Below are 57,671 nucleotides of genomic sequence, written 5' to 3' on the forward strand. Positions count from 1 at the left end.
AGTTGATTCAAGATAAACAGATTTGAAATGAAAGAATCTTACGTTATTCGGGGGTCTAATTCAATATACAAAACAGTGAATTATTCTTATAAATCAATATCTTGTTGTAGCCAAAACCTAATCCATGAGAGATTGTTGGAAATGTTGGAACTATCCTTGGTACTTTTGCTGGGCTTAGCGACATCAGATCGAAAGAAAATATTGTACGAGTAGGGCAGCGAGATGGACACAAACTCTATGAGTATAATTACAAGGGCTATCCAGAGCGCTATCGCGGGGTGATGGCGCAAGATGTTTTGAAGTCAAAACCTGAAGCTGTTTTCTTGCATAAGGCGACAGGCTTTTTGCATGTGGATTATGGCAAGCTTGGCTTTGAGATGGAAAGGGTGCAGTGATGGAACAAGAAAACACGAATTCTCTATCAAAGTTGTTTGATCCAAAATTTTTGCGTCCTTTTATGTATCAGGTTATACCGCAGTTACCTAGATATTTATTTCAACAACTCTCTACCCCTCTAAGCACGCCGTTGTAAGGGCAATACAAGCCAAGTTTTTTAGAACGCGCTGCTTTTAGCACAGACCCTTTTGATGTGAGCAATGGGGATAATACTCCACAAAAATTGAGTCCTACAGAGCTTATTCGTGGTTCTCAAGCAGGGACAGAACAAGCTGGGAAAAAAACGCCAGCAGAATTGATTATGTCTACAGATGATTTAAAGCGCCAAATGCCTCCATTGCCGGATGTTTCAAAGGATACTGTTAAGATACAAGAGGCGCCAGAGCAACAAAAGCATGACTTCTCAGAGCAGGGAGGCGTTGCATCAATGATCTCTCAATCTCCACTTGTTGGGAACATTGATCAGTCTAGTGGGGATGAAGCTGGGCGACAGCAAAAAAATGTGATGGATTATATTGCTCAACTTAATGAGAAATCTATAGCGGAAAACTCTTTGAAAAATGATTCTGGAAATGATGAGGAAAAGCTTTTTGATGCACCTATAGAAGAAGAAAAACATTTGAATGCACACTTACCAGAAGAGGAGCATTTAAAAGCAAGTGGTGATCTTGAACAAAAAACAGATTATATCAAGTCACTTGATAATTTTGTTCAGACAGGAGCAAATCCAAGTAGCTTATGGGAGCGTTTTAGAAAATCAGAATTTTCCGAGCATTTAATGGATTTTTTTGCAGGGCTTGCGTTAGGAAAGACACCACAAGAAAGTTTTTCAAATGCATCTATCCTTATGCGGCAGGGCAACAAGGAACGCGCACAATATAAACAAACTTTGCAATTTTTACGCTCTAAAGGGTATAGCGATGAAGATGCGCAAGCACTCACACAATATCCAGACCTTGCCATGAAAATCATAGGCAGCACGTTAAGCCCTCAAAAAGGCTATAGAACATTGCTTAAAAGGCTTAATCGGGGTGATTATGAAGCTGTACCAACCGAATTGCAGAAAATGGACCAAAGCCAAGAGGCAAACGTTTACAAGGTCTTGTACTCCGGCGTGTATCAGAGGCAAGGGCTATGGACGAAAGGTGCTTATGTTTCCTCTAACTACCAAACAGTAGAAACGCAAGCACCAACGGGGGTTTTCAAAGCAGAAGCATTGGCACCGATTATTGGTTCTTTCTCAGGTCTGGGTGGATTTTTAGTGGGCAATGGACCCATTCAATGGGCTTTAGCCGCCATTATGGTTTTAGCCGCATGTACTGGCATTTTCTTTGTTGCTAAACGCTTTCAGGAGCACCGCCTATGGATCTTATGGATGAAAAGAAACTTGATGGTAACAGGTGCGGCTTTAGCCGCTTTTTTTATTGCCTTGGCAAGAGCTTTTACTCTTGGGAAAAAAGTAGAGCAACAAAAGCAAACAGAAAAAGCTTTAAAAGCAGCCACAACACGGCTGGAGGTGGAAAGTGAAGTTAATCAAAAAAGTGCTGCTGATGTGCGTGCTGCTCTCTTTGATTGATTGCGCGACAAATAAATATGCTTCTTCTTGTGTTGGTTGGTTACCTGTTTATTTAAGCCGGCAAGATCTGAACACCATCAGTTCCAATTTAGTAAGAGAGATCTTAAAGCACAATAATCTAGGTGAACGCTTGTGTGGGTGGAAACATGGTTAGAAAAAAATCCAAAAAACACACAGAGCTTACAGAATCAGAAAAAGAAATGCTTCAAGAAATGATCATCACCTATCAAAGCGTGAAAATGATGTCTCGCTTGATGAAGTGGATAGCATTTTTTCTTTTTTTGCTTATCCTTGATTTTGCACGCCTCATGGATGCAATAGACAACATCTTCGCACATTTAAAACAATGGTTCTTAAAGAATTAGGAAAACTGTCATACAAGCAAAACTACGAAAAATTCTTTTTACTATGAATTGGAGATCCAATCATAAGCGTAGTTCAGAATGCAAACCAAGTCGTAAGAGCTCTAGTGTTTTGGTATCTGGCTTTCGATAGATCACAACTAAATCTGGCTTGATATGACAATCACGACAATTGCGCCATTGACATGTTAGTGCATGATCTCTCCAATGCGCCGTTAGCGGTTCATTCTCCGCTAACGCTTTGACCACAAGCAGTAAATTCTCCTCTAGTGCATTAGCATACCTACCTTTGCTTTCATGTTTAAGATCACACCGGAATGAACGCGTATAGACAATTTCCCGCATAGCAAGCTTAGGTTTGCTTTTCAGATTTACGCATTTCGGTTCTATCTTCCCGTATCATGGTCCTTAAGCCGTCTAATGATGTATGTTCGATGCGTCTCATTTCAGCATCCTCGATAGCTCGTAATGTTTCCGGATTTGGTTGGAATAGATCAAGCGGTAATGCTCGATCTCTAGCAATGCGGGTCATAAACATGCGTACTGCATCCGATACAGTTAAACCCGTAGACTTAATAACTGCACTTGCAATTTCTTGAACTTCATCAGGTATGCGGGCTTGAATTTTTCCCATTGCTAAACCTCCTATTCAATTGTAGTGCAATGTACTACACGTTAAGTTTATGTCAAGAGTTTCAACAATAGCTTTTCACAAGAGAACTTAGAAAAATTCAAAAAATGATTAGAGAAAGTTGGCAGAATAAGATATGTTTTGTAGAAGAATATTGGAAAATCCTATTCCCTAACCTTTATTTATGAACCTCGCACTTTTAAAAAAAACTATATAAAATCAATGTGATATATGAATAAAAAAGAGCATAATATCACTAAAAGAGTGTTATAGAAATGATGTATCATGACGATTCTACCACTCGATAGTGCTTCGATAAGAGAAGCAATAGCGCTTCTTGAAAAAGGGAAGTTAGTAGCGTTACCAACGGAAACTGTTTATGGATTAGCGGGCGATGCAACCAATGGGAGGGCAATTTCTTCTATTTATTCTACAAAGGGTCGTCCGCAAATTAATCCTCTTATTGCGCATGTCAGCGGCATCGAAATGGCACAACGTTATGTTGAAATTGACTTTCTTTCACGCCAATTAATGGAGGAATTTTGGCCAGGGCCTTTGACATTGGTTTTGCCTTTAAAGGAACAGCATAATATCCATCCTTTAACAACCTCTGGTTTGAATACCTTGGCTGTTCGTTTTCCAGACAGTCGTTTTGCGGAAGTGGTACAACATTTTGGCCGTCCACTTGCTGCTCCTAGTGCGAATCAATCGGGGCGTCTTAGCCCTACTTCAGCTGAGGCTGTTTTTGCATCTTTGGGGGAATCTGTTCCTTTAATATTGGACGGAGGACCTGCTAAAATAGGGCTAGAATCAACGATTATTAAAATTTGTGGTGAAAATATTTATCTTTTGCGTCCAGGGGGGCTTACGGCTGATAAAATTGAAGAAGTTGTGGGGAAGTCTTTAAAACGGATAGATCAAAGGGCGGCGATTGAAGCTCCTGGGATGTTAAAATCGCATTATGCCCCTAATGCCACGGTTCGTTTGAATGTAGAAAAGGTAGAAAATGGTGAAGCGCTTTTAGCATTTGGTTCAAAGCGTGTTATGGGGGCTGAAAATGCCGTTTCTATTTTAAACCTTAGCGAAGATGGAAAGTTGGAAGAGGCAGCCTCTCATTTATTTCAATATATGAAGGAATTAGATTCATTTAAAGTGAGATGTATCGCAGTAGAACCTATTCCATTATACGGATTAGGGGAGGCTATCAATGATCGTCTTATACGGGCTGCAGCTCCAAAGGAGAAATGAACATGGAGCAGGAATTAATTGAGGGGTTTAGGGAAATTGTTGGTGCTAAGCATGCTATAACAGATCACGCGTTGATTGCACCGTATTTGCTTGAAGAGCGTGGGCTTTTTCATGGAAAAACACCTTTACTTTTACGTCCATCTTCTTGCGCAGAGATCTCATCGATTATGCAGTTAGCGAGCAAAACGCGCACACCGATTGTACCACAGGGTGGAAATACAGGGCTTGTGGGGGGACAACAACCAGATGAAAGAGGAGGGAGCGTTCTTTTATCCATGGAGCGATTAAATAAGATTAGAGCTATAAATCTTGAGGGAAATTTTGTTGTTGTAGAGGCTGGTGTTATTTTACAGGATTTACAGAAAAAAGTGGATGAATCAGGTCGTTTTTTCCCTCTTTCTTTGGCATCTGAAGGTTCTTGCCAAGTAGGAGGCAATCTTTCGTCGAATGCTGGAGGGACAGCTGTTTTAGCTTATGGCAATATGCGTGATCTTTGTCTTGGTTTAGAAGTTGTTTTACCGGATGGGCGTATTTTAGATGATTTGCGTTTTGTTAAAAAAGACAATAGCGGTTACGATTTAAAAGATCTTTTTATTGGTGCAGAAGGCACATTGGGAGTTATAACCGCAGCCGTTTTGAAGATGTTTCCAAAAATAAAAGGAAAAGCTGTTGCTTTGGTGGGATTATATAGTCCGGCGAAGGCTTTAGAGTTTTTATCTCTGGCTCAAGAATATGGAGGAGGGATGTTGACAGGTTTTGAGCTCATGGGAAATCTCAGTTTGCAAATGGCTTTAGATTATAAGATGTGTGAGAAGCCTCCTCTTCAGCGGAAACATGAATGGTATGTATTAATGAACATTTCATCGTTGCAAGGCAATGATGAGGCATTATCGGTATTGAGTACTATTTTAGAAGAAGCTTTAAAGAATGCGGTGATAGAAGATGCAGTTGTTGCGCAATCTTTAAAACAGCAAGATTTTTTTTGGCAATTACGAGAAAGTATATCATCAGCACAAAAGTTAGCAGGAGGGTCCATTAAGCATGATATTGCAATCCCACTTGCTTCTATTCCTGATTTTATTGCTGAGGCAGCGCTTATTGTAGAAGATATTGCTCCAGGAGCACGGGTGATTTGTTTTGGACACATGGGCGATGGAAATTTACATTATAATATTACACAACCTGTAGGAGCTGATACGACAGTGTTCTTGCAGTTATGGTCAACAATGAATCATCGCATTCATAGTTTAGTGGTGGACTATAGAGGTGCATTTTCTGCTGAGCATGGAATCGGTCAGCTTAAGCGCGAAGAACTTCGTTCTTTTAAATCGCCTGTCGCATTGGATATTATGCAAGGGATTAAAAAAACGCTCGATCCTTTAGGGATAATGAATCCTGGAAAAGTATTATAATTCAAGAATGGTGATCATGTATTTTTGTTTAGATTTTAATAACCAAAAAAGAAACCAGTTGTTTTTTATTCAAACTTTTAATAATCCAATGAGAAAAAGCTGCTAAAGGGTGTATGTTATTTAAGATAAATTGGGATAATGTATATGGCTAATCAATGCTTTAATCAGGCAAAAGCGGTGCTTGAATTTCGGTTAGATCCGTGCCATTTGCCACAAACGACGACATATTTTTCATCCAAAACGGGTAATCAGGTTATTTGTTCGTTAAATGAGCGTGGTGTTTCTTTTAAAACGGATATGCCTTCAAGTTTATCGCATTTAATACCCCCTTATCATTTCCAAGGAATTGCAGCACGTACCGTAAAAACGCGTTCAGGAGAAAGAGCTGTTGCATTAGAATTACTTCATGCCGATGAGGAAGCTTGTATACCGCTTTTGGTTTCCAGAGATTTGAATAATGTTCTTCTGGATTGGCGGTTATGGGCGGATACTTATGGCCTTCCCATGCTTATGATCAATGAAGATAATCGCATTCTGGTTGTAAAAGATCGTTCTGATTTACATCGATTTTTTGGTACAACAGCACATTCTAAACAAAAGCGTTTTTTACTTCGTTATAGCAATCCGTTAGGCTTGCGTTTGGTGATTGCGAATCGAATTGCACTCCAGTAATATTAACATGCATTTATTTTTGTACTACCGTCAGCATTTATCTTGTTGTGCTGTAAAACATCGTTGTTTGGAGCGGTAATATAAGGCATGTAAACTTCACACATGAAGTGTTTTAGGAGATATGGCAAATATTCTTAAGTTTGCTTGTAGGTATTTGTGTAAGTGCAGCATAGGAGTGGGAAGCAAGAGGAACCCGCTCAATGAGAATCCAGACCTTTACAGACGGGATTTGGTGTGACTTTTGGTTCTTGAAAACAAAAAGAGGAAGTCAATGATTGTAAATGAGAGTTTTTTGACACCATACATTGGCAGCAGGAATCGATTATGTAAAACGCTTTTTTCGGAGAGGTAAAAACGGTTTTCATAACAATAGAAACTGTTTTTTTTGGCGGTATAATTTTGGGTTTTTGCCACATCATAAAAACACCAGCAGATTGCTGGAAGTGTTTTTGAATTTTTTTATAAATAATTTCTCCATGTTGAATGAGAGCTTTGAATATTGCAGAATATTCTTATTTCATCTCTCTCTCTTATAATCAAAATCATTTAGATAGAAAGGGTTATCGTAATATTGAGAGTTGGAAAATACAAAGATGGTATCGGTTTTTATTTTTATTCCAGAAAGATGGAAGAGTGGATTTATACTATTTGCAGGTAGTGTTGTAAAATGGGAGTGATGAGCATGAGAGGTATTGTTTAAGAATTTGTATGTGAATAATATAACTATCTTTTTTGGGCATTTTATTTTTTGTAAAAGCGGAATTTCATTAAAAACGCGATAGATAAAAGAAATGATAGTATATATGTTTTTCTTCAGGACTTTATAAGAAAGAAAGTGTTTATAAAAATGATGAGAAAATACGTTTAAAGTAACAGTAAAATGATCATTTTATATTACATTTTCAGATTCAAAAAATTTTCCTATTTTATCATGAGTAGATATTCTATTTATAATATTTGATTGTTCAAAGGAAAGCACACTCATTTTTTCAAAATTATGGTCAACGTAAAACAGTGAGAAAATTTGTGTGTCATGCTCTTATATAAAATAATAAAATCGTAAAAAAGAATATTCAAAGGATTTTATTTTCTCGCGCAACGGCTCTCCATCCGATATCACGACGAACAAAACCTTCTGGCCAATCAATACAATCAACAGCTTCATAGGCACGTTTTTGTGCATGCGTAATCGTTTTTCCTGTTGCAGTTATATTGAGAACACGTCCACCATTTGCAATGAGTTCTCCATCACGCAACACTGTACCAGCTTGAAAAACTTTCACATCGGGAAGAGAGTTTACTTGATCAACGTTACGGATAACAGTACCTTTTTGGGGAGAGTCTGGATAACCATTAGCAGCCATAACAACGGTGAGAGCAGCTTTTTCAGACCACCGAAGAGGCTTATTTTCAAGTTTTCCTTGAGCAGCAGCAAGAAAAATTGGCAAAATGTCATCTTTGAGGCGCATCATTAAAACTTGACATTCAGGATCACCGAATCGTACGTTAAATTCAATTAATTCGGGTCCTTTTTGCGTTATCATTAATCCGACGAAGAGAATACCTTTAAAGGGAGCGCCCATTTCTTTCATGCTTTTTAAAGCTGGTTCAACAATTTCTTTGAGAGTACGATTCACTATTTCTTTGGTCATGATGGGCGCTGGTGAATAAGCACCCATACCACCGGTGTTTGCTCCAATATCCCCATCACCTACACGTTTATGATCTTGAGCAGATCCAAAAGGAAGAGCAACTTTACCATCACAAAGGCAGAAGAAGCTTGCTTCTTCACCTTCAAGAAAAGATTCTACAACAATTTTGTTTCCTGCATCTCCAAATGTACTTTTGAAGCAGGCATCAACTGCGTTAAATGCTTCTTCCATAGTTGTTGCAACCACAACACCTTTGCCAGCTGCTAAGCCATCAGCTTTAATAACAATGGGAACATCTTGTTGCTGAATGTAAGCTTTAGCTTTAGAGGCATCATTAAAGCATTGGTAACTTCCTGTAGGAATGTTATTCTTACGACATAAATCTTTTGTAAAAGCTTTTGAACCTTCTAGTTGAGCAGCTTTTTGAGTAGGACCAAATACACAGATGTTAGCGCTATTAAGAGAGTCTGTTATACCCGCAACCAATGGTGCTTCTGGTCCTACAATTACAAGATCAATAGAACGTGCTTTACAAAAATCAATAACAAGGGAATGGTCATCAATGTTTAAATTAATATTTTCACCAAATTCTGTTGTTGCAGGATTTCCAGGAGCACAGTATAACTTTGTTAGCAGTGGTGATGCTGCTATTTTCCATGCTAAAGCGTGTTCTCGTCCACCTGAGCCAATAAGAAGAATATTCATTGCTTGCTCCTCTCATAAAAGATGATTAATCTCATCCCCTTCTCATAAGAATGAAATGTCTCTATCGCAAGACCAAAGGTAAATCATTTGATGAAAAAAAATAAAAATATCGCGCATGTTCAGTCCTATGATAGCCAAGGACGGGTTATGGATGCATCTTCCAAACAATGGGTCTACAATTTCCTTCCCTGTTCTTTATGGTTTTATGCGCAATTGGCGCGTTGGGATCGGCCTATTGGATGGCAATTGTTGATGTGGCCTTGTTTTTGGTCAACAACAATGGCTTTTTTCTCTTATAAAATGCATTACGATACTCTTTTATCAATGTTTCTTCATTGGGTTTGGTATCTTTTTCTTTTTTTTCTGGGATCTATTGCTATGCGAGGGGCAGGATGTACTTGGAATGATCTTATTGACCATAAAATTGATGCTCAGGTAGAAAGGACACGTTCTCGCCCATTGCCGACAGGTCATGTGAGTCGGTTTCAAGCAAGAGTTTTTATACTTGTGCAATGTTTGGTTGGTTTAGTTGTTTTATCACAATTTAATAGGTTTAGTTTTTTTCTAGGTATTTCGTCATTGATAGCTGTTGCATTTTATCCTTTTATGAAACGCGTAACATATTGGCCGCAGTTTTTTTTAGGCGTTGCGTTTAATTGGGGGGCATTAATGGGGTGGGCTGTTGTCTTTGGAAGTTTAAGCTGGGCACCAATCTTGCTTTATGTGGGATCAATTTTGTGGACCATAGGATATGATACAATCTACGCACATCAAGATAAAGAAGATGACGTTACTGTTGGTGTCCGTTCTACGGCTCTTCTCTTTGGTAAAGCAACCAAGCGTGCTTTAGTATTTTTGTATGGTGGTTTTGTGATGTTCATTAGTCTAGCATTTTATTTAGCTGGAGTCCCTGTTCTTAGTTTTTTGGGGATTTTTGTGGCAAGCATCCATATGTTTATTCAAATTAAAGTCATTGATATAGATGACAGTTCACAATGCCTCAGGCTTTTCAAATCTAATTCGCTTATTGGTTTTGTGATTTTTGCTGGTTTAGTATGTGGGGGTATATGGACGATATTTTATCCTGCGGTCTAAAAATAAGTTAGCTAAAATCATAGTTTCTACTGAATACAGTATGTTTTTTTAAATAAGCTTGTTGCTAATCTATTTTTAAGCGATACAGTAGAAAATATTACTAATCAACTGTTACAGTGGAAATGAAATTCTTCTATTTAAATAAAATAAATCATCTTCTTTTAGAATTTTTCAAATAAAAAATATTTGCTTAACTGTTGGGAAGAAAAAATCTTCATAACGATGAAGTTTGAAGGATTAGGGATAAAGTTTTTGTCTTTTCCAATCGCTGTGTTCAACACAATCTCGTGTAAAAAGCAGACGATCATGTAAACGAAATGGGCGATCACACCAGAACTCTATAGAAAGGGGTTTAACACGAAACCCAGACCAATAAGGTGGTCGTGGAATATTACCTAGAGCATAACGCGCAGTATATTGAGCAATTGCTTTTTCGAGCACAAAACGATTGTCTAAAGGTTGAGATTGTTTAGATGCCCATGCACCAATTCGACTACCACGTGGTCGTGATTGGAAATAGGCATCGGCTTCCTGTTGACTTACTTTTTCAACAATTCCTCTAATTCTTACCTGACGACGGAGCGATTTCCAATGAAAACCTAAGGATGCTTTCATTGATTTTAAAATTTCTTGTCCTTTACAGCTTTCATAATTGGTATAGAAGACAAAGCCTTGGGGACTGTAGTCTTTGAGGAGAACCATACGAACATTAGGGAGTCCTGTTTCGTCAACTGTTGCTAATGCCATAGCATTCGGATCATTTATTTCACTTATCGTTGCCTCTTCAAGCCACTTTGCGAAAAGTTCAAAAGGTTTTTGCATTTGCATAAAATGATCATCTGTTGATATTTTTTTGCTCATAGTTTCTCCAAATATCAGTGAGCATGGGTGAGGCATTTTCTCATTTACTTTATCATCAAGAAGTCACAGTACCATTTTTCCTTATTTTCAAAAAGCCAATGCTATCGTGTATTTCTATGGTAGTTTAATTATTTTTACTTTAGCATAGACTACAAGGAGCTATATTAAATAAATATCTCATTTTATCTGGTATTTTAGTTTATTGATAGACATATAAAGAGAAAAGAAGAAATTATTCTCTAGAATAGATTGATGAAGCTATAAAGGGTATTAACAACGTATCAGTTGATATTTTGAAAACGAAGAAATTGAAAAGAGGGTAATATGCGTGATCCCTACACGATTCTGGGTGTGGCACGTACCGCAAAATCGCAAGAGATTAAATCGGCATTTAGAAGATTAGCAAAGAAGTATCATCCAGATCATAATAGAGATGATGCAAAGGCTAAAGAAAAATTTGCTGAAATTAATCAAGCTTATGAAATTATAGGTGATAAAGATAAAAAGGCACAATTTGACCGCGGTGAAATTGATATGGAAGGAAAACCGCTTTATCAAGCCTATGGTACTGGTGAAAATTTTAGCAATAAACAAAATCCCTTTTCAGGAAGAGCAAAGGGATTTGATTTTTCCTCTTCAGGTGGTGCAGGTTTTGATGCGAGTGATATTTTTCGGGATCTGTTTGGAGGAGGAGGTAGCTTTTCGAATTCCACACACTATAACCGTCCCCAACAAGGAGCACATGTTCGTGCTAATCTTGCCATAACACTAGAGCAGATGGTTGGCGCAGAAAAGGTGGAAGCTGTTTTTCCAAATGGAAAAAAGTTAAAAATTAAACTTCCATATTATATTGAAGACGGACAGGTTATTCGTTTAAAAGGTCAGGGAGAAGAGGTAGCTCTTGGGCAAGCAGGAGATGCGTTGATAACCATTCAGATTCAAAAACATCCTCGTTTTCGGGTTGAAGGAAGAGCACTTCATCTTGATTTACCAGTTTCTCTTAAACATGCTGTTTTGGGAGCAAAAGAAGAAGTTGAGACGTTGGAGGGACGTGTGGTTTTAACGATTCCTGCGTGGTCAAGTTCTGATCGCGTTTTACGGTTGAAAGGGAAAGGGCTTCGTTTAAAAAATGGTACAAGGGATGATCTTTATGTGCATGTTCGCATTATGTTGCCGGGAAATGAAAATGCCGCGCTAGAACAGTTTTTGCAAATGCAACAAGATTAATTTTAAAATTATATATATATTAAGCGTAGTTTTTGTTTGATTTTAAACCAATTGCTTGAAGAAAAAGTTGACCTGTGTCATAGGCAGGTGAATAATATCAATTTTAAGTAACAATGGGGCAGAGCTGATGGCTAAGGGTAATGGTTTATTGTACGGTAAGCGTGGTTTAATTTTGGGGTTGGCCAATAATCGCTCCATCGCTTGGGGAATCGCTAAAGCGGCAAGTAACGCAGGGGCAGAGCTTGCTTTTACCTATCAGGGTGAAGCAATGAAAAAGCGTGTTGAGCCTTTGGCTGAAGAATTAAAGGGATTTGTTTGTGGACATTGTGATGTTTCTGACAGTGTCTCTATTGATACGGTTTTTAGAGAAATAGAGAAGAAATGGGGAAAACTCGATTTTTTAGTTCATGCTATTGGTTTTTCTGATAAAGATGAATTAAGCGGTCGTTATATTGATATCAGCGAATCAAATTTTATGATGACCATGAATATTTCCGTTTATTCCCTAACAGCTCTAACAAAGCGTGCAGAGAAATTAATGTCAGATGGTGGTTCAATCTTGACACTAACCTATTATGGTGCAGAAAAAGTTGTTCCCAATTATAATGTAATGGGGGTTGCCAAAGCAGCTCTTGAAGCGAGCGTGAAATATTTAGCGGTAGATTTAGGTCCCAAAAATATTCGTGTTAATGCTATATCTGCTGGACCAATTAAAACGTTAGCGGCTTCTGGTATTGGTGATTTTCGTTATATTTTAAAATGGAATGAATATAATGCTCCATTACGTCGTACGGTAACAATTGAAGAGGTTGGTGATTCTGCACTTTATTTTCTTTCAGATTTGTCTCGTTCTGTTACCGGTGAAGTCCATCATGTCGATTCGGGTTATAATATCATAGGTATGAAAGCAGTTGATGCACCAGACATTTCTGTCGTTAAAGAATAAAGTTTGGTTTATAAGATTTTATTAGACAGCAATAGTTTGACCAAATTTAAGGTGTCCAAGAGTATTTGGGAGAAAAGAGTTGTCTTGTGTATAGCACACAACATACGTTATCGTTGTATATATTTGACAGAGAAATGGATCTTTTTTCATGTCGCATAATACATTTGGTCATTTGTTTCGTGTAACAACATGGGGTGAAAGTCATGGTGCTGCTCTTGGTTGTGTCATTGATGGTTGTCCACCTGGAATTATTTTTACTCTTGCAGAAGTTCAAGCTTATCTTGATAAACGCAAACCAGGACAATCAAAATACACAACGCAGCGCCGAGAACCAGATGAAGTAGAGGTCCTTTCAGGAGTTGTTGTTCAAGACGATGGAACGACATTGGTGACAACAGGTACACCAATTTCTCTGTTGATTCGAAACACAGATCAGCGTTCGAAGGATTATAGCTCGATTGCCCATCAATATCGTCCAGGACATGCGGATTATACTTATGATATTAAATATGGCATTCGTGATTTTCGAGGTGGGGGACGTGCTTCGGCACGAGAGACAGCAGCGCGTGTTGCAGCTGGTGCATTTGCTCGTAAAATCGTTCCTGGTTTGATTGTCCGAGGAGCAGTGATAGCAATTGGTCCTCATAATATTAATCGTGATCGTTGGGATTGGTCAGAGGTTAATAATAATCCTTTTTTTACAGCTGATGCAGAGATGGTTCACATTTTTAGTGATTATATCAGTGAACTCCGTAAAGAGGGAACATCTGTTGGTGCGGTTGTTGAGATCGTTGCAGAAAATGTTCCGGCAGGTTTAGGAGCCCCTATTTACGCAAAGCTTGATCAAGATATTGCCTCGTTACTTATGTCGATTAATGCGGTAAAAGGTGTGGAAATTGGTGATGGTTTTGCGGCAGCCCGCTTGAGGGGAGAAGAAAATGCCGATGAAATGCGAATGGGAAATGATGGAAAACCGCTTTTTTTATCCAATCATGCTGGAGGTATTTTAGGGGGAATATCGAGTGGACAGCCAATTATTGCACGTTTTGCGGTCAAGCCTACTTCATCAATTTTAACCCCTCGTCGCTCCATAGATGTTGATGGTCATGATGTAGACGTTATAACGAAGGGACGTCATGATCCATGTGTTGGGATTCGTGCTGTTCCTGTTGGTGAAGCGATGGTTGCTTGTGCTATTGCTGACCATTATCTAAGACATCGCGGTCAAGTTGGGTGAGTGAGAAGGTGAACAATGGCATATGATGAAAAAAAAATTGTTTCTGCACTTAAAGCTTTTGAATGCGGTGAAATCGTTGTGGTAACAGATGATGGTGACCGTGAAAATGAGGGAGATTTAACTGTTGCTGCAGCGCATTGTACAGAAGAAAAGATGGCGTTTATTCTTCGTCATACAACAGGTATTGTGTGTACACCTATGCCAAAAAAAGAAGCACAACGGTTTAATCTTTCTCCTATGGTACCAGATAATAACTCTGCACATGGGACGCAGTTTACAGTTACTGTTGATTTTAAACACGGCATAACAACAGGGATTTCAGCGCACGATCGTACATTAGCGGTGCGTAATCTTGCCAATTCAAATGCAAGTGCGGATGATTTTGTTCGTCCAGGGCATGTTTTTCCTTTGATTGCGCATGAAGGGGGAGTGCTCATGCGTTCAGGTCACACGGAGGCTGCTGTTGATTTATGTAAATTAGCTAATTTGCCGCCGGTTGGTGTTATCGGTGAGTTAGTTAATGATGATGGAAGCGTTAAACATGGTGATCAGATTATGAAATTTGCGCAAGAACATCGGTTGCATATTATAACGGTTGCAGATTTAATTGCTTACCGCCAACGTAAGGAAATATTGATCAAAAATGTTGGAGAAATGCCTATTGAAACATTTGTAGGTCCCGCTATTATTCAAAGTTATCAACTCCCTTGGGAAGCCGTTCAGCATATTGCAATTGTTTTTGGTGATGTCCGTGAGGGGGAGGATATTCCTGTGTATTTACATCATGAAAACATTATAAATGACGTTTTTTGTCAAACTTCAGATATTATGGTGATGATGCGGCGTATGATGGAAAAAGAAAAACGTGGCGTATTTATTTATTTGCGTGAAGGATCTGTTATACAATCAACTATTGGTATTCAAAACATGGCAAGAGACAGTTCAGAAAACCATGTGCAGGCGATTGAACGCGAAGCAGAATGGCGCAAAATTGGTTTAGGATCACAAATTTTAAAATATTTAGGAATAGGCTCTGTTATTGTTTATGCTTCTAAAGAGCATCATTATGTAGGTTTAGAAAATTTTGGAATTCGTATATCCAGAACAGATATTTTTTGAGGTTCATATGAAAAAAGAGATACAAGAGGGGGATATTACGACCTTAAGCTTCGAGCAAGCGCTTAAGCAACTTGAAGTTATTGTCGAAAATTTGGAACGTGGCGATGTGCCTTTGGAACAATCCATTGATATTTATGAACGCGGTGAAGCGCTTAAAAAGCATTGTGAAAAACTCTTAAGAGTTGCTGAAGCTAAAGTTGAAAAAATCCAGTTTTCAGAAGGAGGTTCTCCAGAAGGAGTAGAACCACTTGATGCTAAATAATATTAAATCTTTTTGGATATTTGTTGCTGGATTAAGCAGTGCAATAACCTTATTGTGTAGAATAACAAATTTTATTGATTTCTTTTTTATAAAATAAGTTACAAATGGGAAAAATCATAAATTATCTCGAATAGAGAAGAGTCTTTTTTAGTAAAAAAGATGCAAAGCTGTCAATAAAAGAGTAGAGAAGATGTATTTTTACCGTTGCGTTCTCTTGAGTTAAGGTAACAGGAGGGAGTTTTTTTGTCTCATGTTTTAACACCAGTGCTTGACCGTGTTTGTTTTCCGCAAGATTTGCGGGCATTGCCTGAGTCTGATTTGGTACAGTTGGCTGATGAGTTGCGGGCAGAAACAATTGATGCGGTTTCTGTAACAGGTGGTCATCTTGGGGCAGGACTTGGCGTTGTTGAGCTCACTGTTGCATTACATTATGTTTTTAATACACCAGAGGATAGGATTATTTGGGATGTTGGTCATCAAACCTATCCGCACAAGATTTTAACGGGGCGTAGAGAAAAAATTCGCACATTACGTCAAGAGGGCGGATTATCTGGTTTTACAAAACGTTCAGAAAGTGTGTATGATCCATTTGGAGCGGGGCATTCATCTACTTCTATTTCAGCAGGGCTTGGCATGGCGGTGGCAAGTGCTTTGAAAGCAGAGACAAGGCGCAATATCATAACTGTCATTGGTGATGGTGCAATGTCTGCGGGTATGGCTTATGAAGCCATGAACAACGCTGGTGCTTTGAATGCACGCTTGATTGTTGTTCTTAATGATAACGATATGTCTATAGCACCACCTACAGGTGCTATGAGTGCACATCTTGCACGGTTAGTATCTCATCCTTCTTATCGTCATTTGCGTGAACGCGTAAAGATGTTAAGCGAAAAATTGCCAAAGTTTTTTGGGGATAAGGCCCGTCGTTCAGAGGAATTTGCGCGTGGACTTTTGGTTGGGGGAACTTTATTTGATGAGCTTGGCTTTTATTATGTTGGCCCCATAGATGGGCACAATTTGGGGCATTTATTACCTGTTTTTAAAAATGTTCGTGAATATCCTAATGGTCCTGTTTTGGTGCATGTTGTAACCCATAAGGGAAAGGGATATCCCCCTGCAGAAGCCTCGTCTGATAAATATCATGGTGTTAATCGTTTTGATGTCACGACAGGAAAACAGGTTAAAGCATCAAGCGATATTCTACCCTACACCAAGGTATTTTCTAAAGCTTTATCAGAAGAAGCGCGCCATGATGATAAGATTGTGGGCATAACAGCAGCGATGCCAACAGGGACAGGTCTTGATTCTTTTGCGGAAAAATTTCCAGAAAAAATGTTTGATGTTGGTATTGCAGAGCAACATGCCGTAACTTTTGCGGCAGGACTTGCTTGTGAAGGGTATAAGCCTTTTGTTGCAATTTATTCTACTTTTTTACAGCGTGCTTATGATCAAATTATTCATGATGTATCAATTCAAAAATTACCGGTACGTTTTGCTATTGACCGCGCAGGCTTTGTGGGGGCAGATGGTGCAACACATGCTGGAAGTTTTGATATTGTTTTTTTGTCCACTCTTCCTGACTTTGTTGTTATGGCACCTTCAGATGAACTTGAACTGATGCATATGGTGCGTACAGCTGCAGCCTATGATCAGGGTCCCATTTCTTTTCGTTATCCACGTGGTGAGGGGATTGGTATAGATTTACCGCAACGTGGTGAGTTATTAGAAATTGGAAAAGGGCGTGTTCTGCGTGAAGGAAATAGAATCGCTTTGGTTTGTTTTGGAACGCGGATGTCAGAAGTGTTGCAAGCTGCTGATGCGTTGGAGGCTGAAGGATTGTCTACAACGGTTGCAGATGCACGGTTTGCAAAACCTTTAGATAAAGATTTGATGCGTCGTTTGGCACGTGAGCATGAGGTATTGGTGACAATTGAAGAAGGTGCAATCGGTGGATTTGGAGCGCACATATTACAATTTTTAGCGCAAGAAGGGCTCTTAGAGCATGGTTTGAAAGTTCGTACACTAAAATTTCCTGATGAATATTTGAATCATGGTTCACCAGAAAAAGTTCTTTCACGTGTCGGACTTGACGCTATGGGTATTTTAAACACGGTTTTTGCTGTTTTGGGACGCGAGATTCGAACAGGATAGAAAATTCGAGTATGAGATGGCTTCCAGAAAAAGACTCGATATTCTTTTAGTTGAAAAAAACTTTTTTACGACACGTTCACGCGCACGTGATGCAATTATGCGCCAAACTGTTAAAGTTAACGGAGAAATCGTTTTTAAAGCTGGGCAAATCGTTTTTGATGATGCAGAGATTACCGTTTGTGATCCAGCGCAGAATTATGTTTCTCGGGCAGCGTTAAAATTGATTGCTGCACTTGATGCATTTCCAATTGTAACGGACAAAGTGACAGCCATTGATGTTGGTGCATCAACAGGTGGTTTTACGCAAGTTCTCTTAGAGCGTGGAGCAGATCATGTCATTGCGGTTGATGTTGGGCATCATCAATTTGATAAACGTTTATTGGGCAACAGTGCTATAACGTTATTAGAAGGCTTGAATGTTAGAGATTTTCAACAGGAACATTTAGGTGGGCGAGAAATTGATCTTATTGTTTCAGATGTTAGCTTTATTTCTCTCAAACTTGCATTGCCTCCCGTTTTGTCTTTAGCCAAGAAGGGCGCCCAAGCTGTTTTACTGGTAAAGCCTCAGTTTGAGGTTGGTCGTAAACACTTTAGTAAGGGAGGAATATTAAATCCATCAAGTGCTAAAGAAACTGCTGAGGCACTTTTTGTTTGGTTAAATACACAAACAGGGTGGAGTGCAAAAGGTTTAATTTCTTCCCCTATTACAGGTGGTGATGGCAACGTGGAATATTTACTATTCGGAGAAAAACAAGAGTGAATGACAATGTCATAATCGATCATATCGGAGCAAATGGTTATGGTATTGCTAAGACGTCTCACGGCTTCGTTTCTGTTCCTTTTACTTTACCAGGAGAGTGTGCTGAAATTACTGTTCATGGAAAATATGCAACATATATAGCATTAAAAGAAAAATCATCAGAACGCATTGATACTCTTTGTCAGCATTTTGGAGAATGTGGAGGGTGTACTCTTCAGCATTGGCATATGGATGCTTATCGCGTATGGAAACAACAATTGGTTGTTGAGGCGCTTAAAAAGTATGGACTTAATAATGTTGTTGCGCCTTTAATAGAATGTAAACCTTATAGCCGACGGCGGATTACTCTAACAGCATCCATGACCCCACAGGGGCAAAAAGTTGGTTTTAACCGTTATCTCTCTCATGAGATTGTAGCTCTTGAGGAATGCCCAGTAAGCCGTCCAGAGCTTATTTCTCAGTTGCATAATATCAGAGAGCTCTGTGCTTTTCTAAAGAACTCTGCCAAACGGTTTCATGTTACGATAACATGTGTTGAAAATGGTTTAGATGTTGCTTTAAGCGGTTGCATTATACACCATGAATCACTTCGTCAGAAAATGATCAGTGCTGCTCTTTCATATGGGATTATACGTTTATCTGTTGACGGTGAAGTTTTGGTTGAACGAGAAAAACCAGAGATTTACTTTGGAGATGTCCGTGTTGAATTTCCTTCTGGTGGTTTTCTGCAAGCAACTTGTGAAGCGGAAAATATAATGGGCAATATTATTTTGACTCATTTAAAAAAAGCAAAGAATGCTGTTGATTTGTTTTCAGGGGTAGGAACATTTACCTTGCGTATGGCAAAAAAGATGAGTGTTCATGCAGTAGAAAATAATGAAGATGCATTAAGAAATCTAAATACAGCAGCACGTTTTGCGACTGGTTTAAAAACGGTCACTTGTGAAAAACGTGATCTTTTCCGACATCCCCTTTCTGTAAAGGAACTTGAATGTTTTGAGAGTGTTGTTTTGGATCCTCCCCGTGCTGGTGCAGAGCAACAAGTACGTGAATTAGCGAAGACAACAGTATCACGTGTTGTGGCAATTTCTTGTAATCCTACTACATTTGCTCGTGATTTATCTCTTCTTGTTGCAGGGGGGTATACAGTAGAAAAAATCATACCGATCGATCAATTTTTATGGTCACCACATGTCGAAATTGTTGCTGTTTTGAGCAAAAAGAAAAAAAAGAAAGGTTGGAAACTTTAGCCTAATTTTTTTTAAAAGTTTACCTGAGTATTATTATAAAATCTCTCCAAAATTTATCTATAATAATAACCTTTTTCTCGTTGATCTAAGAGCACTGAATGTAGAAAGTGCTTTTTTATTATGAAATATAAAAGACAAGTTACCCCACACAAAAAAACCACAAAAAAGACGAATGGATTACGAAGAATATGTGTCTGAATAAGCCTGTTCCATCGTTATATTTGCCATCTCCCAATGTTTCTAAAATTCTTGGTACTTGAGACGGTCCATAAGAAGAATCTTTAGTTCTTTCTTGTACAGTTTTTATCCATATAACTCTCCCTGCCTGTAATGTATAAACGAATGATTTTGATTGGTTCAACAGACACAGATTTAAAATGAGAGAATCTTACGGTATTCAAGGTTCTAATACAATATGAATAACGCTAGATTATCTTTATAAATCAATGCATTGTACCCCCTCACAAAATGGTCGTAATAGACGAGAAGGAAGCAATACGGGGAAGGAATGAGCAAGCTTATTCCTCTATAAGCGCAGTTCCACCGATTGTCATATTATTGATTCGAAGGTGAGGTTGGCCAACACCAACAGGGACATTTTGGCCAGCTTTTCCACACATACCAATACCATTATCTAGTTTACTATCATTACCAATCATTGTGATACGTTTCATAGCATCCGGTCCATTTCCAATAAGAGTTGCCCCTTTGATTGGTGCACAAATTTTACCATTTTCTACTCGGTATGCTTCAGTACATTCAAAGACGAATTTTCCAGAAGTAATATCAACTTGTCCTCCACCAAATGAAACAGCATAGATACCACTTTTAAGTGAAGAAAGGATTTCTTCAGGTGTTTTATCTCCTCCTAGCATGATTGTATTGGTCATTCGTGGCATTGGTGCATAAGCATAAGATTCACGCCGTCCATTTCCAGTTGATTTACCTCCCATAAGCCGTGCATTAAGCCTGTCTTGCATAAAACCAACGAGCTTTCCATCTTCAATGAGAACGTTATATCCTGAAGGGGTCCCCTCATCATCAACAGTGAGAGAGCCACGGCATTGTGGAATTGTTCCGTCATCAACAACTGTAACACCTTTTGCTGCAACTTGTTGTCCTAAAAGTCCAGCAAAAGCGGATGTTTTTTTACGGTTAAAGTCACCTTCTAAACCATGACCTACGGCTTCATGGAGCATAACACCAGGCCATCCGTTGGCTAAGACAACATCAAAAGATCCAGCAGGTGCTGCTTCTGCTTCTAAATTTGTTAAAGCCATACGTAAGGCTTCATCTGCAGCTTTCTTCCAATTGTCTTCATGAATAAATTGGTTAAATGCTTGTCTCCCTCCACACCCATAAAAACCATTTTCACGTCGATTGCCTTCAGCTACGACCACAGATATAGAAAGTCGCACAAGGGGACGAATATCACGAACCAAATAACCATCTGCACGTAAAATTTCAACATGTTGTAGCGAGCCGGAAAGAGAAACAGTCACTTGATGCAATTTATCATTTTTAGCACGTAAATAGGCATCAATTTTTTGCAAAAGAGCACTTTTTTCTTCAAATGATGGAGCATCAAGGGGATTATGCGGTTGATAAAGTCTTTTGTTTGTTTGTTGAGGTGCTATACTATAAGGCCCTGCATGATTATTATAGGTAACAGCTTTAGCAGCTTCACTGGCACGTTTGAGTGCAGCAGCTGATAACTCACTAGAGTGAGCATATCCAGTAGCCTCTCCAGCAACAACGCGTAGTCCAAATCCCATATCTTGATGAAATGAGCCGTTTTTAAGCTGCCCATTATCAAATAAAAGAGCTTCGCTTTCTGTGTACTCAAGGTAAAGCTCACCATCATCAGCATGATGAAGTGTTTCCTGTACAAGTGATTGCACTTTAGAGGAAGCAATATCAAAATGATCAATCAGCGATTTCATAAGAATTATCCTATTTTTATGGGGGCTTAGAAGATTTTTATCAATCTAATTTTAAGAATCTCTCAAAATATACGATGAAATTTCAATCGTTTAAAGTGTATTGATTTCACTCATGTTGGTAAGGTTGCATAGGCGTCGCCAAGACCATGAAGGTCAACAAAACCTCCAATCCCTTGTTCCGGAGTTGTAAAGATAAAATAGGTTGCCATTTTTCCTTTTAAAAAGAGCTGCAATATGTCTTCTTTAAGAAAGGCTTCAGCAACACAATTATCACCAAGACAACGACGATATTCCATTCTGCCCATATTTTTATCGTCAATTTTAATTCCAACGCCAGGACGTAATTCAACGCGAATCGGAACAAAAACACGCATCAAGGCACCTTGCTTTTGAGGAAGTTTATAAAATGTAACGCGCAAGGTAATATCTTGACGCCCTTGTGTGTGAACGTTTTGTACAACTTCACACTGCATGTTAGGTGTACCTGGTGGTAGAGAACAAACTTTTGTCCATGCACCATAGGTTTGTGGAGCAGGGACACTTTGCGCATAGGGTGTTTGTGCAAATGCATGACTGATAAAACTACTATAAAGTGTGTAAAAAACAGTGCCAATAAAAAAAGTTTTTTTGAGTAATTTATAAAGTATCACAGAAAATCCTATCCGACTTAACACTCACAACCATACATAGATTTACATAAAAAATGAATTCCCTATAAAAAACTATAACACAAAATCAGTATTTACCCAAATATATTAATTCATAGGATATATTTTTATGATACACTTGTAATATGGGAAAGAACGTTGATTGAAAAAATGTGTTTTTATTGCCAGTATTTTCATCTACTTTTAGGGTATACGTGCGAAAGAGATATTTCATATTTTCTCAAAAATACGATTGGTCTTAATTGGTCATTTCCATACGCTAGATAATATTTGTCAGATAATATTGGGTTTGTGAATGACAGAAATGGAAAAGGGCTTTGAGTGGAATGTCAGTTTCAGAAAAGTTATCGGTTGTGAATGGTAAATCAACGCCACCAAAATCCACTATTAGTGATTATATCACATTATTAAAGCCACGTGTTATGTCTCTTGTGATCTTTACGGCTTTAGTTGGTTTGATGGTGTCTCCTGTTCCTATCAATCCGTGGTATGGTTTTTTAGCAATTTTATGTATTGCTGCTGGTGGCGGTGGTGCGGGAGCACTGAACATGTGGTATGATGCTGACATTGATGCTGTGATGGAACGGACTAAAAAGCGTCCCATTCCCATGGGTAAAATCAGCTCTCAAAAGGCATTTATTTTTGGCATGGTTCTTTCTATGCTCTCGGTATTGGTTATGGGGAGCTTCATTAATTGGTTTGCGGCATTTTTTCTTGCTTTTACGATTTTCTTTTATGTCGTTATCTATACAATTTGGTTAAAGCGTATCACACCACAAAATATTGTTATTGGTGGTGCTTCTGGGGCTTTTCCACCAATGATTGGATGGGCCGCGGCAACAGGGACAGTGAGTATTGATAGCTTTTTATTATTTTTGATCATTTTTATGTGGACCCCCCCCCATTTTTGGTCTCTTTCTTTATTTTCATCTCTTGATTATGAGGCTGCAGGCATCCCTATGATGCCTAATGTACGAGGTGAACATTCAACAAAAAAACAGATTTTATTTTATACTATTTTGATGGCATTATGTGCTGCTGCTCCTTGCTTTATTGGTCTTGGCGGAATTTTTTATGCTATTTTTTCAACAATTTTAAGCATTATCTTTATTTATTTTGCTTATCGTTTATGGAAAGCTGATACACATAATGAAACTATTTTGATGGCCAAAAAAACGTTTTTCTTTTCGTTACTCTATTTGGCAGCTATCTTTGGAGTTCTTTTGATTGAATCTCTTGTTTGGTATTTTATCGCTCTTTAGGCAAATAAAATGAAAAAGCAAATTTAAAAAGAGCTTTTCTTCAAGAAAATTCTGTAAGAAAACACGATAGAGTCTGTTCTTATGCAAAAGATGATATTGCGCGTTTTTTTACATTGCTTATTCATGTATAATAATAGGTTGTTTGAATATATAGCTAAAACTATAGAGATTAAGGATGATTTATGTCTGGACTTCCCCCTTTAACGATACGTCTTTGTGGTCCACGTGGATTTTGTGCAGGGGTTGATCGTGCTATCCAGATTGTTCTGCTTGCATTAAAAAAATATAGTGCTCCAGTATATGTTCGTCATGAAATTGTACACAACCGCTACGTGGTTGAGGGATTACAGCAACGGGGAGCTGTTTTTGTCGAAGAACTTGATGAGATTCCAGAAGAACATCGCAATCAACCGGTTGTTTTTTCTGCTCATGGTGTACCAAAATCTGTTTCAGAAGAAGCGCGATGCTATAATTTGTTTTATCTCGATGCAACATGTCCGTTGGTCTCGAAAGTGCATAAACAAGCGATACGACATCAACGTCATGGTCGTCATGTTATATTGATTGGTCATGCTGGTCATCCTGAGGTGATAGGGACAATGGGACAGCTTGAAGAAGGGGCTGTGACGCTTATTGAAACGATAGAAGATGCTTTGCATTATCAACCCAATGATCCAGATAAATTAGGATTTGTGACACAAACAACGCTTTCTGTTGAAGATACTGCAGGAATTATCGATATATTACATCAACGTTTTCCTACATTAGCAGCCCCAGCGGCTGAGTCAATTTGCTATGCTACAACGAATCGACAAGATGCGGTTAAAGCAGCGGCAAAGGGGAGCGATTTGTTTTTGATTGTTGGAGCACCAAATTCTTCTAATTCACGACGTTTAGTAGAGGTTGCCGAAAAGTCTGGTGCGCGGCAAGCTATTTTAGTTCAGCGCGCTGATGAAATTAATTTTGAAAACCTAAAATCTCTTTCTATTGTCAGTCTTTCAGCAGGGGCTTCGGCTCCTGAAATTATTATTGATGAAATTATTTCAGCATTTCGTGAGCGTTATGATGTCACAATAGAATTAGCTGAAACAGCGGTAGAAACGGAAAAATTTTTAGTGAGTCGCGAATTACGTGACGTCATTTTAACGTCTCAAGATATGGCTTTCGTCAATGGTCAAGCAAATAATGCAAAAAATGAAAATCAGAATACAAACATATCTACAACGAAAGCAGAATAATGGCCGTTTATACAGATATTCACCCAAATGATTTAAAAGTGTTTTTAACACGTTATGCAATAGGATCACTTTTGTCTTATCAAGGTATAGAGGAGGGGATTGAAAATTCTAATTTTATGTTAGAGACAACACAAGGGCGATTTATTTTAACACTTTATGAAAAGCGTATTTCAAAAGATGATTTACCTTTTTTTTGTCGCTTGATGCAGCATTTAGGACAGCGTGGAATTCCTTGTCCTCAACCTGTTATTCAAAATGATGGAATGATGATCTGTGAACTAGCAGGACGTCCTGCCGCTATTATTACTTTTCTGGAAGGAGAGTGGATCCGCCAGCCCAATATAGATCATTGTGGCGAAGTGGGGATGGGGCTCGCACAATTACATTTAGCAGGACAGGATTTTACACTTAGTCGTAAAAATACTCTTTCTGTTATGGATTGGAAGGTCTTGTGGCAACGTTGTCAAACCAAAGAAGATGCATTGTTAAAAGAATTTGGACAAAAAATTGAGTTGGAATTGGCTTTTTTACAGAAAAATTGGCCGTTCAATTTACCAATAGGCATTATTCATGCAGATCTATTTAATGATAACGTCTTTTTTGTGAATCATCGTCTTTCTGGGATGATAGATTTCTATTTTGCTTGTAATGACTTTTTTGCTTATGATTTAGCGATCTGTTTAAATGCTTGGTGCTTTGAGCCTGATCATTCCTATAATCTTACCAAAGCACGTAAGTTATTGGAAAGTTATCAAAAAATAAGACCATTGATCCCTTTAGAATTGGACAAGATGGTTTTATTAGCTCGTGGTGCGTCTCTACGTTTCTTACTCACACGTCTATATGATTGGTTTAATACACCGCCTAATAGCTTTGTTATTAAGAAAGATCCATGGGAGTATTGGCACAAGCTTTGTTTTTTCAGTAATGTAAATTCGCTAAGTGAATTAGGTTTTTAAATTTTATGGCAACTCAACAAAAAGTCGTTGAAATTTATACAGATGGTGCTTGCTCAGGGAACCCTGGAATTGGAGGATGGGGGGCAATTTTACGCTGGAATGGTCATGAACGGGAGCTTTATGGCGGTAAGATTCATACGACAAACAATCAAATGGAACTCATGGCGGCTATTTGTGCATTAAAGGCGCTTAAAGAGCCCTGTTTGGTCGATCTTTATACAGACTCAGTTTATGTGCGTAACGGTATATCTAAGTGGATTGAAGATTGGAAAAAGAATAATTGGCGCACCGCATCAAAAAGTCCTGTTAAAAATATGGAGCTATGGCAAGCTCTTGAGGATGCTAGTTCTTGTCATACAGTCAGATGGCACTGGGTAAAAGGGCATGCGGGACATCCAGAAAATGAACGCGCAGATGCCCTTGCTCGCAAAGCAATTACTCAATATCGTGAAAATGGACGTTTTCCAGCATAATTGCTGTTTGGGAGCTTTTTCTTTTATCACGGAGTCGCAAGCGGGGTTGGCTGCGTATGGAATATGAATGTTCCACTTAAGGCGTGATCTTTAAAAGAAACTGTATAAAAAATTTTTTGGTTTATTTCTTCTGGTGCGAAATAGAGTGGAGCACTGAAGAGTGTATATTCTGCGTTATCACTGACTTTTCTTGCTGCTCCAATTTGCATTTCTCCTCCATCTAAAAAGAGAGAGGAAGGTGTAGTTTTGTTGTTATTTTGTATTTTTATAAGAAGGGTACTGTTATTTTTTTCGGCACTTATTTTTAGTGCATTCTGCATCATGCGGGGCAAAGAATCTTGCGCCTTTTTTAAGAAGGAAGCAGGAAGATGTTTATTTTTAAGAGCAGATGGCGAAAAATCAAAGTTAATAGTAAATGGAAGACAGATCTTATTACATAATCCAAGAGTGAAAGCACCACTTAAATTTTTGCTTGAACCAGAAAGATTGAAGGGCAATATTACTTTATCTTTATAACCTAATGACCAATCATTTTCTGTTTCAAAAAGCTGTGGAGTAGGATAAAAGATTTCATAAGAAATCTGTTGGTTGAAATTAAAAAATGGTGCCATGCCAGAATTACCTGGATTACGCCAGTAAGTTTTCCATCCTGGTTTAAGCTCAATTTCAATAATGCCTTCTCTTATTCCAGAAAGAGAAGGTTCAGTGATCGCTAATCGGATACGACCACCATCTGATTCATACCAAGATGTTGCGAAAAGCTGGAGTTTTTGTTCTGTTTGAGCATTTACAGGAATGTTAAGTAATTCTAAAACTATGAATGTTAAGCTTAAAGTAACGAAAAGCTTTTTATAAAAGAAAGTTGCGATATTTTGTAAATTTGTAAATATACGACTTTTTTTCATTGGAGTTTTATTTTCCTAGTGTGCTAAATGAACAAACTTTTATCATGTAAATTATGGAGAATAACAGATTAATGAAGCGGTGTAATGGCTTTTTAGGTGGACAATTACTCATAGCAATGCCTGGGATGAATGACAAACGCTTTATTCGTTCTGTTATTTATATTTGTGCGCATTCTAATGCCGGTGCGATGGGCATCATTCTTAATCAATTGCATCATATTGATTTTCCAGAGCTTTTGCTTCATTTGGGAGTCATAGACAGTGGCCAAAAAAAAAGTCTTTCTGAACCAATAAAACAGTTTCCAGTTCGCTATGGTGGTCCTGTTGATCCTTTGCGTGGTTTTGTCCTTCATTCAGATGATTATGCTTGTGAAGAAACTGTTTTTATTGCAGATAAGATCTGTTTTACTGCGACAATTGATATATTAAAAGCCATCAGTTGCGAACAAGGTCCGCAACATGCACTGGTCGCATTAGGCTATGCTGGATGGAAAGCGGGGCAACTTGAGGCAGAAATTTCTACAAATGGTTGGCTAATCAGTTCTACATCACCTAGTTTTCTTTTTGAAAGCGATTTAAGCTGCAAGTATGATAAAAGTTTAACACGCATGGGTATCGATCCAACTTATCTTGCTTCTGAAATGGGACACGCGTAGAGTTTTTTCTAAGCTTTTTAACTTTACACGTTATTTTATCCATTATGTTTTTATTTTATAAGGGAAATGGCTCTGAACGAGTGTAATTAATTCTTCTATGGCAATCGGTTTCGTCACAAGTGTACTTTGAACATATTTACAGCCTTCTTGACGAAGAAAGATTGCTTCTTTTTCATTTTCAACACCTTCTGCGATAATTTGCAAATTAAGATCTGTTGCCATATTAATGATAGACTTTAGAACAATTTTCTTCTTAAGAGAGTCGATTGAGATAAGTGAACGATCAAGTTTAACCATATCAAATGGATAACGTACGAGATAGGTCAGAGACGAATAACCTGTTCCAAAATTATCGAGTGCGAGATTCATTCCCAGTGTTTTAATTTGTTCAAGAAAGTGCGCTGATTGTTCAGGATTATTTCTTAAGACAAATTCAGATATTTCAATCATCAGACGCCCTTTGTGGAGCGGATGGCGAAGCAAAGCGGCACGCAATTGACTGATAAAACGAGGATGAATCATTTCAGCGCTTGGTAAATTAATTGAAATAAAGAAAGATTGTTGGGAAAACTTTTCTTGTACATTTATAAGATCAATAATGGCATTATCGATGATAAATTGTGACAAATCCATAACAATTTGTTCATTTTCTACGATTTTTATGAAATCAGAGACATTTAAATTTCCATAAGTGGGATGATGCCATTCTACAATTGTTTCAAAACCAATAATATGTCCGTCTGATAAATTAAGAATAGGATGGTAGAGGATTTTCATCTCATTACGTTTTATGGCATAATGAACATCTTTCTCCAGAGTATTATGTTCGAGACCCAAAGTGCGAAAATTAGGACGAAAAGGTTCAATATGGTTTCCACCCATTTGTTTTGCGCGAATCATCGCTAATTCACTATCATTAAAAATATCTTTAGCCGTCGATCGGCTTTCACTCCATGTAACCAATCCGATAGAGGTTGAAAGGATTATTTTGTTTTCTGAAAGTGAAATAGGTGCTGAAATTGTTTTGTGCAAATGATCTGCAAATGCTGCAATTTTTTGTGGTTCGGTTTCACTAAGTAAAATAATTGCAAAGCGGTCTGCTGAAAGACGCGATAAGGTGTCTTGAAAGTTAATGAGACGATTTAAACGACGTGCGATTATAAGCAGTACAGTATCCCCAACTGCTATGCCTAATTTGCGATTAATTTGGCGAAAATTGTCAAAATCAATCATAAAGACAGTCGGTCTAATTTTGATATTTGCTTTCGCTAAAGAGGTATAATTTTGTAGTCTATCAAAGAAAATTTGTTGGTTAGGAAGTCCGGTTAAGCTGTCGTGGATTGCATCATGCAATAAGCGTTCTTCGGATTTTTTATGGTTAGTAATATTGACAATGGTTCCAATGACACGTGTGATTTTTCCATCTTTTTGCATAGCCGGACGTGCACGAAGAGAAAACCAATGATAATAACCACCACCGGAAGAAAGACGAAAAATTTGATCAATGCGCCCTTTTTTATTTTTAAGAATGATATCCAATACAGCTTGAAAGCGTTCACGATCATCATGGTGCAAGGCTGAAATCCAGTTGCGCATAGGTCCATTGAGGTTATGAATTTCAGTACCAAAAAGGGTTGCCATGTTTGGATGTACAACAATACGGTCACGCTCGATATTCCAATCCCAAATAATATTTCCAGCTCCCTTTGCTGCGAGTACTTGTTGTTCCAGGTCGGAAAATATTCCTTCATGGAAAGCGTCATTAGAAAAAGTTTGTTGCAGGACAGTAAAGCTTATGAGAAGAACAATGAGCACTAATCCCCCCGCTAATGCTGGCTGGATAATATCATTGTTTAAATGTCCAGCTATGCAAGCGTAGGCTCCAACACACCAAAAGCTAATGAGCAACCATGTTGGAATAAGCATAATAGCGCGGTCATAGCTTCTGATTGAGAAATAGATGATTAATATTATACCAAGCACAGCGGTAAGGCCAAAAGACAAACGCGCAATTCCAGCTGCTCTGATGGGATCATAAATAGCAAAGGCTCCTAGACTGCAAAAGGCAATGGTCCAAGCGATAGCACCGTAACTAAAATGATAATGCCAGCGGTTAAGGCTGAGATAGGTAAAAAGAAAAATGAAGAGTGTAGCAGTAAGAGCTACTTCTGTACCAGCACGCCAGATTGGTTGTGTTGTGAGTGTAACTGCAAAGAATTTATTTAAAAAGTTGAAGTCAATACCAATATAAAAAAGCACTGCCCAAGCAACAGCAGCTGTTGCAGGAAACAGCCCTGTTCCACGGACGACGAAGAGAACAGTTAACAAAAGCGCTAAGAGACCTGATATCCCGAGAAGAATACCATGATAAAGCGTATAAGAATTAATTGCATCTTTATAAGCTTCAGGTTGCCATAAATAGATTTGCGGTAGATTTGCAGAGTTAAGTTCGGCCACAAATGTAACAACAGCACCAGGGTTAAGAGTAATACGAAAGATATCAGAGTTTGCACTAAGTTGACGATCGAGGGAAAAACCTTCGCTTGGCGTTATGGATTGAATCCTTGCTGATCCAAGGTCTGGCCAAAAAAATCCAGAACGTGCCATGCGGTAATGGGGGGCAACAATGAGACGATCAACTTGTTCATCTGTTGGATTTGCAAGAGAAAAAACTGCCCAATTTCCGGAAAATTTTTCATTTTTTGCCTGCACTTCAATACGCCATACAATACCATCTGGTCCTGGCGCTGTACTTGTTTGAAAAATAGAGTTGTTTGTATGGTGAATTTCAATTGCTTTTGAGAGATCAAGAGCAGCATCTTGAGAAGAAATTTTAACTGGCTCAATTGCTTGTGCTGATGTAAGATGGACAAAAGAACTAACGACTACAATGAAAATGATGTCAATTATTTTACGCAAACTCTTCACAATGTCCCACTCTCAATATTTTAGGATGTTTAATTTTCATTTCGATTTTTGAGAAAAAACGTCCACCTTTTATAATTTATTTACATAATAAATTGTTATCACTTTTTCTTAAGTTGTGTGATTTTATATACAAATAAACCACATACCCATTTGCTCCAATAGAACTTGAAGCGAATGAAGTTTTATATTTTAAAAGGGCAAAGTTAAACCATAAATTTTCAGATTTCACGGATATACCTTCACTCATTAGAATCTTTATCACATGAAGTATGAATTGGGTAGTTTTGTACGCCTCTTTGCCCAATATTTCCAAAACTTATTTAATTAGAAGAGCTTTTGTGGTAAATTTTATGATAAAATATGTGATGTTATTATGATGCTGCTTTGAAAAGAAGTTTTTACTTTAGCTTGTATGAAAGAGTTGACGTTAAATCATCAAAATTTATGAGGGGTCCTACAGGTCCGACAGCAGTTAGTGTTGGTGTGGAGTTTGTAAAAAGACGATGTGCTAAATCAGTTAATCTTTTAGGAGTAATGAGATTGAGGCGTTCAATTGTTTCCGATATTGGAATTGGTCGACCATAAAGGAGTATTTGGCGAGCAATGAGATGTGCTTGACTAGAAGGATTTTCCTGTGACATTGTCAGGTTCGCACGATATTGCGTTTGTGCTCGTTGTAGTTCATTAGCGTGAATATTTTTGCTGACCTTGGAAAGTTCATCAAGAATCACAGGAATAAGTTCTTTGAGCCCTTCTTGTCCGGTAGCAGCGTGAACACCAAAAAGTCCAGTATCTGAAAATCCCCAATGAAAAGCATAAATAGAATAGCATAACCCACGTTTCTCTCTTACCTCTTGAAAAAGACGTGAAGACATACCACCACCAAGAATGATTGAAAGAATTTGGGCCGCATAAAAATCACGCGCGTGATAAGCGCGTCCTTCAAACCCTAGAACAACTTGTGTATCCATTAAATCGCGATATTCACGAAAGTCGCCACCGACATAATTTGCAAGATTAGTAAGAGGTGCGGTTGAATGGGAGCGAAAAGTACCAAGACGACTTTCAACTTCTCGCACGAAACTTTCGTGCTTTACAGCTCCTGCTGCAACGACAATCATACGATCTGCACTATATTGTTTATTGATGAAATCATGGAGATCAGTAGATGTAAATGATTGAATAGTTTTAGCTGTTCCTAAAATAGAGCGCCCAAGGGATTGATGACGAAAGGCTGTTTCTGTAAAATGATCAAAAACAATATCATCAGGAGTGTCATGGGCAGCACCAATTTCCTGAAAGATTACTTGTTTTTCTCGTTCTAGTTCATTGTCGTCAAATTTTGAATGCATTAAAATATCGGCTAAAATATCTATAGCAAGAGGGATATCGCTTTTAAGTACACGTGCAAAGTAAGCTGTTGTTTCAATACTGGTTGTAGCATTTATTTCACCGCCAACATCTTCAATATCGGTTGCAATTTGAAAAGCAGTGCGGTTTTCGGTTCCTTTAAAAGCCATATGCTCAAGAAGATGAGCAATACCATGCTGTGTGGAGGTTTCATTGCGTGAGCCCACTTTAACCCATATCCCGAGGGCAACACTATCAATTTGTTGCATTGTATGTGTGGCGATAGTCAAACCATTACTAAGGCGACATATATCTACATCCATGTATTTACAACTCCATTAATAAGCTAAATACCTCATTGTAAAGGTATTAGAATATTCTTGATTTAAATTAATGCAGCTAACTTTAATAAGATGCACGCGATTTTAAAGAAATATAATCTTTTACTATTTTTTCATCATTAGCAAGACTTATAAAATGTTCTTCGTGTTTCATTACATCATTGAGATGAGATGGCCATGGAGCATGAAGGCCACAAGCGCTTTTAATCGTATCAGGAAATTTAGCTGGATGAGCCGTGGCAAGAACGATCATTGGAATATGCGGTTTTTTGTTTTCACGCGCTACTTGAAGAGCAACCGCTGTATGTGGATCAACAAGATAGCCACTTTCCTTATAGACACTATCAATTGTTTGAGCTGTTGTAGCCATGTTGCTTTTCCCGGCGGAAAATAGGGAACGAATATTTTTGAGTTGCTTTTCATCAAGAGTAAAGAGCCCCGTTTTTTTCAAGTTTTCCATTGCATTGCGAATCCAGATTGGATCACGATTGCCACTTTCAAAGAGCAAACGTTCAAAATTAGAAGAGACCTGAATATCCATAGAAGGTGATGTTGTATGGACTATTGGTTGTGTTTCATAAGTACCACTGGTCAATGTACGTACAAGGATGTCGTTATCATTCGTTGCGATGACCAGTTGAGCAATGGGTAATCCCATACGGGCTGCGACATAACCTGCAAAAATATCACCAAAATTTCCAGTAGGAACAGTAAATGAAACAGCTCTATCAGGAGCTCCTAAAGAAAGTGCAGATGAAAAATAGTAAACAATTTGCGCCATGATACGCGCCCAATTTATAGAATTCACACCTGAAAGTGCTCTTTTTGTACGAAAATTGTGGTCATTAAACATTGCTTTGACAAGGGCTTGGCAATCATCAAAATTTCCTTCAATGGCAATGGCATGAACATTTGAACATTGATTGGTTGTCATTTGCCGTTGTTGAACAGGTGATACACGTCCTTTAGGAAATAAAATAAAAATATCTGAGTGTTCTTTTCCAGCAAAAGCTTGTATCGCAGCTCCACCTGTATCACCTGATGTTGCAGCAATAATCGTTGCACATCTATTTTTTTCAGTCAAAACATAATCCATCAGTCGAGAAAGAAACTGCATTGCTACATCTTTAAAAGCTAAAGTAGGACCATGAAAGAGTTCAAGGATAAATTCATCTGCTCCAGTTTGTCGTAACGGACAGATTGCTGGATGGTGAAAGGTTGCATAAGATTCAGCGATCATATTTTCAAAAGCTGTATATTCGATTTCGTTATTCACAAAGGGCCACAGAATAGTTTTAGCAATTGTTGTATAGGACTGACCACGAAGTGCTCGTAACGCATCAAATGATAGCTGAGGAAATTTATCTGGCAAATAAAGTCCCCCATCACTTGCCAACCCTGTCATGATTGTTTCCGTAAAGCTTAAAGCAGGAGCTTCACCTCTCGTGCTGATATATTCCATAAGTCTTATCCTTTTTTTTATTTCTGGCAAATTGGTGAAGTTATTTATTTCACGTTTTTCATAATATTTAAATTATTAAATGGATAGAGCTTCTTTTCTTCTTTTTAACTCAATAATGAAAGGAAATAGTCTTAAGCATTTTTATTTTTAAGATATAAACGTCAAATGTTCACAGAAAATCTGTTGCAGACGAAAATTTCCTCTCTATTATTCACTCACTTAAATTTTACAACGTATCTTCACTTGTGCACCTTCTAAAATAATAAAATTAAATAGATAGAATGGTAGTTACTGAAGAACTTTTGTATAAAACTCAATCATTCATAGTTATTTTATGCTCTTAATACTTTGTAACAATTACATCTGCTAAACCGAATGTTAAAATGATACATCTCAGAATTCACACTGGAAGATTTATAAGGTAATTTTATGGCATTTCGTGCGCAAATCTATACTTTGCATAATCTTTTTTTAGCATAATTTATCATTTTGTATAATAATAGATATTATATTTATGCTATACAGTATGGTAACTTAAAGTTTATCCATAGAAAACATACAACAGCCTGCTAAATGATGTGAAGCAGGCTGTAAAGTATTCTCATTTTTAATAGAAAAAATACTGAGTATCTTTGAATTATTTTCCTTTAATTTTTCCTATTGCACATCCGATTATCCCGCTAAATATGGACATAACAAATCCAGTCAAGAATCCAAAACCTAAAGCTCCTACTGTAGAAAAAATTCCTAGCGTAATTGGTTCAAACACTTTCTCAAATTTTCCTTCAAAGGCAGATTCACTTTTTGCTTTATGAGTGAAACTTGGGACATAAAGAGCCGCTATATCGATAGCTTTTTTCTTTCCTTGTTCTATTAAAGAGACAGTTTCCCATTGAGTATCATTGTTCAAATGATTGGCATGAACATTTATAACTTGTGAAAGCAAAAAAGAAACTGCTATTAAAATATTTAATACGTAAGTTTTCAATACTTTAATCATAATTTTTCACCAATACTTTTACTTTTATTTTAATCTGAATTGAATAGATTCGTCGGCAGAATTAGTGCACATTGAGAGAAACAGAAGCATTTAAAGCTTTTTTCATTCTTAGTGTGATAATTCATTAGTTTTTTGTCATCAACAATCGATCAACACAGAATATATCCATAGTTTATATTTCATATGAGAAGGTTTTATTCTGATGAAATTTCAATTCTAACGAGATTTAAAACACGATATTATTTTACTTATTATCCATCCTAAAAACATGCCTATCGTACTTGATGCATATCCAAGTGCCATCCCCATACCAAAAGCCCCGATTGTAAGAGGTTCAACGACCTTTTCAAATTTTCCTTCAATAGTAGTTTCATTACTCACTCCACGATTTAGACTGGGTCTATAGAGAGAAACGGTATGGACTGCATCCTTTCTTTTCTGCTTTATTGCAGAAACAAAAGTATTCTCACGATGAGTACTATTTTGCAAAGAGTTTGCATGTACATTTACAACCTGAGAAAGAGAAAAGGCAGACATAATGAAAATACTTAATATATGATTTTTAAATAATTTAATCATAATTTACCTCAAATATTTTATACTATATATATGCGTAAATTTATACTTTGGATATTTGGATATAATCTACAACATTTATATTTTGTAGAAAGATGAGCTTCATTATGTAATTATTTACAATAAATTATAGACACACAATGAAGCTAATATTCTAGAGTTCTAGATGAGGTTGAATTATTTGAACATCAATACTATGTCCTTTATCCAACTTATTATCGATCCTATAAAGCTCATTGCATATCCAGTAAACAATAGTCCCATTCCTATAGTTATAGGCTCAACGACCTTTTCTAATTTTCCTTCACCAGTTGTTCCATTTTCTGTTTGATAATTTACAGATGGAACATAGAAAGCAGTCGTAGAAACTACATCGGATGTCGCATATTTTACTTGTTCCATTGGGAAAACAGAAAGTTCCTCTTTTGGAGTATCATTTTTCAAATAGTTTGCATTAACATTTACAGTTTGTGAAATAAAAAAAGTGCTCGCTATAAAAATGCTTAAGATATAATTTTTAAATATTTTTATCATAACTTTACCTCAAATATTTTTAAGTTATATATGTAAGAAATATACATAATGTTTATGTATCTCACACTATATATAATTTATATATTTCAATATGTATTTTTAGTCAATAATAAAAATACATATAAAAATATAACTGTAATTTTTTATAAACATTATTGTAAAAAAGTAACAGTAATAATTACAAAAATATTTTTTAAAAAAATTTATGAAATATCTTATTATGTGTTATATATAAAACAACACGTGGTTATCGTATGATTTTTATAAAATGATATTAATATTATTTTTTTTAATACAATTATAAATAATAAAGTTTATCAAACTTTTTACATAATAAATATATATAAATTTATTTATTATAGATATTATAATAAAAACATAAAAATTATGATGTATTTATAAAAATATTCTTAAAAATTAAAATACTAATGGACATGCTAAAATATTATTATTTATATTAGTTATTATATATAGTCATTATTGTAATAATATGTGTTATATAGATATTATTAAGTTATTATTCAATGATTATTAATTGCATCATGATAGCATAATACTACTGCTTACTTAACTATTAATTATATACATTTATCTTATAGATAATAATATGTTATAGATACTAAAAAATATACAGCTCTCTCATAGTGGAAAGTAGAGCTCGAATTGGATAGAGATAAATGATATTATCTTTTTCTCGCCAATGTGAGCGGCGTATTACTATGATGTAAAGTGTATAGAAGAATGTCAATTCAGACATATTTATGAGTGCCGAAAGATCAGCATTGGATAATATTTTTCGACATGTTCTTCTTTCCAAACTGAAAAGCCGCTTTTATTTTTAGAAAGGGTGTTTTTCCTAAAGTTGGATTACTTTTGAAAAGATCTGATTTCATTGCTTATTTAAAAAGTCTATTAAGTGCTTTTGGAAAATTTTGAGCAACTACTGGTATCTCTGTACGTTGTTTAACATGATTGTATGTTTCATATTTAAGTGCTTTTTTAAAGAAACCGTTCTCAAGGTACTCAAGCCTATTTTGCAACGCTATATATGATGATAAAGTCCCATAATATAAAATTCTTAGGACATCAGAATTTTTGACGTTTATAAAGAAGAAAGATGGCAGTGCCATACACTTTGCTCGCTCCTAATGTTGCTACTAATTTTTGCCTTTTGAGATAATTCATTAAAAGGCATTTTTATTTCTTTAATTCAGCATATCCAGATTTTAAATGAGAGAATCTTATAATATTCGGTTTTTTTGCTTAATTTGAATAATGATTAATTATTGATTATAAATCAACATGTTGTCTGTAAATTACTTGGTATGAAATGTTTTTTATAAAAGGCACATTTTTCATAAAAATGTATTCTTTTTGTTTTTTGTAATCTTAGGGAGGTTGTACTAATTGATGCTGTTAAAATACTGTTTGAGCAGCAAAGTAAATAAGCCTTCAACAAGTTTACGAGATTTGGATTGAGTAAATATAAGCCCGTGTAACTCAACAAGGACGCTTTTATCATTTTCAATAAACTCTTGTGTTCCATAGATTCCGCGAATTTTAATATTTTTTTCCATGATCAATAGGCACATCCCTTACAATTTTACCATAGTATGTGATTTTTTTGATCAGATGAAAGAGGCTAGCAATTCTCACATCTTATCGAGCAAGGCATCGTAATATTCCTTTTTGACAAATATAATAATTTATCAGGATGAGCTGCTGAGGTTGGGAGTGGGATATCGGAGTTGAGATAGATAAGCAGGGTTTAATTTTTATGAGTTGGCACCCCTGTTTTTGGCTTTTTTTAAAGCACGTGCAATGGTTAACAGACTTATGATTTCAATGAGGCGCTATATTTTTCCTTCACATTGAGATGCAATTCACCCGTGTCGTGAATTACGCATTTATTGAAGTTATTATAAAAGGAGCAACGAGAAGAGAAGGACATTTGAGTAAAAATTCTTCTTACAAGAGTTTACAAACTAATATATTCAAGAGATTTTTTTTATAATAGATCGCGCCATATTGCCATTGCTTCTAAAACTTCTCCTAAATGAGCATGTTTTGCGATAACTGTTTCTGCACCAGCTTCTGCAAGTGCATTAGAGTGGCCATGATAGCTATGTGATCCTCCCGTAAAGCCGATGACGCGCATGCCTGCTGCTATAGCTGCGTGTACACCATGAAGTGAATCTTCTATAACGATAGTGTTTTGGGGCTCTACTTGTAATTGTTGTGCGGCAAAAAGGAAAACATCAGGGGCCGGTTTCGTTCTTTTTGTTCCAACTTCAGGTGCTGAAAATATTTTACCTTCAAAAAGGTCATAGAGATCAACCGTGGTGAGCATCTCTTTTATATCTACGCTTTTTGCATTAGAGCAGATACAGTAGGGATAGCGTGTTTGAATAATTTCTACAGCTTCTCTTACATCATCAATAGCCCGTAATTTAGTTTTTATTTGTGTACGAAAAATATTAGTCATTTGGTCTATGAGATGAGCAGAAATTGGTTTTTCTGTTTCCTGTTCAACGTGTTTAAGAATATCGCGAAAGATAAGCCCTGCAAAACGCTCACTCAATTCTTCGGGTGATATTTCATATCCTGTTTGTTTGAGCAATTGTGATCCAATTTTTGCTGCAAGATATTCAGAGTCAACGAGAACTCCGTCACAATCAAAAATAATAAGATCTATCTGAGGCATAAGATATTCCTTTACATGTTACGAGATGGACAATTTTCATGAAAACGATATTGAGAGGATCTTATTTCATAAAAATAAGTTTTGAAAATGATTCTTAATTCTTTTACGAAATAAAAGATATTGGAACAGTACATTGAAAAAAAGAAAATTAAGGTTTCATTCATGTGAAAGTTTTTTTTTACTAAAAAAACAAAAACAATTATCAATTTTGTAGAATTTTAACGATACGTTTACGCTATTTTGTAAATATGGATTGGTAATGCGGGCCTATAAACTATTTTAGTTGATTATAGGGCAAATTTAGTTAATTTTGTTGGGTTTTTCATGACAGTTATTCAGCTTCAAAAAGATTTCCTTCGTATCCCCTCACAAATGCCATGGCGCAATAAAATTTTTAAAGGAGATTGTGTTTCCGTTCTAGAAAAACTTCCAAAACATTCTGTTGATATGATTTTTGCAGATCCACCCTATAATTTGCAATTGGATGGAGCTTTATACCGTCCAGATCATTCGCTTGTTGATGCGGTTGATGATGCATGGGATCAGTTTGAGAGTTTTGCTGCTTATGATGCTTTTACCCGTGCATGGTTGCTTGCTTGTCGTCGTGTATTAAAACCCAACGGAACACTTTGGGTTATCGGATCTTACCATAATATTTTTCGGGTTGGAACGGCATTACAAGATTTAGGTTTTTGGATGCTTAATGATATTATTTGGCGCAAGAATAATCCGATGCCTAATTTTCGAGGGCGCCGTTTTCAAAATGCTCATGAGACGCTTATTTGGGCCGTGCGAGATCAAAAAGATAAAAAGTACACATTTAATTATGATGCCTTAAAAGCGGCAAATGAAGATCTACAAATGCGTTCAGATTGGCTTTTCCCTCTCTGCACTGGAGCTGAACGTTTAAAGGATGATTCAGGGCGTAAATTGCATCCAACACAAAAACCGCAAGCGTTATTAGCGCGTATTATTATGGCTTCTAGTAAACCTGGTGATGTTATTCTCGATCCGTTTTTTGGTTCGGGAACAACAGGTGCTGTTGCCAAGCTTTTAGGGCGTGATTTTGTTGGGATTGAACGCGAGCAAGATTACATCGATGCAGCATGTGAGAGAATTGCGGCGGTTCAACCTTTAGCGCAACCAGAACTAGCGATTTTGGATAGAAAAAAAGCAGAACCGCGCGTAGCATTCAACAGTTTGCTTGAAGCAGGTTTACTCTATCCTGGAGAAGTTCTTTATGATCGTAAGAAGCAAGTATCTGCTATTGTAAGAGCTGATGGTACGATTATGCATGGTGGTGAAGCGGGCTCAATTCACGCAATGGGAAGAAAGGCTCAAGATTCGCAGAGTTGTAATGGTTGGACCTTTTGGTATTATGAGGAAAATGGACGGTTGAAGTCCATAGATCATTTAAGAATGATCATACGTTCACAAATGTTAAAAACGGGTGTTTTATGAACTAAGCTGATCGCTTCATTCTATTGACCACCAATGTACCTGATCTTGATTAAGATGGACGTGAGGGCGTTTTATGCCTTTCTTAGATGTTTTTTATTGACACACTAATCTCGCTTGTAAGCGGCAAGCGAGTATTTTTATGCTTCTTGTAGAAGAAATTAAAATGAGAAATTTTCACTCTATGTTCTAGTTTTAGTTCCAAGACAGTAAAATTTCAATATAAGCTTATAAAAATGAAATATCAGAATTAAAAGGTTCATTCAGAAGTTCCAAATTAAGTGCTTTTTTGAATACGTACATCTGTAAAGTGCGTAAAATGTATTTATTTATAAAGATAATTTAACGCAACTCATATTGAATTGCCCTCGGAATATCGTCAAGTTTTTTCATTTCAAACTTGTTCCATATTAAATCGATGAAAATTACTTGCTTGCATGTCATAAACGGGGTTGGCGTGTGAATAAAAATTGTTAACGAAAGAACTAAAAGTACCTCTTATGAACCGTTTCACGTACCAAGGGATGTTGAGGGGGCTGGTAAATATAACGATGGAGCCGACTTACTCCTTCATAAGCGAAAAAAGGATAGAACCTGAAATTTAAATTTAAGATTTTTAAGCTTTTCTATCCCTCCTTAATTCTTATCTGTAGAAAAAATTGGTTATTTCATTTTTTTAATTTTTCTTTTGCAGATTAATAAATAATCGCTAGAGATACAAAAGTCTCTGTTAGAAAACATTTTTATGAATAGGGAAGGTTATTTAAATCTGAAAGAATTGGGAAGTGCTACGGAAATGGCTTTTTTCATAACAGTAGGTAATGCTTCTTCGGTAAGATGTTGAATGTTACACCACCAACCATTTTCACAATTCATTTCATGAACATCTTCGGTATAGTAAACATCGAGTTTTAGAGAAAAGTGAGTAAAAACATGTGTAATTTGTCCCTTGAATTGCCAATTGGCAGTAAAGGGTGCGTTTTGGAGCCCATTTTCGTTGTTTATGCCAATATTGTTAGGAATTTGGGTCATTCCACCAAGGAGCTTTTGCGTCTGTCGTTTTTCCAAATAAATTTGTCTCTTTTTATTAAGGACCACAAAAGCAATACCTGTTTTTGAAGGGCGTTCTTTTTTAGGGGCTTTAACTGGAAAAGACTCCGGTTGTTGCATCTTTTCTGCTTTGCATAAACATTGAAGAGGGCAGGTATAACAAGATGGTTTGCGTGGAGTACAAATTGTTGCTCCCAAATCCATCATTGCTTGAGCAAAGTCACCAGGACGATTTAAAGCAGTAATTTTTTGTGTTTTTTCTTTAATTTCAACTTTTGCTTTTTGCAATATTGAAGTGATAGCAAAAAGTCGCGCTACCACACGTTCGACATTACCATCAACCACTGCTACAGGGTGGTTAAAAGCAATCGCAGCAATGGCTGCGGCAGTATAATCTCCAATACCGGCTAGAGTTCGCAATTCTTTTACAGATTGTGGAAATTGTCCCGCGTAGTTTTCAACAAGCTGTCGCGCACATTTTTTAAGATTACGTGCGCGTGAATAATAACCAAGTCCAGCCCATGCTTTCATGATATCATCTTGTGAGGCTTTTGCTAAAGAGAAAAGATCAGGCCATAGTTTTAGAAATTTTTTAAAATAAGGCTTAACTGTTTCAACGGTTGTTTGTTGAAGCATGATTTCAGAAAGCCAAACTTGATAAGGATCAGGACGGATACCTTGTTTTTGCTTTTCAGGGGTAATCCGCCATGGAAGATGTCTGTGATTTTGATCGTACCAAGCAAGGAGGTGCGAAGAAATTTCATACATGATTGCTTTCAAGCATAGGGAGATATAAAATGCAAAAGAAAAAATTATTTATTTTGTAATTCATGTTTTTTGCTCTTTTATTGTCAAGGCTCTGGTGAGAAAAGGCTTTTTATTTTGTTGATATTTCATAAATTGAGGAGGCAACAATTTCTAGATGAAACAAATGATTTTAATTTAGTAAGCGGTTGAACAATGATCTAAAAATGAGAAAACAGCTTAAAAAACGTATCTTTTATTCTCTTTCTGAGACGGTATACAAAATACTTGATCCAGTTTTACGCAAACGGACAGGGCTTAATGTAGCGCTTATAGAACATTGGCCACAGATTGCGGGCTATGATATCAGTGAACATACAATGCCGCTTAAAATTATTTGGAAACGTCGTGCAGATCAAGATGAAGTTTTTCAGCCAGCAACACTTGTTGTCGCATGTGAAGGATTTGCTGCGTTAAAATTGATGCATGAAACAGAGGAATTACTTCATAGAATTAACGGATTTTTTGGCTACATTGCTATTGATCGCATCAAGATTGAGCAAAGGAGTATGTCGGTTTTTATGAATCACTTGCCTCTAAAACCGCCTTTGAGTGAACAAGACAAAAAATGCGTGGAAAAAATGCTTGAAGGAATTGAAGATAAAAGCTTGCACCAAGCACTTTATAAACTTGGCTGTTGCATTTTCTTGGAAAAAAATAATAAATAGAAAGATATTTTATATATTTTTCTTTAATATATGAGAAAGCATTGGATTCCTATTTGTTAATAACAACAGAAAAGTATTATTTATGGTAAAATATCGTTCTTTTTTATCTTTCGGGATAATTTTTCTCTTCATAACGATTGTACAAAACAGTGTAACAGTTGCTTTAGCGCGTGATCCCAAACCAGTGGCAACAACTGTTGATATGGCAGAGCTTCTCCAATCGGGTAAAGTAAAGGATCGCTTTGAGGGAGAGGCGGATGCACCAGTCGTCATTGTTGAGTATGCTTCGTTGACATGTACCCATTGTGCGCATTTTTATAATGATATACTTCCCCAAATTCGTAAAAAATATATCAAAACAGGAAAAGTAAAACTTATTTTCCGAGAATATGCTTTTGATCCTCGGGCAACAGCAGGTTTTATGTTGGCACGGTGTGCACCAGAAGATCGCTATTTTCCTTTGATAGAAGTTTTATTTCAAAAACAAAATGAATGGGCTTTCGGAAAAAATGCTCTAACACCATTGAAAAAAATTGGCTTAATGGCTGGTTTTACAGATGAAAGTTTTACTGCTTGTTTGAAAAATCAGTCCATTTTAGATGAAGTAAATGCATCTTTTGAACGCGGTAAAGAGCTTGGTGTCACAGCAACACCTACTTTCTTTATTAATGGTAGTAAATATGAAGGTGCCATGAAAGTAGAAGAATTTTTTTCGGTGATTGATAGTTTTCTTAAAAACTGAATCTTAATCTTCCAGAAGATGGATAGTGATACTTTTGGCCATTATCTCCTTTGGAAGGATTAATATTATGCATTTATGAAGCGATATTGTTTTTGAGCCAATTTTGAATCAAATCATTGCTTTTAAGTGAGCCTCGGTTGAATGATGTTTTGATGCTGATATGGGAGGATTTGTACAGTGAAAAAATGGGTTTATAGTTTTGGAGATGGAAAGGCAGAAGGAAGTGCAAGTGAGCGTAACCTTCTCGGAGGTAAAGGGGCTAATTTGGCAGAAATGAGTAATCTTGGTTTGCCCGTACCGCCAGGATTTACGCTGACAACAGAAGTTTGTAATTTTTATTACGCCCATGACAAATCATATCCAGAAGAGCTACAGGAATCTGTTAAGCAAGCACTAAGACGTGTTGGTGAACAAACAGGACGTGAATTTGGGAGTGAGCAAAAGCCACTTTTGCTGTCTGTTCGTTCAGGGGCTAGGGCTTCTATGCCAGGGATGATGGATACAGTGCTTAACCTTGGCATGAATGATGAGACTGTAAAAGCCATTGCTTTACAAGCCAATAATGAACGTTTTGCTTATGATAGTTATCGGCGTTTTATCCAAATGTATTCTAACGTTGTTTTGGGGCTAGACCATTCGTATTTTGAAGAGATTCTTGATGAAGCAAAGGCATGCAATGGTTACACTATTGATACAGAAATGACAGCAGATGATTGGAAGAATGTTATTATTTCTTATAAAGCCTATGTTGAAGAAAAATTAGGAACCCCTTTTCCACAAGATCCTGAACAACAGTTATGGGGGGCAATTGGAGCCGTTTTTTCAAGTTGGATGACGGCACGCGCAGTTACTTATCGCCGTTTACATAGCATTCCTGAAAGTTGGGGAACGGCAGTTAATGTGCAAGCTATGGTTTTTGGTAACATGGGAGAAGATTCGGCAACAGGTGTTGCTTTTACACGCAATCCATCGACAGGGAAAAAAGAACTTTATGGTGAATTTTTAGTTAATGCGCAAGGGGAAGATGTTGTGGCGGGCATTCGAACGCCTCAAAATATTACAGAAAGTGCGCGTATTGTTGCTGGTTCAAATAGACCATCGTTAGAAAAAATTATGCCTGAGGCTTTTTTGAAATTATGTCAGATTGCGCAGAAGCTTGAGCAGCATTATCGGGATATGCAAGATCTCGAATTTACCATTGAAAAAGGTAAATTATGGATGCTTCAGACTCGTTCAGGAAAACGCACGGCTCGTGCGGCTCTCAAGATGGCAATTGAAATGGTTGAGGAGGGGTTAATAAACCGTGAAGAGGCTGTGATGCGTATTGATGCAAAGTCGCTGGACCAACTTTTGCATCCAACACTTGATCCTAAAGCAGAACGTTTTGTTATAGGACGTGGTTTACCTGCTTCTCCTGGAGCCGCAACTGGTGAAATTGTTTTTACTTCAGAAGAGGCAGAAACTGTGTCGGCGGAAGGTCGCAAAGTTATTTTGGTCCGTGTAGAAACAAGCCCAGAAGATATTCATGGTATGCATGCTGCAGAAGGAATTTTAACAACGCGTGGCGGTATGACAAGTCACGCTGCTGTTGTTGCGCGGGGGATGGGAAAACCATGTATTTCTGGTGCTGGCAGTGTGCGGATTGATTATAACACAAATACGTTGTTTGCCTCAGGAGAAAGCTTAAAAAAGGGTGATGTTATCACAATTGATGGTGGAAGTGGAGAAATTTTCAAAGGGAAAGTTGCAATGTTGCAGCCTCAGCTTTGCGGAGACTTTGCAAAATTAATGGAATGGGCTGATGGGATGCGACGTATAAGAGTTCGCGCTAATGCTGATACACCATCTGATGCCCGTATGGGGCGATCTTTTGGGGCTGAAGGTATAGGTCTTTGCCGTACGGAGCACATGTTTTTTTCTGATGAACGTATCGTTGCTATGCGTGAAATGATTTTAAGTCATGATGAAAGTGGTCGTCGTAAAGCACTAGATAAGCTTTTGCCAATGCAGCGTTCAGATTTTAGTGAATTATTTGAAATTATGTGTGGTTTACCTGTTACTATCCGCTTGCTAGATCCACCATTACATGAATTTTTGCCTAAAACGAAAGCAGAAATTCTTGATGTTGCAACAGCTATGGGGGTTTCTGCTGAAGTGCTTGCTGAACGCGCTCAGCAGTTGCACGAATTTAATCCTATGCTTGGATTACGAGGATGCCGTTTAGCTATTACTTATCCTGAAATTGCAGAAATGCAAGCGCGGGCGATTTTTGAAGCAGCAGCAGAAGCTGCCCAAAAATCTGGATCTCCTGTTATGCTTGAAATTATGGTGCCACTGGTTGCGCTTAAATCTGAACTCGATTTTGTAAAAGCGCGTATTGATCAGGTTGCTGAGGAAGTGATGAAAGAAAAGGGAAGCACTATTCAATATATGGTTGGGACGATGATTGAACTTCCAAGGGCGGCACTTCGAGCAGATGAAATTGCTGAAACTGCTGAATTTTTTTCATTTGGAACAAACGATTTGACACAAACTACTTTTGGGATTTCCCGTGATGATGCTGCTCCTTTTTTAGCAACCTATTTTCAAAAAGGTCTTTTAGAGCAAGATCCTTTCGTGTCTATTGACCGTGATGGAGTAGGGGAACTTATTACCATTGCTGCACAGCGTGGACGTTCAAAGCGTGCAAAAATAAAATTGGGAATTTGCGGTGAACATGGAGGCGATCCTGCTTCTATTACTTTATGCGAAGAAAATAACCTAGATTATGTTTCGTGTTCTCCTTTTCGAGTACCAATTGCTCGTTTAGCAGCAGCTCAGGCCGCAATAGCAAAAAGGATGTAATGGGTTAATATTTTTTGTTGTATCGTTATTACTGAAATAAATTTTGATATATTCTTTTATTTTCTTTAATAAAGGGAATAAAAATGCTTCTAAAATGCACGATAAGTTATGTTACGCGAGAAAGTGCTTTTTTTAGAAGTTTATAAGAAAAAATATAAAGCAGGATAGACAAAGATGTATTATTAATACACTTTCTATTGAAGAACCTCTTGATAGAGAGAAACGTGTTATTGTGCAGTCAATTTACGCGTTTGCTTTTTTATGGGGGAATGAGCTCCTCACGCAAAATAGAATGCTCCAAACAAATGTATTTTTTTTGCACATCATGCTGTTTGAGATAGACATCTCTCAGTGGATGTCCATTTCACATTGACATTCGTGGAATGGGGATTATGTAAACTCCCCGTAAGTTTATAAACTCCACTATACGCTACCATCTTTACCTTTATGAAGGAATATCAAAGTTATACAATATGTTGATTTATAATGATATTTTTTAATTTCTTATATTGAACAAAAGCTGTAAATATCATAAGATCTTCTCATTTCAACCTCTTTTATAATGAATCAATCAAAACCATGTTTTTTGCATGTTATAGGCGGGATGAGCGTCTGTGGATAAAAAAATAAAGCAAGGATATGCCTCTTATGAATCATCTCAAGTGTCAAGAGCTGTCACAAATTGAAGGTAGGTACAGTGTGTAATGGTGCTGGCTTGCTTTTTCACAAGTGTAAAAATGATAGCGCGCGCGCAGTAGGGGCTGCTATTATTCACGGGCGTTGTTGTGAAATGGTCTTGGGTGCTTTAAGAGATGTTTTTTTAAGAAAGCCCGTGAATGGCAATCCAAGTGTATTTCGTTTGGGACATTTTGTTTTGCGTGAGGGGGGGGAGTGAGTTCAAAAAGACATGTGATAAATAAAAGCATGAGGCAATAGGTAATCTCCATTATTTTAAAGATATTGCTTTAGATGTCTTTGAAAGGCGTAAAGCTGAATTAAAAGAAAATGGCAAAGATGAAAACTGGTTTTTACCTTAAAATTTCATATTCTTCCCAAATTAGGCTGTCTCCCTGTTTTAAGAGATTATACAAACAGAGATGCGCAATATTCTTGCCCCCATTTGGCATACAAAAGCTATAACAGCTGAGAAAAGTACTAAACTGTCTTAACATTTGTTTCAAATATACTGCTGCGTTAAATTTAGATGTTGATTTATAGGCAATATTAAACACACACGCTATTTTAGGAAAACAATGTCATAAAACACATAATTTTCCAGCAATAGATTGGAGAGAAGTGCTGTTTTTTTCAGATACTTTGCAAAACAACAACCATAACACAACTAGCTTTACGTCTACTTATCCTTACAGGTGTTTGCATAAATTCTTTGCATCATATTTATAAAGATCAAATTGACGATAATATATGGACAATTCGTGGTTCGATAATATGAAAGGTTTACGTGATACTACAAAAATTTTGTGTCCTTTTATCATCAGAAGCAATAAAAATGCTAGAACAAGCGCGTTTTCTATTTTGCAATATTTCTTTTTTCTGCAGTCGGTTGTGGTTTTCTTGCAGCAAATTATACGGCTCAATATGTAATGTGTAAGAAAACCATTCTGATTGATTGAATATAAGAGGGCTTGAGATGAAGGAATATTTGAGGGGAGCATTAAACAAACGAAAGATGAATTATCATTATAAATTAAGAGATTATTTTTATAATGTAGATGATTAGCTTCAATTAAATAAACCAATTTCACGCATTTTCATTAAAATTGTGTGATTAATTTTACCTGTTACAGGAAGATCAAATATTTTTTGAAACTGTTTTAAAGCTTCTATCGTCTTTTGATCTTCTATTCCTGTGACAATAACCTCTTCATTCCCAAAAATATGTAAAGCTTTTTGCACTTGTATAATATCTTCAACAGAAGGCTCTAAAATAGCTTCTTTTAAGTGTGTCATATTTTTTGTATTGTTTGTTTCTATTTCGCTTTGCTTAATTAATATCGCGATTTCATCTGTTGCGGGATTAGATAGAACATTCTTTTGCATTCTCTGAGCAGTTTGCTGTTTCCATAAAGTGATGGCTCGGCGTGTTTTAGGTCCTTCCAATCCATCTAAGGGTCCATCATAAAGGCCTAATTTTGCTAGTTCTTTTTGCTTTTCCAGCATGCTTGCTGATTGAGAGGATAAAGATGAATTTGTGTGGTTATGATTTTGAGAATGTACAGAAGTTACACGGGAGAGTTCTTGTGATTTTTCTTCTTTTTCCGATAAAGTAGAGCTCTTACCTATACTTTGAACAGAGGAAAATTTCATTTGAGTTAAAATATTTTGATGCGTTGTCATTTGCGAAAATAAAGCATTAAATGAAATAAATAAAAAACTAATGCTAAAAAGAAGAGATCCAACAAAAAATAAAGTATTTTTTCGCGTATAGAAATAAAGAGTTTTTGCACTCCAAAAAATAAAATGAAAAATTATAAGAAGAAGTGTTATAACAATACTACTATAGTATTTACGGTGTTTTACAGTTTTTTTTCGGTATGTCTTTCGTTTTGTTGCCATTACTTTTATTTTCAGTTGCGTTTATTTTTTACAAAGAAACAAATATAAATTAGGAAACGAATATGAATCAGTTCTTACTTCCAGCCAGAGAGAAGTGCATTGACATTATTGATTTTTCCTTTCAAACTCCTAAAATGAGCAGCTTCATTATATCAATTTATAAGTTGATAAATCAACAAGAGTTCTTGGCAACTTTTATTCATTTCATTTTGACAAGTCTTTAATGTGTATAAAGAGAGCACCAAATGATTAGCATTCAAGATCATTTTGGTGTTTGCAAACTGCATTATCACATATAATTATCTAAACAATAATGCCACGTTATTCTTCATTTTGGGGCATATGTTTGCCTATTATTTAAAATAAAATTGAAAATATTTGCCTATAACACTAAACAGATGACAATCATTATCTATTCTTTATAATTTACATATAGATGGTTACTTATCCATAAACGGTTTGGTAAAATATAATTATCTCTTAATATAATTATATTTTAGTGTAAATAACTTCGTATCAATTAAATTGATTTACAATGTTATAGAAAAACTGGTCTTGAGATCTTTAGATGGAGTTGTAAGAGATGCATCTATTGTTTAATATTTTGATCGACATGTTGATCATGTTTATGATGTGCTAGTAAAAATTTTATAGATAATATAAATATTTTATCGACACTAGAGTCAGAATAACAGAATTTTACTCTTTTTAGCTTTTTCAACTAAGCTAAGATGGTGAACTATTATCTAAAATAAGTATGTACACGACATGATTATATCTCTCATTTTTTACCATAGTATGTTCATTAACATGATCAGCCTGTAAGTGTATAATTTTGATGTTAATTTTTTACTGAATAGACAATGTATCCTATTTTATACGGCGGAATTGTGCCATATTTATAAAAAAGCCAATGATATAGACCCAATACATGAATACTCAATTTTATAAAAAGCACATTTTATAAATTGTTTATAAAGCAACAGTATATAAAATGCTTCTTTTATTGTATTTACCACTGCGCTACATTGATTATCCATGATACGTTTTTTAATCAAATTATTATTATTATTATTTTTTATTTTTGTCATTATTTCATTTTTTGTAGCAGATCCAAGCAGTAATCATTCTTCTAGCCCCAAAAATAATGAGACAACAACGAGCGATGTGATTATTGCTTTTAAGGAAGCCTTAAATGATTTAGGCGCATTTTGTGACCGTAATATAAAAACCTGTAAAGTAGGAAAATCTTTTTTAAGTTCACTTGGCGAACGCGCATATTACGGTGCAAGAGCTGCTTATGAATATTTAGGGAACATATTAGGGAACAAAAATAATATCAGAGACTTCCCCTAATGCTTCTTACAAAATAGAAATACAAGAGTTCTTACAAAACCATGAAATGTTATCTTGAAATAAGGATTTTTAACGTTCTTCGTGTTATTTATGTTAGGAAGAATAAATATTTATTTTTTATAAGTGTATTCAAGAATGATTATTCAAACGAAACAGGACTAAAATAATGGCGGAAAAAATCGGTACTATTATAGAGAACTTTTCGCTTTTGGATAATTGGGAAGATCGTTATCGTTATGTCATCGAGCTTGGCTATGAATTGCCACCTTTTCCGGAAAGCGCTCGAAATGATGCTCACAAAGTTCCTGGTTGTGTTAGCCAAGTGTGGCTTTTATCTTCACGTAATAACTCAGAAGATCCAATATTGACGTTTCAAGGTGATTCCGATGCTCATATTGTGCGTGGACTCATTTATATACTTCTTGCTTTTTATTCAGGCAAAAAAGCTTCTGAAATTCGCAATTCTGATGCTCAAGAGCTCTTTGAAAAACTTGGTTTAAATGAAAATCTTACACCACAACGATCAAATGGTTTGAAATCAATGATTAAACGGATTCGTAACGAAAGCTATGCGTAATCCCCTTGGTAGAAATTGCTATATATATACAAAAGCTTCACACAAAACATGTATACTAAAATCAACTTTATACACGAAACCATTTTTTCGCAAAATAAGATTATTTAATTTTTTTCCGTTTGCTTTTGCGTCCAAGACCCATTTCTTTGGCCAAAGCCGATCGTGTTTTTGCATAATTAGGCGCCACCATAGGATAAGAACTATCTAACTGCCATTTTTCACGATATTCCTCTGGCAACATTCCATAATGTGTCATGAGATGACGCTTTAGAGATTTAAACTTCTTTCCATCTTCAAGGCAAATGAGATAATCAGGAAATACTGAACGTTTTGGATTAACGGCAGGCCTTTGTTTTTCAACTTCGACTTCTGTTAACTCTAGATTCCCTGCTTTACGAAAAGCAGCATGGACATCAGCAATTAAACTTGGCACTTCAGTCGGTCGAATAGAATTATTACTCACGTAGGCAGCAACAATATCAGCAACCAATGTAATAACTAAATTGCTTTCAGTCTCTAAGACTGCACGATGTTCCATTCTTGTTTCCTTTAATTTAAAATTGAGTAATTCAAAATCGAGATATAGTGCATATACTCATGATATAAAGATCTCATGCACATGAGTTTCATATTGTACAAAAATCTTTTTTGTCAATTCAATTATTCTATAAAATTGCCAAAACACAAAAAAATCAAATAAATACCCATTTTTTGTCATAATATACAATAAGAAAAACGAAATTATTACATGCTAAAATATATTTTTAGCCTATAACATATCATACATAATATATAATACATCACAAATATAAAAAGATATAGGATGAAATTTATTTATTTTTTTGAGAACGTAAAAATAAAATTACTAATTATAAAAATATAATATATAAATTATTATTTTATGTTTTGAATACTTATAATTTAGTAAGTTTATTTTTAATAAATTTCAAATTTATTTTTATTATTTATATTTATTAAATTTAATAATAAAAAACAATATATATTACAAACATGACACAATAGCATTGTTTATAATATAAAACTATTCATTAAAACGACATGGAATATTTTTATTTTTTTATAAAGTAATAATAATATTTCTGATATATTTATTCATTTCTATAAAATTATGCGATTATACTGTTTCAAAAAAAATCAATTCTTTTTCTCATAGTTTAATTGTTTTACCAGTCACTTTCATTATAAAAGTGGTATTATATCCCTAGAAAACAATAGCTGTGATATGTAATGAACAGAAAGGTATTAGTTTTAAAAATTATCATGGCACTATTTTTGCAAGTGAATAGAACTTATAGATTTGTACACTTGCATCAATAATTGTGATTCTAACATATAAATGAAGCTGTTAACATATTTTAATATAGGATTGTGTATGACTCGCACTTTTGCAATTCCTCCCAAAGCATCTAGAATCACTCATAAGGAAATATATCATGGTATTTTTCGTGATGATCCCTATCATTGGCTACGTGCGTCTAACTGGCAAGATGTTTTTAAAAATCCTAACTGTCTTGATCTCAATATTCGACATTATCTTGAAAAAGAAAATGCTTATCAATCAGCTCAAATGGCTGATACAAAACCACTACGAGATTTGCTTTTTACCGAAATGAAAAACAGGATCCAAGAGAATGATAGTTCTGTTCCTATAAAACATGGTCCTTTTGCTTACGGATTCTCTTATGTTACCGGAGGCCAACAACCACATTATTTTCGGACACCAAGGAATGGCGGAGAAAAAAACGTGTACCTTAATGGTGATGTCTTGGCAGAAGGCAAAGAATATTTCAAATTTGGTTCAGTTCAAGAATCTCCTGACCATACACATGTGGTATGGACCTATGATGACAAAGGATCAGAATTCTATACAGCTAAAATTCGTAATTTTGAGACATTATCTGACTGTATGGACACAATTACTGATACATCTGGTCAAATTGTATGGGATGCTAGATCTGAAGGTTTTTTCTATACTAAGATTGATAAAAACCACCGACCTTCAGAGCTCTATTATCACCAATTAAACACAGATCAATCACAAGATAAGCTTATTTTTCGTGAAGACAATCCAGGTTTTTTCTTAGATGTAAGCGGTTCTAAGCTTAATGATGTTATTTATATTAATATTCATGATCATGAAACATCCGAGATCTGGTTAATTCCTGCTGAGGCGCCTTTTACTATTCCCCAATGTGTACGGAAACGACAAAAAGGTATTGAATATTCACTTACAGAAGGTGGTGATGTCTTTTATATTCTGACCAATTTAGATAATGCAAAAGATTTCAAAATTATGGTAGCGCCATATACATCTCCACAATCAGAAAATTGGTCTGAGTTTGTCCCACATCAGCTTGGGTGCCTAATATTATCCCATGATGCTTATCAAGATTTTCTTGTCTGGATCGAACGTTTTGAGGGGCTTCCACGTATAAAAGTAATGGAACGTACCACTAAACAAGTTAATTCCATTGCTTTTACTGAAGAGGCTTATTCTTTAGGTCTGCAAGGAGTTGCAGAATATAACAGTCCAACTATTCGTTTTTCCTATTCGTCTATGACAACACCTGATCAAGTGTTTGATTATGAGATGAAAAGTTGTAAACGGATGCTTTTAAAAACGCAAATAATTCCCTCTGGGCATAATAAAGATGCATATATAACACGACGTATTACAGCAATAGCAGACGATGGTGAGAAGATTCCTATTTCACTTTTTTATCACAAAAATACTCCCCTTGATGGTGGTGCGCCTTGTCTGCTTTACGGTTATGGTGCTTATGGGATCTCTATACCTGCCAGTTTCAATAGTAATGTACTTTCTCTAGTAAACAGAGGTTTTATTTACGCTATTGCTCATATTCGCGGAGGAAAAGAAAAGGGAGTAGAATGGTATGAGAAAGGAAAACATCTCTTTAAGCACAATACATTTACAGATTTTATTGCTTGTGGGCGTTACCTTGTAAACAATAAATTCACTTCTCACGACCGGCTGATTGCTCATGGTGGTTCAGCAGGGGGGATGTTGATGGGAGCCATTGCCAATATAGCTCCACAGGATTTTGCTGGGATCGTAGCAAATGTGCCTTTTGTTGATGTCTTAGCGACAATGTTAGATGCTTCATTGCCACTCACTCCTCCAGAATGGGCTGAATGGGGGAATCCTCTTGAATCAGAAGAAGATTATAAGCTTATTGCTTCCTATTCCCCTTACGATAATGTCAAAGCTCAAAACTATCCCCCTATACTTGTGATGGCAGGATTAACAGATCCTCGTGTAACTTACTGGGAGCCTGCAAAATGGGTGGCAAAATTACGAGACCTAAAAACAGACGATAATGCAATTTTATTACGTATTAATATGGATTCAGGGCACGCTGGTGCAGCTGGACGTTTTTCAAAGCTAGAAGAAGTTGCCTATATCTATGCATATATTCTAAAGATAGCAGGAAAAGACTTTTGCTAATCCATAATACCTCTGTATGAAAGTCTCCGATAATTTATTGGATTATAGGGACTTTCATACACTAAAAAATTATTGAGACAGTTTAAAATTCACATTCTTCATAAAGTTTCAAAACATAGTCCCAATTAATTAAATGGTCTACAAAGGCTTCGAGGTACTTCGGTCGAGTATTGCGATAATCAATGTAATAGGAATGTTCCCACACATCGACACCCAAAATAGGTCGAGCATTGTGCACTAAGGGATTTTCGCCATTAGGCGTTTTCATAATTTCAAGCTTGCCATTTTTAACAGCAACCCACGCCCATCCAGAACCAAATTGGGCACTAGCAGCAGCAATAAAATCAGCGCGGAATTTGTTGTAACCACCTAGATCAGCGTCAATAGCTTTTGCTAACTTTTCAGGAAGTTTTTGGCCACCACCATTTTTTTTCATCCAAAGCCAAAAGTGGTTATGATTGTAATACTGCGCTGCATTATTAAACAAACCAATATTTTTTCCAAAACTTTTTTTAACAATATCTTCAAGGCTTTCATTTTCTAAGCCTAACTCTTTCACAAAATTATTGGTGTTGGTAAGATAAGCGAGGTGATGCTTATCATGATGATATTCAAGCGTTTCGCGTGACATATAAGGCGAAAGGGCATCGTAATCATAAGGCAACGGGGGCAATTCAAAAGCCATTTAAAAATCTCCTCGATTCTAATTGTTAAGCTTATTTCATAAGCCTAATTTGCCATTTACCGCATTTAAAAGCAAATGTTGAATACCTAGTTTGTATGAAATAGTTTTAATGTCTCTCTTTTTGTAAAAGAAGCTTTTAGGAAATGTATATTCATCAATCAAAAAGGGTATTGGTCTACATCAAGATTGCTTCTGAAGATTTTTTACATCTATGAGTGGGTAATAAATATCATTATCTTTTGAATAAAAAGTAAATGGAAATAGCTATTATTCCTTGTTTTTGTATCTCTATTTTTTCAAATACCATATAAAATGTTTTTAATTTTTGCAAAACTCTTCCAGTTTATGGGTGTATCATAATGTTTTCAACAGAATAATAAGTGTTATTTTTTAGGAAATATTTTTCAATGTGCTTGATTTTATTTTATGGTGCTACCCATGAATAATATAATGTAAAAATTAGTGGACATTACCATCTTTATGCTTAATGCAAGAGCACAGCAGCACTATCATACACTTACCGGTTGCCAATGTGGTGACAGCTTTTATCTTAATTGAGCAAGATGGGATTTTAATATATCAAGAAAAGTAAATCATATGCAAATTTATTAGATACATGAGTAAACTGCAAGATTTTCATTTTCTGTTCCTAGAAAATCAATACAAAGAGCAAAATAATTGATGGATAAATGGTTCCTTCTTATGTTAAAATCACAACTGTATATCAGTTTCTGCTACGAATTTGTATCGATGGCAATGCCATACAAGACTCAGAAATTTTATGATAAAAAAGTAAAGTCTTTGATTTTCAGATATTGCGTCCAATCACAGGAATCGCTATAAGGTGCAGGAGTCGCTGTAAAGCGTGTTTTTTTGGGGTATAGCCAAGCGGTAAGGCACCGGTTTTTGGTACCGGCATTCCCTGGTTCGAATCCAGGTACCCCAGCCAATTCTAGTGAAATTAGTTAATCAAAGTTCAGCTTGAGAGTGGATTAGCCCCCTTAACCTCTGTGTTGCTATTCATAGCAAGTCTGGTAAGTTGAGAAACACTTATTTATAGTGGGTTAGCTCTAAATATGGTAAGGTTCTCTTGCTATAGCTATCGCTCAAAGAACTCTTTTAAAAGATTCTTTTCTATAAGACGAGGGGTAAATGATTTATGCGCACTTGCTTTAGAAAAACTATTTGGCTGGATTTTGCGCTCTATAGCAACACCAGCGTGCAATTTTTCGTATTCCACCATCTTCATTACGTCGAACAGCGTAGCAATAACGCTGATCAGGAAATATATTTCGTTGCATATCGCGTACAATATGAGCAGTATGGCCATAGGGTGCTACACAATCAATAAACCATACGTATTTTCCATTCTGCCAATTGACATCGGGTAAAAGCTCTCCCTTTTCAAGCATAGATTGATGATTTTTCTCATCTAAAAAAGCCCAAGTGATAAAGGCACAAAATTCTCCACGTTCATTTTTATAGAGTTTATATTGCCCAGTCTGTAAGGCGGGTCCTATGTTGCGTTCAATATCCCAGATTCGCCAGCGGCGGTATAAGGGAGATGTAAGCATTAAAACAACCATGGCACCCAAAGCCGTAAGAGGATCTATGAGTGATGGTGATGGATTTTCATTTACAGACATCATCTTTCCTTTAGAGATTGTTCTAAAATTTTGGTGATAGGTTCAAAGAAATAAGAAATGAGACGTCGTTTTGAGGTAATGACATCCGTTGTTACAGTCATGCCAGGGATAAATTTAAGTTGTTTGTTATTCAAAGTGATGTGATCTTGGTCAATTTTGATTAAAACAGCGTAGACACCATTAATTTCTTTATTATAGCGCGCTGTAGCGCCTACATTAACGACTGTACCGTGGATAACACCGAAACGTTCAGGAGGAAAGGCAGAAAACTTGATGTAAGCACGTTGGCCCTTTTCTAAAAAACCAATATCTCGATTATCAAAAAATGCTTCAATAATGAGACCACCCGCACCAGGGACAATGCGCATGAGAGTTTTACCAGCCTCTACAAAGTCGCCCAAAGTATGGATACTTAAATCATCGATACGTCCATCAACAGGTGCATAGAGTGATAAGTGGTCAAGATGGTATTGAGTGCTATCAAGCTTTGCTTTTAATCCTTGAAGATTCAGTTCTGTTTCACGCGAAAGTTGCCGATAGCGGGCGATTTCATCGGAAATGAGACTTTTCCGTTGTTGGCGGAGGATGTTTATTTCGGCGGCATTTTCTTCCAAACGTCTTTGATTGGTTAAAATTTCATGCTCGACATTTTTAAAATCATGTAAACGCTCTAAATAAACGGCTTGGCTAATGACTTTTGTTTCCATCAGGCTTTTTGCAGCCTTTAATTTTCCTTGGCTTAATTGACGATTATCTTCCAACCTATCTAATTGCGCATGTTGTGTTGCACCGCTGCGCTCGACGCGGTCCGCCTGTGCTTTTAGCGCTCTTAATTTATCTTGGAGAGATTGAAGGGTAGCGCTAATGAGTTTTTCCCCTTCTATTCTTGCAGTCTGATTGCCAGAAGGAGGAGCTGGCAGATAGGCAAGCCCTTTGGTCACAAAATCTTTATCCAAAGGATCACTTTCATGCAAAGCTGTTAAAATAGCTGTTGCGATTTGTGCTTGAAGGGTTTGTTGCGCGATATCTGCTTGAACACGTGCGCACTCATTGAGGGCTTCACGAGGATCTAATTGAATAAGGAGATCCCCTTGATGAACAAATTGCCCTTCTTTTACAAGGATTTTCTCAATGCGTCCTGTATTTTGCGCTTGGACCAGCTGAACATAGGTGGTGGGAATAACACTTCCTTGCCCCCGTGCAACAATCTCTGTTT

The 57,671-nt window shown here is 36.5% G+C and carries 49 protein-coding genes, 1 tRNA gene and 3 pseudogenes (1 of these 53 running past the window's edge); 31 read left to right on the plus strand and 22 right to left on the minus strand.

What is annotated here, in order from left to right; translation table 11 throughout:
* Window positions 1-182 precede the first annotated feature (182 nt).
* The 5 genes and pseudogenes from ACFIK3_RS01230 to ACFIK3_RS01250 all read left to right on the plus strand — a co-directional run bounded on the left by ACFIK3_RS01230 (window position 183) and on the right by ACFIK3_RS01250 (window position 2,337).
* Window positions 183-395, plus strand: a complete 213-nt coding sequence (locus ACFIK3_RS01230) for a hypothetical protein (protein WP_375645322.1) — start codon at window positions 183-185, stop codon at window positions 393-395.
* Window positions 395-1,408: pseudogene (locus ACFIK3_RS01235) on the plus strand (hypothetical protein); the annotation flags it as partial. The gene ACFIK3_RS01230 and the pseudogene ACFIK3_RS01235, both read left to right, overlap by 1 nt.
* Window positions 1,403-1,759: pseudogene (locus ACFIK3_RS01240) on the plus strand (glycoside hydrolase family protein); the annotation flags it as partial. The pseudogenes ACFIK3_RS01235 and ACFIK3_RS01240, both read left to right, overlap by 6 nt.
* 12 nt (window positions 1,760-1,771) lie before the next feature.
* A complete protein-coding gene (locus ACFIK3_RS01245; RefSeq protein ID WP_375637436.1) occupies window positions 1,772-1,972 on the plus strand; it encodes a hypothetical protein in 201 nt (66 codons plus the stop codon).
* A gap of 146 nt (window positions 1,973-2,118) precedes the next feature.
* Window positions 2,119-2,337 (plus strand): hypothetical protein, encoded by a 219-nt coding sequence (locus tag ACFIK3_RS01250; protein WP_375676145.1) that lies wholly within the window; start codon window positions 2,119-2,121, stop codon window positions 2,335-2,337.
* 60 nt (window positions 2,338-2,397) lie between these two features.
* Here the strand turns inward: ACFIK3_RS01250 and ACFIK3_RS01255 are convergent, their stop codons facing one another.
* Window positions 2,398-2,679: a type II toxin-antitoxin system YafQ family toxin gene (locus ACFIK3_RS01255; RefSeq protein WP_273791336.1), complete on the minus strand. Its 282-nt coding sequence runs from the start codon at window positions 2,677-2,679 to the stop codon at window positions 2,398-2,400.
* A 7-nt stretch (window positions 2,680-2,686) separates the two neighbouring features.
* The gene (locus tag ACFIK3_RS01260; protein ID WP_273791337.1) at window positions 2,687-2,968 is read right to left on the minus strand and encodes a type II toxin-antitoxin system RelB/DinJ family antitoxin; all 282 of its coding nucleotides are present in this window, start codon (window positions 2,966-2,968) and stop codon (window positions 2,687-2,689) included.
* 282 nt (window positions 2,969-3,250) lie between these two features.
* Here ACFIK3_RS01260 and ACFIK3_RS01265 point away from each other — a divergent pair, with 282 nt between their 5' ends.
* From ACFIK3_RS01265 to ACFIK3_RS01275, 3 genes are all read left to right on the plus strand, one after another.
* On the plus strand, window positions 3,251-4,213 hold the full coding sequence (locus tag ACFIK3_RS01265; protein ID WP_375676146.1) for an L-threonylcarbamoyladenylate synthase: 963 nt from the start codon (window positions 3,251-3,253) through the stop codon (window positions 4,211-4,213).
* A gap of 2 nt (window positions 4,214-4,215) precedes the next feature.
* On the plus strand, window positions 4,216-5,625 hold the full coding sequence (locus ACFIK3_RS01270; RefSeq protein ID WP_375676147.1) for an FAD-binding oxidoreductase: 1,410 nt from the start codon (window positions 4,216-4,218) through the stop codon (window positions 5,623-5,625).
* A 144-nt stretch (window positions 5,626-5,769) separates the two neighbouring features.
* Window positions 5,770-6,297 carry a DUF6101 family protein gene (locus ACFIK3_RS01275; RefSeq protein ID WP_012754813.1) on the plus strand — a complete coding sequence of 176 codons (528 nt, stop codon included), beginning with the start codon at window positions 5,770-5,772 and terminating at the stop codon, window positions 6,295-6,297.
* Between the two features lie 1,073 nt (window positions 6,298-7,370).
* On the opposite strand, the gene purD is transcribed toward ACFIK3_RS01275, so the two are convergent.
* Window positions 7,371-8,654, minus strand: coding sequence for a phosphoribosylamine--glycine ligase (purD, locus tag ACFIK3_RS01280; RefSeq protein ID WP_375631379.1), 1,284 nt, complete (start codon window positions 8,652-8,654; stop codon window positions 7,371-7,373).
* A gap of 90 nt (window positions 8,655-8,744) precedes the next feature.
* On the opposite strand from purD, the gene ubiA reads away from it, so the two are divergent.
* Window positions 8,745-9,749, plus strand: a complete 1,005-nt coding sequence (gene ubiA, locus ACFIK3_RS01285) for a 4-hydroxybenzoate octaprenyltransferase (protein WP_375631380.1) — start codon at window positions 8,745-8,747, stop codon at window positions 9,747-9,749.
* Window positions 9,750-9,986: 237 nt separating this feature from the next.
* On the opposite strand, the gene pdxH is transcribed toward ubiA, so the two are convergent.
* On the minus strand, window positions 9,987-10,610 hold the full coding sequence (pdxH, locus tag ACFIK3_RS01290) for a pyridoxamine 5'-phosphate oxidase (RefSeq protein ID WP_375676148.1): 624 nt from the start codon (window positions 10,608-10,610) through the stop codon (window positions 9,987-9,989).
* 324 nt (window positions 10,611-10,934) lie between these two features.
* Between pdxH and ACFIK3_RS01295 the strand changes: the two genes are divergently transcribed.
* The 8 genes from ACFIK3_RS01295 to ACFIK3_RS01330 all read left to right on the plus strand — a co-directional run bounded on the left by ACFIK3_RS01295 (window position 10,935) and on the right by ACFIK3_RS01330 (window position 19,562).
* On the plus strand, window positions 10,935-11,837 hold the full coding sequence (locus tag ACFIK3_RS01295) for a DnaJ C-terminal domain-containing protein (protein ID WP_375676149.1): 903 nt from the start codon (window positions 10,935-10,937) through the stop codon (window positions 11,835-11,837).
* 127 nt (window positions 11,838-11,964) lie between these two features.
* On the plus strand, window positions 11,965-12,783 hold the full coding sequence (gene fabI, locus ACFIK3_RS01300) for an enoyl-ACP reductase FabI (protein WP_375645714.1): 819 nt from the start codon (window positions 11,965-11,967) through the stop codon (window positions 12,781-12,783).
* Between the two features lie 148 nt (window positions 12,784-12,931).
* Window positions 12,932-14,020, plus strand: a complete 1,089-nt coding sequence (gene aroC / locus ACFIK3_RS01305) for a chorismate synthase (RefSeq protein ID WP_375665424.1) — start codon at window positions 12,932-12,934, stop codon at window positions 14,018-14,020.
* A gap of 15 nt (window positions 14,021-14,035) precedes the next feature.
* Entirely contained in the window at window positions 14,036-15,139 is a 1,104-nt protein-coding gene (gene ribB / locus ACFIK3_RS01310) for a 3,4-dihydroxy-2-butanone-4-phosphate synthase (protein ID WP_375676150.1), read from the plus strand.
* 7 nt (window positions 15,140-15,146) lie between these two features.
* Window positions 15,147-15,401 (plus strand): exodeoxyribonuclease VII small subunit, encoded by a 255-nt coding sequence (locus ACFIK3_RS01315; RefSeq protein WP_375676151.1) that lies wholly within the window; start codon window positions 15,147-15,149, stop codon window positions 15,399-15,401.
* A 243-nt stretch (window positions 15,402-15,644) separates the two neighbouring features.
* Complete coding sequence (dxs, locus tag ACFIK3_RS01320) at window positions 15,645-17,552, plus strand: 1-deoxy-D-xylulose-5-phosphate synthase (RefSeq protein ID WP_375676152.1); 1,908 nt, start codon at window positions 15,645-15,647, stop codon at window positions 17,550-17,552.
* A 16-nt stretch (window positions 17,553-17,568) separates the two neighbouring features.
* Window positions 17,569-18,312, plus strand: coding sequence for a TlyA family RNA methyltransferase (locus ACFIK3_RS01325; protein WP_375676153.1), 744 nt, complete (start codon window positions 17,569-17,571; stop codon window positions 18,310-18,312).
* Window positions 18,309-19,562, plus strand: a complete 1,254-nt coding sequence (locus ACFIK3_RS01330) for a class I SAM-dependent RNA methyltransferase (protein WP_375676154.1) — start codon at window positions 18,309-18,311, stop codon at window positions 19,560-19,562. Before ACFIK3_RS01325 ends, ACFIK3_RS01330 begins: the two co-directional genes overlap by 4 nt.
* Before the next feature lie 518 nt (window positions 19,563-20,080).
* On the opposite strand, the gene tldD is transcribed toward ACFIK3_RS01330, so the two are convergent.
* Window positions 20,081-21,505, minus strand: coding sequence for a metalloprotease TldD (gene tldD, locus ACFIK3_RS01335; RefSeq protein ID WP_273791351.1), 1,425 nt, complete (start codon window positions 21,503-21,505; stop codon window positions 20,081-20,083).
* A gap of 110 nt (window positions 21,506-21,615) precedes the next feature.
* The gene (locus tag ACFIK3_RS01340; protein WP_273791352.1) at window positions 21,616-22,155 is read right to left on the minus strand and encodes an invasion associated locus B family protein; all 540 of its coding nucleotides are present in this window, start codon (window positions 22,153-22,155) and stop codon (window positions 21,616-21,618) included.
* A gap of 344 nt (window positions 22,156-22,499) precedes the next feature.
* On the opposite strand from ACFIK3_RS01340, the gene cyoE reads away from it, so the two are divergent.
* The 4 genes from cyoE to rnhA all read left to right on the plus strand — a co-directional run bounded on the left by cyoE (window position 22,500) and on the right by rnhA (window position 26,105).
* Window positions 22,500-23,435 carry a heme o synthase gene (gene cyoE, locus ACFIK3_RS01345; protein ID WP_273791365.1) on the plus strand — a complete coding sequence of 312 codons (936 nt, stop codon included), beginning with the start codon at window positions 22,500-22,502 and terminating at the stop codon, window positions 23,433-23,435.
* A gap of 182 nt (window positions 23,436-23,617) precedes the next feature.
* Window positions 23,618-24,673, plus strand: coding sequence for a 4-hydroxy-3-methylbut-2-enyl diphosphate reductase (gene ispH, locus ACFIK3_RS01350; RefSeq protein ID WP_273791353.1), 1,056 nt, complete (start codon window positions 23,618-23,620; stop codon window positions 24,671-24,673).
* On the plus strand, window positions 24,673-25,632 hold the full coding sequence (locus ACFIK3_RS01355) for a homoserine kinase (protein ID WP_273791354.1): 960 nt from the start codon (window positions 24,673-24,675) through the stop codon (window positions 25,630-25,632). Before ispH ends, ACFIK3_RS01355 begins: the two co-directional genes overlap by 1 nt.
* 5 nt (window positions 25,633-25,637) lie before the next feature.
* Window positions 25,638-26,105, plus strand: coding sequence for a ribonuclease HI (rnhA, locus tag ACFIK3_RS01360; RefSeq protein ID WP_375637427.1), 468 nt, complete (start codon window positions 25,638-25,640; stop codon window positions 26,103-26,105).
* Between the two features lie 26 nt (window positions 26,106-26,131).
* Here the strand turns inward: rnhA and ACFIK3_RS01365 are convergent, their stop codons facing one another.
* On the minus strand, window positions 26,132-27,010 hold the full coding sequence (locus ACFIK3_RS01365; RefSeq protein ID WP_273791356.1) for a protein-disulfide reductase DsbD domain-containing protein: 879 nt from the start codon (window positions 27,008-27,010) through the stop codon (window positions 26,132-26,134).
* A 71-nt stretch (window positions 27,011-27,081) separates the two neighbouring features.
* On the opposite strand from ACFIK3_RS01365, the gene ACFIK3_RS01370 reads away from it, so the two are divergent.
* Window positions 27,082-27,666 (plus strand): YqgE/AlgH family protein, encoded by a 585-nt coding sequence (locus ACFIK3_RS01370; RefSeq protein ID WP_375631387.1) that lies wholly within the window; start codon window positions 27,082-27,084, stop codon window positions 27,664-27,666.
* Between the two features lie 42 nt (window positions 27,667-27,708).
* Here ACFIK3_RS01370 and ACFIK3_RS01375 read toward each other — a convergent pair whose 3' ends face one another.
* The 9 genes from ACFIK3_RS01375 to ACFIK3_RS01415 form a co-directional block, all read right to left on the minus strand.
* Window positions 27,709-30,594 carry an EAL domain-containing protein gene (locus ACFIK3_RS01375; protein ID WP_375631388.1) on the minus strand — a complete coding sequence of 962 codons (2,886 nt, stop codon included), beginning with the start codon at window positions 30,592-30,594 and terminating at the stop codon, window positions 27,709-27,711.
* Window positions 30,595-30,992: 398 nt separating this feature from the next.
* Window positions 30,993-32,267: a M16 family metallopeptidase gene (locus ACFIK3_RS01380; protein ID WP_375631389.1), complete on the minus strand. Its 1,275-nt coding sequence runs from the start codon at window positions 32,265-32,267 to the stop codon at window positions 30,993-30,995.
* Window positions 32,268-32,349: 82 nt separating this feature from the next.
* Window positions 32,350-33,747 (minus strand): threonine synthase, encoded by a 1,398-nt coding sequence (gene thrC, locus ACFIK3_RS01385; protein ID WP_273791360.1) that lies wholly within the window; start codon window positions 33,745-33,747, stop codon window positions 32,350-32,352.
* Window positions 33,748-34,384: 637 nt separating this feature from the next.
* Window positions 34,385-34,747 carry a hypothetical protein gene (locus ACFIK3_RS01390; RefSeq protein WP_273791361.1) on the minus strand — a complete coding sequence of 121 codons (363 nt, stop codon included), beginning with the start codon at window positions 34,745-34,747 and terminating at the stop codon, window positions 34,385-34,387.
* 216 nt (window positions 34,748-34,963) lie between these two features.
* Window positions 34,964-35,326, minus strand: coding sequence for a hypothetical protein (locus tag ACFIK3_RS01395; RefSeq protein ID WP_273791362.1), 363 nt, complete (start codon window positions 35,324-35,326; stop codon window positions 34,964-34,966).
* 174 nt (window positions 35,327-35,500) lie between these two features.
* Window positions 35,501-35,857, minus strand: coding sequence for a hypothetical protein (locus tag ACFIK3_RS01400; protein WP_273791363.1), 357 nt, complete (start codon window positions 35,855-35,857; stop codon window positions 35,501-35,503).
* Between the two features lie 896 nt (window positions 35,858-36,753).
* Entirely contained in the window at window positions 36,754-36,987 is a 234-nt protein-coding gene (locus tag ACFIK3_RS01405; RefSeq protein WP_273791557.1) for a hypothetical protein, read from the minus strand.
* 273 nt (window positions 36,988-37,260) lie between these two features.
* Entirely contained in the window at window positions 37,261-37,434 is a 174-nt protein-coding gene (locus ACFIK3_RS01410; protein ID WP_375660122.1) for a hypothetical protein, read from the minus strand.
* A gap of 431 nt (window positions 37,435-37,865) precedes the next feature.
* Window positions 37,866-38,561: an HAD family hydrolase gene (locus tag ACFIK3_RS01415; protein WP_375643146.1), complete on the minus strand. Its 696-nt coding sequence runs from the start codon at window positions 38,559-38,561 to the stop codon at window positions 37,866-37,868.
* 372 nt (window positions 38,562-38,933) lie between these two features.
* Between ACFIK3_RS01415 and ACFIK3_RS01420 the strand changes: the two genes are divergently transcribed.
* Window positions 38,934-40,022: a site-specific DNA-methyltransferase gene (locus ACFIK3_RS01420; protein WP_375613050.1), complete on the plus strand. Its 1,089-nt coding sequence runs from the start codon at window positions 38,934-38,936 to the stop codon at window positions 40,020-40,022.
* A 756-nt stretch (window positions 40,023-40,778) separates the two neighbouring features.
* On the opposite strand, the gene mutY is transcribed toward ACFIK3_RS01420, so the two are convergent.
* Window positions 40,779-41,837, minus strand: coding sequence for an A/G-specific adenine glycosylase (gene mutY / locus ACFIK3_RS01425; protein ID WP_273791560.1), 1,059 nt, complete (start codon window positions 41,835-41,837; stop codon window positions 40,779-40,781).
* Between the two features lie 203 nt (window positions 41,838-42,040).
* On the opposite strand from mutY, the gene ACFIK3_RS01430 reads away from it, so the two are divergent.
* The 4 genes from ACFIK3_RS01430 to ACFIK3_RS01445 all read left to right on the plus strand — a co-directional run bounded on the left by ACFIK3_RS01430 (window position 42,041) and on the right by ACFIK3_RS01445 (window position 47,022).
* Window positions 42,041-42,541, plus strand: a complete 501-nt coding sequence (locus ACFIK3_RS01430; RefSeq protein WP_273791561.1) for a DUF721 domain-containing protein — start codon at window positions 42,041-42,043, stop codon at window positions 42,539-42,541.
* Window positions 42,542-42,623: 82 nt separating this feature from the next.
* Window positions 42,624-43,283: a DsbA family protein gene (locus ACFIK3_RS01435; RefSeq protein ID WP_273791562.1), complete on the plus strand. Its 660-nt coding sequence runs from the start codon at window positions 42,624-42,626 to the stop codon at window positions 43,281-43,283.
* Between the two features lie 177 nt (window positions 43,284-43,460).
* Window positions 43,461-46,127 (plus strand): pyruvate, phosphate dikinase, encoded by a 2,667-nt coding sequence (ppdK, locus tag ACFIK3_RS01440; RefSeq protein ID WP_375631392.1) that lies wholly within the window; start codon window positions 43,461-43,463, stop codon window positions 46,125-46,127.
* Window positions 46,128-46,824: 697 nt separating this feature from the next.
* A complete protein-coding gene (locus tag ACFIK3_RS01445; RefSeq protein ID WP_375667975.1) occupies window positions 46,825-47,022 on the plus strand; it encodes a hypothetical protein in 198 nt (65 codons plus the stop codon).
* Window positions 47,023-47,870: 848 nt separating this feature from the next.
* Here the strand turns inward: ACFIK3_RS01445 and ACFIK3_RS01450 are convergent.
* The gene (locus ACFIK3_RS01450) at window positions 47,871-48,704 is read right to left on the minus strand and encodes a peptidoglycan-binding domain-containing protein (RefSeq protein ID WP_375643145.1); all 834 of its coding nucleotides are present in this window, start codon (window positions 48,702-48,704) and stop codon (window positions 47,871-47,873) included.
* A gap of 1,038 nt (window positions 48,705-49,742) precedes the next feature.
* Here ACFIK3_RS01450 and ACFIK3_RS01455 point away from each other — a divergent pair.
* Both ACFIK3_RS01455 and ACFIK3_RS01460 read left to right on the plus strand, forming a co-directional pair.
* A pseudogene (locus ACFIK3_RS01455) lies at window positions 49,743-50,118 on the plus strand (DUF5330 domain-containing protein).
* Window positions 50,119-50,226: 108 nt separating this feature from the next.
* On the plus strand, window positions 50,227-50,637 hold the full coding sequence (locus ACFIK3_RS01460; protein WP_375666964.1) for a SufE family protein: 411 nt from the start codon (window positions 50,227-50,229) through the stop codon (window positions 50,635-50,637).
* 100 nt (window positions 50,638-50,737) lie between these two features.
* Here ACFIK3_RS01460 and ACFIK3_RS01465 read toward each other — a convergent pair whose 3' ends face one another.
* Window positions 50,738-51,175: a MucR family transcriptional regulator gene (locus ACFIK3_RS01465; RefSeq protein ID WP_375664166.1), complete on the minus strand. Its 438-nt coding sequence runs from the start codon at window positions 51,173-51,175 to the stop codon at window positions 50,738-50,740.
* Between the two features lie 855 nt (window positions 51,176-52,030).
* Here ACFIK3_RS01465 and ACFIK3_RS01470 point away from each other — a divergent pair.
* A complete protein-coding gene (locus tag ACFIK3_RS01470) occupies window positions 52,031-54,124 on the plus strand; it encodes a S9 family peptidase (RefSeq protein ID WP_375676155.1) in 2,094 nt (697 codons plus the stop codon).
* A gap of 82 nt (window positions 54,125-54,206) precedes the next feature.
* Here the strand turns inward: ACFIK3_RS01470 and ACFIK3_RS01475 are convergent, their stop codons facing one another.
* Entirely contained in the window at window positions 54,207-54,809 is a 603-nt protein-coding gene (locus ACFIK3_RS01475; protein WP_375676156.1) for a superoxide dismutase, read from the minus strand.
* An 874-nt stretch (window positions 54,810-55,683) separates the two neighbouring features.
* Here ACFIK3_RS01475 and ACFIK3_RS01480 point away from each other — a divergent pair.
* Window positions 55,684-55,758, plus strand: a tRNA-Gln gene (locus ACFIK3_RS01480).
* Window positions 55,759-55,990: 232 nt separating this feature from the next.
* Here ACFIK3_RS01480 and ACFIK3_RS01485 read toward each other — a convergent pair.
* Both ACFIK3_RS01485 and ACFIK3_RS01490 read right to left on the minus strand, forming a co-directional pair.
* Window positions 55,991-56,455: a toxin-activating lysine-acyltransferase gene (locus ACFIK3_RS01485; RefSeq protein ID WP_375637418.1), complete on the minus strand. Its 465-nt coding sequence runs from the start codon at window positions 56,453-56,455 to the stop codon at window positions 55,991-55,993.
* Window positions 56,455-57,671, minus strand: the 3' portion of a protein-coding gene (locus tag ACFIK3_RS01490) for an HlyD family type I secretion periplasmic adaptor subunit (RefSeq protein WP_375676157.1). The gene runs 109 nt beyond the window's last position; 1,217 of the gene's 1,326 nt are visible here — the last part of the coding sequence; its start codon lies beyond the right edge, outside the window — the gene reads right to left on this strand; the stop codon is at window positions 56,455-56,457. Before ACFIK3_RS01490 ends, ACFIK3_RS01485 begins: the two co-directional genes overlap by 1 nt.

The organism is Bartonella sp. CB10SXKL (assembly GCF_042195515.1).
Lineage (GTDB): Bacteria > Pseudomonadota > Alphaproteobacteria > Rhizobiales > Rhizobiaceae > Bartonella.

Coding starts and splice junctions, on each gene's coding strand:
- ACFIK3_RS01245 (WP_375637436.1), top strand. CDS start 1,772: ATGAAAAGAAACTTGATGGTAACAGGTGCGGCTTTAGCCGCTTTTTTT.
- ACFIK3_RS01250 (WP_375676145.1), top strand. CDS start 2,119: ATGGTTAGAAAAAAATCCAAAAAACACACAGAGCTTACAGAATCAGAA.
- ACFIK3_RS01255 (WP_273791336.1), bottom strand. CDS start 2,679: ATGCGGGAAATTGTCTATACGCGTTCATTCCGGTGTGATCTTAAACAT.
- ACFIK3_RS01260 (WP_273791337.1), bottom strand. CDS start 2,968: ATGGGAAAAATTCAAGCCCGCATACCTGATGAAGTTCAAGAAATTGCA.
- ACFIK3_RS01265 (WP_375676146.1), top strand. CDS start 3,251: ATGACGATTCTACCACTCGATAGTGCTTCGATAAGAGAAGCAATAGCG.
- ACFIK3_RS01270 (WP_375676147.1), top strand. CDS start 4,216: ATGGAGCAGGAATTAATTGAGGGGTTTAGGGAAATTGTTGGTGCTAAG.
- ACFIK3_RS01275 (WP_012754813.1), top strand. CDS start 5,770: ATGGCTAATCAATGCTTTAATCAGGCAAAAGCGGTGCTTGAATTTCGG.
- purD (WP_375631379.1), bottom strand. CDS start 8,654: ATGAATATTCTTCTTATTGGCTCAGGTGGACGAGAACACGCTTTAGCA.
- ubiA (WP_375631380.1), top strand. CDS start 8,745: ATGAAAAAAAATAAAAATATCGCGCATGTTCAGTCCTATGATAGCCAA.
- pdxH (WP_375676148.1), bottom strand. CDS start 10,610: ATGAGCAAAAAAATATCAACAGATGATCATTTTATGCAAATGCAAAAA.
- ACFIK3_RS01295 (WP_375676149.1), top strand. CDS start 10,935: ATGCGTGATCCCTACACGATTCTGGGTGTGGCACGTACCGCAAAATCG.
- fabI (WP_375645714.1), top strand. CDS start 11,965: ATGGCTAAGGGTAATGGTTTATTGTACGGTAAGCGTGGTTTAATTTTG.
- aroC (WP_375665424.1), top strand. CDS start 12,932: ATGTCGCATAATACATTTGGTCATTTGTTTCGTGTAACAACATGGGGT.
- ribB (WP_375676150.1), top strand. CDS start 14,036: ATGGCATATGATGAAAAAAAAATTGTTTCTGCACTTAAAGCTTTTGAA.
- ACFIK3_RS01315 (WP_375676151.1), top strand. CDS start 15,147: ATGAAAAAAGAGATACAAGAGGGGGATATTACGACCTTAAGCTTCGAG.
- ACFIK3_RS01325 (WP_375676153.1), top strand. CDS start 17,569: ATGGCTTCCAGAAAAAGACTCGATATTCTTTTAGTTGAAAAAAACTTT.
- tldD (WP_273791351.1), bottom strand. CDS start 21,505: ATGAAATCGCTGATTGATCATTTTGATATTGCTTCCTCTAAAGTGCAA.
- cyoE (WP_273791365.1), top strand. CDS start 22,500: ATGTCAGTTTCAGAAAAGTTATCGGTTGTGAATGGTAAATCAACGCCA.
- ispH (WP_273791353.1), top strand. CDS start 23,618: ATGTCTGGACTTCCCCCTTTAACGATACGTCTTTGTGGTCCACGTGGA.
- ACFIK3_RS01355 (WP_273791354.1), top strand. CDS start 24,673: ATGGCCGTTTATACAGATATTCACCCAAATGATTTAAAAGTGTTTTTA.
- rnhA (WP_375637427.1), top strand. CDS start 25,638: ATGGCAACTCAACAAAAAGTCGTTGAAATTTATACAGATGGTGCTTGC.
- ACFIK3_RS01365 (WP_273791356.1), bottom strand. CDS start 27,010: ATGAAAAAAAGTCGTATATTTACAAATTTACAAAATATCGCAACTTTC.
- ACFIK3_RS01370 (WP_375631387.1), top strand. CDS start 27,082: ATGAAGCGGTGTAATGGCTTTTTAGGTGGACAATTACTCATAGCAATG.
- ACFIK3_RS01380 (WP_375631389.1), bottom strand. CDS start 32,267: ATGGATGTAGATATATGTCGCCTTAGTAATGGTTTGACTATCGCCACA.
- thrC (WP_273791360.1), bottom strand. CDS start 33,747: ATGGAATATATCAGCACGAGAGGTGAAGCTCCTGCTTTAAGCTTTACG.
- ACFIK3_RS01390 (WP_273791361.1), bottom strand. CDS start 34,747: ATGATTAAAGTATTGAAAACTTACGTATTAAATATTTTAATAGCAGTT.
- ACFIK3_RS01395 (WP_273791362.1), bottom strand. CDS start 35,326: ATGATTAAATTATTTAAAAATCATATATTAAGTATTTTCATTATGTCT.
- ACFIK3_RS01400 (WP_273791363.1), bottom strand. CDS start 35,857: ATGATAAAAATATTTAAAAATTATATCTTAAGCATTTTTATAGCGAGC.
- ACFIK3_RS01405 (WP_273791557.1), bottom strand. CDS start 36,987: ATGGCACTGCCATCTTTCTTCTTTATAAACGTCAAAAATTCTGATGTC.
- ACFIK3_RS01410 (WP_375660122.1), bottom strand. CDS start 37,434: ATGGAAAAAAATATTAAAATTCGCGGAATCTATGGAACACAAGAGTTT.
- ACFIK3_RS01415 (WP_375643146.1), bottom strand. CDS start 38,561: ATGCCTCAGATAGATCTTATTATTTTTGATTGTGACGGAGTTCTCGTT.
- ACFIK3_RS01420 (WP_375613050.1), top strand. CDS start 38,934: ATGCCATGGCGCAATAAAATTTTTAAAGGAGATTGTGTTTCCGTTCTA.
- mutY (WP_273791560.1), bottom strand. CDS start 41,837: ATGTATGAAATTTCTTCGCACCTCCTTGCTTGGTACGATCAAAATCAC.
- ACFIK3_RS01430 (WP_273791561.1), top strand. CDS start 42,041: ATGAGAAAACAGCTTAAAAAACGTATCTTTTATTCTCTTTCTGAGACG.
- ACFIK3_RS01435 (WP_273791562.1), top strand. CDS start 42,624: ATGGTAAAATATCGTTCTTTTTTATCTTTCGGGATAATTTTTCTCTTC.
- ACFIK3_RS01450 (WP_375643145.1), bottom strand. CDS start 48,704: ATGGCAACAAAACGAAAGACATACCGAAAAAAAACTGTAAAACACCGT.
- ACFIK3_RS01460 (WP_375666964.1), top strand. CDS start 50,227: ATGGCGGAAAAAATCGGTACTATTATAGAGAACTTTTCGCTTTTGGAT.
- ACFIK3_RS01465 (WP_375664166.1), bottom strand. CDS start 51,175: ATGGAACATCGTGCAGTCTTAGAGACTGAAAGCAATTTAGTTATTACA.
- ACFIK3_RS01470 (WP_375676155.1), top strand. CDS start 52,031: ATGACTCGCACTTTTGCAATTCCTCCCAAAGCATCTAGAATCACTCAT.
- ACFIK3_RS01475 (WP_375676156.1), bottom strand. CDS start 54,809: ATGGCTTTTGAATTGCCCCCGTTGCCTTATGATTACGATGCCCTTTCG.
- ACFIK3_RS01485 (WP_375637418.1), bottom strand. CDS start 56,455: ATGTCTGTAAATGAAAATCCATCACCATCACTCATAGATCCTCTTACG.